The sequence below is a fragment of the Arthrobacter sp. SLBN-100 genome (assembly GCF_006715305.1).
In the GTDB taxonomy this organism is placed as follows: Bacteria; Actinomycetota; Actinomycetes; order Actinomycetales; family Micrococcaceae; genus Arthrobacter.
This window is the reverse complement of the sequence record NZ_VFMY01000001.1, coordinates 634,130-687,459: the sequence shown is the minus strand read 5'-3', so window position 1 is coordinate 687,459 and position 53,330 is coordinate 634,130. Positions and strand designations below refer to the sequence as shown.

Below are 53,330 nucleotides of genomic sequence, written 5' to 3'. Positions count from 1 at the left end.
CTGCACTTCGCTGGGAAGGTGGATGATGACTTCCTCCCAGACTGCGCCCCGGAAACGGTCTGCCAGGTAGTGCACCTCGTCCATCACCACATAGCCCAGGTCATCCAGTGTGGCCGAATCGGCGTAGAGCATGTTGCGCAGGACTTCGGTGGTCATCACCACCACGGGGGCGTCACCGTTGATGCTGGTGTCCCCGGTCAGCAGGCCTACCTTCGCGGCACCGTACTTTTCGGTGAGTTCCGTGAATTTCTGGTTGCTGAGTGCCTTGATGGGTGTGGTGTAAAACGCCTTGAGGCCACGCTGCAGCGCGAGGTAGATGGCGAACTCGCCCACAATGGTTTTGCCGGCCCCGGTGGGCGCCGCCACCAGGACTCCCCTGCCCTCCTGCAGGGATTTGCACGCCTGCCGCTGGAAATCATCCAGTTCAAAGTCCAGGGTCCGGATGAAGGAGCCCAGGTAGGTGGCTGCTTCTGCCCTTCTCTCGGCGCTGGCGCGGTATCTCTCGGCGGGAGAAAGCTCCTCGGGATCGCTGGGTCCGGCGGAGAATGGACCAGTGGAGAACGGCCCGGTATTGGAGGACATACACCAAGCCTAACGGGCGCCTAGAGGTTCTTCAGCTCAGTGCCCGGGGTGGCGATGTCCGCCGTTGCCTCGGTTTCGGCCACCCGCTTCGCCTGGCGGCGCTCACGGCGCTTGTCATTCATCAGGCAGATGCCGATGGCGGCAAAAAAGAGCACCAGCAGGGGGCCGGCCAGCATAAACATCGAAATGGCATCTGCCCCCGGAGCTGCGATCGCGGCAAGGACAAACACCAGGAACACCGTGATTCGCCAGGCCCTGAGGATGGTGCGGCCGGAGATGATGCCGGCCATGTTGATGCCCACCAGCACCACGGGCACCAGGAAGGCGAGACCCAGCACCAGCACCATCCGGGTCACGAATTCAATGTACGTCCGCGCGTCGATAACGCTGGACGAGCCCTCCGGCGTGAACTGCGTCAGGGCGTGGACCACCTGGGGCACTACGAGCCAGCCGGCCCAGATACCGGCCAGGAACAACGGGACCGCCGCCGCCATGTAACCCAAGGTGTAACGGCGCTCCTTGGACGTAAGGCCCGGAGTGATGAAAGCCCACAGCTGGTAAATCCAGATCGGACTGGAAATAACCACGCCGATGAGGAGTGACATCTGGAGCTTGAAATCGAACGGGGAAGCAATGCTCCCGAAGTTGATTGCAGCAAGCCCGCCGGTTTGCTCCGAGATGCGGTTGACCGGTTCGGCCAGGGCCTTCAGTAGCGGATCGTAAAGTATCCATCCTCCGACGCCGCCAATGACGACGCCGATAGCCGACTTGATCAGCCGGTTCTTAAGCTCTTTGAGGTGGTCCCAAAGAGCCATCCGCCCTTCGGGGTTGGCTTTACGGGACCGCGACAGTGCCACTGTGGTCAGGCGCGGTTCGACGGCGGAACGTCAGTGCCGTCTGTCGGCTCGCCGGGCTTCGCCTGGGGGTGGTTGACGATAGTGCCTTCCACCGGGCCTGAGGCGTCGGTGGTGTCAGTCTTGCCGTCGTTCTTCATTTCCTTGACCTCGGATTTGATGATCCGCATGGACTGGCCAAGGCTGCGCGCCATGGCAGGAAGTTTGGGTGCGGCAAAGAGAAGCAAAGCGACGATGATGATAATAACGATGGGCCAGGGGCCATCAAAGAGTCTTCCCACGGGAAATCCTTTCCTCTAAATACATCCTACTTCTATGTGAAGTCGAGATCGCCGAGCGCCTGCGGCTGGCCCCGGTCCGTCTTCCGCTGTACCCGCCGAAGGCGGCGTTGTTCCCGCCGGGACGACTTGGATGCCTCGTAATCATGTCGCATGAGGGCGGGCGAGGCAAAAACGGCTGAGCCCGGCCGCGGACCCGCCGGGTCCGCACCGGCATCCGGTTGTTCAACGGGGGCGAACTGCCCCAACTTTTCGCCTGCTGCGCTCAGATCCTTGACGGTCGCCATGAACTGGCGGAACAGCCGGATGCCCAGGAGGACATAAAAAAGCAGCGACAGCGCAACGAGCGCCACCCATATCAGGATCCAGGACCACCAAGGCATGCTGAGAAGTCTAGCCGCCGTACCTTGCCAGGGACGCCGCGAGCCAGTTGCGGGCCGCGTCCGCCAGGTCGGCCGGAGCCAGGATGCGGGCCGAACCGCCATGTTGGGCCACGAACATTGGCAGCCACTCTGTGTTGCCGAAGCGGATTTCGGCCACCAGCCCGCCGTCGTCGAGTTCGGCAGTACGCTCCGCGTAGTAGTCGTCCGCGAGCCCCCTCCCCTGCCGGGTGAGCTGGACGGTGACCACCACGTCGTCGTCCTTGGGGGTGAAGAGCTTCGCCGGGACGCCCTCTGAAGGCGTGGTTCCGGCAGGCACCGGCAGGCCGTTGGGGTGGACATCCTGGACCCGGTCCAGGCGGAAATTCCTCAAGCCTTCAACTGAGTGGCAGTAGGCCTCGAGATACCAGATGTTGTCCAGCGAATAGAGGCGCAACGGATCAACGTCCCGCTCCGACACAATGTCACGCTGCGGGGACAGGTACGTCAGGCGCAGCTGGGACCGGGACTCGATCGCCTGCCGCACCGTCGCGTGCGTGGCGGCGTCGGCGGGTGCCACTTCCGGTCCCGCCAGCGAGGCCGCCCGGAGCCCTTCCTCGCCGGCGGCTGCCAGCAGTTTGAGGGTCACCGATTCAAGGGCGCCGCCCTCGGCCACGCCGGGCAGCCCGTTCAGCGATTCCAGCCCGGTCAGGAGGGCGCAGGCTTCCTCGACCGTGAAACGGACCGGCTTCTTCAGGTCCAGGTCCTGGCTGATGTAGACGTGGTCGTTTTCCCACTGGATGTCCAGCAGATCGTCGGGGTATCCCTCGGGGAGCCCGGAGCAGATAAGGATTTGCAGGTCGTCCTCCAGTTCCTTCCTGCTGATGCCGAAATGCTGTGCGACGTCCTGGATATGCAAGCCCTGGTTGTGCACCAGGAAGGGCACCAGCTGAAGCATGCGTTTGAGCTGGTCCTCTGAGGTGCGCACACGGACGGGCCGGGCAGGCGCGGCAGCAAAACGGAAGGTGGGAACGGGCGCGTCGCTGAAGTCAGCTGCGGCGCGCAGCCTCCGCCGGACAGCGTTGGTGAGTTCGGCTGGAGCCACCGCCCGGGCGTCCGGGCCGTAGGAGGCGAGCTCTTCGGCAAGGACCTCCGGGTCCCTGTACTGCAGGCTGAGGCGCTCGTAGCCGGGGCCGGGCTGGGGAGCAGGTTCACCTTCCGGCGGGGCGTCCTGTGCCACAGCGCGGCGGCGCAGTGCCAGGAGACGGCCCGCACGGACGTCCACGACGGCGGTGCGCAGCGGCAGTTCGGGCAGCCGTCCCAGTTCCTGCCTGATATTGAAGTCACGCGGAGGGGCAAATTGCTCCCGCTCCAGGGTTGCCACAGCACTGGTGAAGCGGGAGAGCCGGAAATGGCGGGCCGCCTGCCTGGCGCGGTCATAGCCCACGAGGTACCAGTGTCCGAAGCGGCTGCCGAGGCCCCAGGGCTCCACAGTCCGCTGTTCTTCCGTGCCCGTACTTCCAGCCAGGTAGGTGAAAGTGACGGGGTGCCTGGCATGCATTGCCGCAACGAGGTCGTCGAAGGCCTGGCCCGCGGGCTTGATCCGCGGCTGGACCCCCGGTGGCAGTTGAACGTTCGCGACCGCACCGGACGCCTGCAGCTTCCGCAGCGCGCTCTGGGCGGCGGTGCCCAGCGCGGCCCGCTCCCAGAGTTGGGAGGCCAGGAGCAGGACTGTCCACTCCTCCGGACCCAGTTCCACGTCCGGCAGGCGGTTGGACTCCTTGCCGATCCTGTACCTGGTGGTCGCGGGATCGTCTTCGCTCCAGCCCAGGTCGGTCAAGGTCTCCAAGTCAAAGCCGAAATTGCGAAGATCCGCCTTGTCCCGCTCGAACATCCTTCCGAACGACGCCTCATTGCCGGGAATGCCGCGGTAAACCGTTTCGCGTAATTCGCTGCGGCGCAGGCCGTACCGTGTGTTGAGCAGTGCGATCAGCAGGTTGAGGAGGCGTTCAGTACGGGATGCGGACACTCAGGTTACGTTACTAAACTCCGGGCCGGAACGCAGGAAGCGCGGCAGCAACAGGGCACCGGGGTCCTGTTACTGCCGCGCTTCAACGCTCGCAGAGCCTGGCGTCAGCGAACGCCCACGAGGTCAACCACGAAAATCAGGGCTTCATTGGGCTTGATGGCTCCCCCGGCGCCACGGGAGCCGTACGCCAGTTCGGAGGGGATTTCCAGACGGCGGCGGCCGCCCACCTTCATGCCCAGGAGGCCCTGGTCCCAGCCCTGGATGACCTGGCCAACGCCAACGCGGAAGTCCAGCGGGGCGCCGCGGCCCCATGAGGCGTCGAATTCCTCGCCCGTGGACCAGGCGACGCCCACGTAGTGCGTGGATACGGTATCCCCGGCCTGGGCTTCGCGGCCGTCTCCCTCAATGAGGTCGGTGATGACGAGTTCCGTAGGGACGTCGCCCTCGGGAAAATCGATCTCGGGCTTCTGGCGGTCAAAATCCCGCTGTCCAAAAGACATGGTTGCTCCTAGGTGTCTGGCAGATGGTGTGCTGCTGTTGGATGCCGCGGCAAAGGCCGGGCCTGTTGCCATTGTTGCTACTTGGCTCCAAGGATGTCCACTACGAAGACAAGATCGCCCTTGGCCTCGCCCTGGCCGGCGTCGCCGTAGGCCAGGTCCTTGGGGATGACCAGCAGGACGCGCGAGCCCACCGTCTTGCCGGCCAGGCCCTGGGTCCAGCCCTTGATCACGCCGGTGAGCGGGAAGGTTGCGGGTTCCCCACGGTCGAAGCTCGAGTCGAACTTGGTTCCGCCCACCAGGGTGACGCCCACGTAGTTCACAGTCAGGGTGTCGGTTTCCTTCACCGTGGCGCCCGTGCCCTTGATCAGGTCCTGGGACACGAGGGCGGTGGGAGCCGCAACACCTTCGACGGAGATCTCGGGGATGCCGTCTTTTTCGGTGACGGTCGGAAGCCCGGCGGGCGGGGTCACCGTTTCACCTTCGGGCTTCTCCAGCGCTGGTGTCACGTCGGAGGCAGAAAGGATTTTGATGATCAGCAGCTGTGTGGGCTGGGCTGCGGCGGCCGGGCTGGGGCTGGTGCCGTCGGAGGGGCTGGGGGCGGCTGCGCCCTGCTGGCCCGGGACAGCCAGTGCAAGGCTGGAACCTACCTTGGCGCCAACGAACGCGTTGTAGATGACCTCGCTGCCGGTCTTCAGTTCCTCGTTCAGTTCGAGGGGCTCGGGCTCACTGGGGAACGTGTCCTCCAGCGTGGACCCGTCGCTGCCGTTCAGGGCGAGGATCGAGATGTTGGCGATCTGGTTCGCCTTCACTGATTCACCGCTGCCCTCAGTGACCACCTTGATAGTGGGGTCGGCCACTTCCAGCGGCTTGTCGAATTCCACACCAGGGGCCTTCTTGTCCCCGTTGTCAGTCAGTTTGAGGGAGTCGAACTTCGCAGTCTCACCAGCAGACTTGCTGGTGGGCTCCGGCTCTGCCGAAGAACCGCCGCAGGCGGTCAACAGCAGCAGAGCGGGAAGAAGGATTGCTAGTAGTCGGCGCACGTAAGAGAACTTTCGTCGGGGCAAGATGGAGGCGGCGATCCGCACCTGGGCGGGCAACACCGCGGGAGGGCCCGATTAAAGGCCTCATCCAGAATAGCCCCTGAACCTGAGTGTCAGCCCATAGACTCCAGAAGGGCATCCACCCGGTCATCAACGCTGCGGAAAGGATCCTTGCACAGAATGGTCTGGTGCGCCCGGTCATTGAGTTTCAGGTGCACCCAGTCCACGGTGTAATCCCGGCCCAACTCCTGTGCCCGCCGGACGAAATCACCACGAAGTTTCGCGCGCGTCGTTTGCGGCGGTGCATCGACCGCGTCCTTGATCACCGTATCGTCCACGATCCGCCGGACTGCCCCACGGGACTGCAGCAGGTAGTACAGTCCGCGGCTGCGGGAAATGTCGTGGTAGGTCAGGTCCAGCTGGGCTATCCGCGGGGCGTCCAGGCCCAGTCCGTGGCGTTCGCGGTAGTTGTCCATCAGCTTCTTCTTGATGGCCCAGTCGATCTCCGTGTCGATGCCGCGCGTGTCACCGCTTTCGATGGCTTTCAGCGTCCGCTCCCACAGGTCAAGGATCAAGGGAACATGTGGGTTGTGGGCGCCATGCTCTTTGACGAACGCCGTGACCTTGGTCAGGTACTCCTGCTGGATCTCCAGTGCTGTCAGCTGGCGCCCGTTAGCCAGACGGACCAGTGCACGGCCGCTGAGGTCATGGGAGATTTCCCGGATGCTGCGGATGGGGTTTTCCATCCGCATGTCCCGCATGATCACCCCGGCCTCAATCATGCGCAGGACCAGGTCCACCGTGCCCACCTTCATCAGGGCCGTGGCTTCTGACATGTTCGAGTCCCCGACAATGACGTGCAGCCGCCGGTAGAACTCGGCGTCCGCGTGCGGCTCATCCCTGGTGTTAATGATGGGCCGGGACCGGGTGGTGGCGGAGGAAACGCCTTCCCAGATGTGGTCCGCCCGCTGGGAAAAGGCGAAGGTTGCCCCGTGCGGTGTCTTGAGGATTTTCCCGGCACCGGCAATAAGCTGCCGGGTGACCAGGAAGGGAATCAGGATTTCGGCGAGCCTGGAGAATTCCCCGCGGCGCGGTATCAAGTAGTTCTCGTGGCTGCCGTAGGAGTTGCCGGCCGAGTCGGTGTTGTTCTTGAACAGGTAGACAGTGCCGTTGAAGCCCTCCGCCGCGAGCCGGGCCTGGGCCTCGTCCACAAGGTCATCGAGGATCAGTTCACCGGCACGGTCGTGGGCGATCAACTGGGCGAGGTCGTCACACTCGGCAGTGGCATATTCAGGATGGGACCCCACGTCCAGGTACAGCCGGGAGCCGTTGGTCAGGAAAACGTTGGATGACCGGCCCCAGCTGACCACCTTGCGGAAGAGGTACCGGGCCACCTCCTCGGGGGCAAGAGGCCTCGAGTCGGGGCTGGAATACGAAATGCCGAATTCCGTTTCGATACCGAAGATTCTCTTGTCCATTGTGTCCTCCTAGGCCAGCAGTGCAGTTATGTCCGCGTCGTCAAGCCGGCGGAACGCGCGCCGCGAGCCCCGTGAGCTCTCCGACTGCCTGTCCAGGACGGCAACTTCCACCGCCGTGGCGGGCAGTGCCTTCGGCTGGGCATCAGATTCCGTGGCCGGGACGAGGGCCGCCATGGCGAGTTGAAGGGCATCGGCGAAGCTCATTGAACTGCGCCAGCCTTCCTCAATGGCTGACGACACCTTGTCCGCCTGTCCGCCCATCACTACGAACTGGTGTTCGTCCGCGATGGAACCGTCGAAGGTCAGCCGGTAGAGATGGTCCTCAGCCTGGGTGGGACCTACCTCCGCTACTGCCAGTTCCACTTCGAAAGGCTTCTGCTCAGCGGTGAACACGGCGCCCAGGCTTTGGGCATAAACACTGGCGAGGCCGCGGGCCGTGACGTCCTCACGGTCGTAGGAGTAGCCACGGACGTCGGCGTAGCGCACACCGGCCTGGCGGAGGCTTTCGAATTCGTTGTATTTTCCGACGGCGGCGAACGCGATCTTGTCGTATATTTCGCCGATTTTGTGCAGGGACGGCGAGGGGTTCTCGGCCACCAGCGCGATGCCGTCCGCGCAGCTGATCACGGCCACGGACCTGCCGCGGGCGATGCCCTTCCGTGCGAAATCCGCACGGTCCTTCATCAGCTGCTCAGGTGAGACATAAAACTGCTGTGTCATCTCAGGCCTCCCGTCCGGCGTTGGTGCGGGCCTCGATGATATGTCCTGATGCGGCAGCGAGTTCGTTCTCAGCCACCCGCCGGGCACCTGTACTGTCGACGGTGTAGATCACGGGCCACAGCTTTCGGACGGTGTCCGGGCCGCCGGTGGCGGAATCGTCGTCGGCCGCATCGTAAAGGGCCTCGACGGCGACGGAGACGGCTTCGGCCTCGCTGAGGTTGGGCCGCCACAGCTTCTTCAGGGCGCCCCGGGCGAAGACTGAACCGGACCCCACCGTGTGGTGCTCGTGCTCCTCATACCTGCCGCCGGTGACGTCATAGGAGAAAAGCCTCCCGACGCCGGCGCTGGTGTCGAAGCCGGCGAAGAGGGGCACCACGGCGAGTCCCTGCAGGGCCAGGGGAAGGTTGCCGCGGATCATCGCCCCCAGCCGGTTGGCTTTGCCTTCAAGGCTGAGGAGGGTGCCCTCGATCTTCTCGTAGTGTTCGAGTTCCACTTGGAACAGGCGGGTGAGGTCGATGGCGATGCCGGCAGTGCCGGCGATGCCCAGGACGGAGTAACGGTCCGCGGGGAAGACTTTTTCAATGTGCCTGCTGGCAATCACGTTGCCCATGGTGGCCCGCCGGTCCCCGGCCATCAGCACGCCGCCGGCGTAGCTCAACGCTACGATGGTGGTGGCATGCGGCACCTGCAGCGGAGCGGCGCCGGGCGCGACGGCCTGAAGTCCCCTGTTATAGGGCAGGAGTTCTGGCCGGTCCCGTTGCAGATGTTCCGTGAAGGATGAGGTGGCGTTGGCGGCTACCTGGTTGGCGGTTGATTCCTGCACTCATGCACTCCTTGAACGTAGTTCTTCAACGTCGGTACAGATTCCGGCCGGCCGCGGCTACCGCCACCCTCCGGTCCGGGTTACTGGCCGCCTTTTTGTACGAAGGCGCGCACGAACTCCTCGGCGTTGGATTCCAGCACCCCGTCGATTTCGTCGAGGAGGTCATCAACGCCTTCGGTGGCTGCTGATGCCTGTGCTTCGGGCGCCGCCGGGGGTGCCTCGGGAATGTCCTCGTCGACCTGGCTGTCGCGCGATTGTGGCTGCTGCTGCTCCTGGCCTGCCATTGTTACCTCTCCCTATCGTGATCGTCAGATCCGGCGGATCCTCCGATATGCCCATCCTGCCACGAAGCGGTCCTTCCGGCGCGGTTTACGCCGCAGGCGGAGCGGTGCGGTGTCCCAGCAGCTCCCCAAGGAATGGGCCTGCCTCCCGGTAGCGTGCGAACAACGCTCCGGTCAAAGCTTTGGTTCCCCGCAACGGTTCCCTCGTCGGTACGCGCTGGAGCCTGCCGTACCCGGGTACGTCGAAGATGACGGAGTCCCAGCTGGCCCCGACCACGTCCTTGCCGAAGCTGCTGATGCACTTGCCCCGGAAGAACGCACGGGTGTCCGACGGCGGCTCTCCCACCGCCGCCATTATGGCGCCGTCGTCGACGATCCTGTCCATGCGGTTCCTGGCCAGGAGGCGGTAGTACAGGCCTTTCTCGGGCCTGATGTCCGCCCATTGGAGGTCGATCAGCCCGAGCCTGGCATCATTCCATTCAAGTCCGTCGCGGTGGCGGTAACCTTCCAGGAGGGAGAGCTTGGCCACCCATTCCACGGAGCTGGCGGCCGCCGCCCGGTCGTTGTCCAGCTGCGTGAGGACGGTGGCCCAGCGGTCCAGGACGTCATGGGTGTGCCCGTCGCCGTCCAGTGCGTCGCCAACGCCGGTGTCCTGCGCCAGCTTGGCGGCCGCCTCGTGGTACATCCATTGCAGGTCCAGGGCCGTAACCCGCCTGCCGTCCAGCAGTCTGACGGTGGCGGTAAGGGACGTATCGTGGCTGACCGCCTGCAGGGCGGGAACAGGTTCGTGCACCTCGATCTTCGGTGCAAGCCCCGCCTCGATCAGGCTGAGGACCATGGAAGTGGTCCCGAATTTCAGGTAATTGGAGACCTGGCTGAGGTTGGCGTCGCCAATGATGACGTGCAGGCGCCGGTACTTGTCCGCCGTCGCGTGCGGCTCGTCCCTGGTGTTGATAATGGGACGCCTGATGGTGGTTTCCAGGCCCACTTCGGCTTCGAAGAAGTCGGCCCGCTGGCTGATCTGGTAACCCGGGGTGGATGCATCCTGGCCGATCCCCACCCGTCCGGACCCGCAAAGGATCTGGCGGCTGACGAAGAAGGGCGTCAGGCCCCGCACGATATCCCCAAACGGTACCGACCGCGGCATGAGGTAATTCTCGTGGGACCCGTAGGACACCGATTTGTTGTCCGTATTGTTCTTGTAGAGGTTTACCGCCGGCAGATCGGGGTCCGCCGCCAGCCGCCGTACCGTGGCAAGGGCAACGAGGTCTCCCGCGGCGTCCCAGGTGACGGCGTCCCGGGGGTTGGTGACTTCGGGGCTTGAGTATTCGGGGTGGGCGTGGTCCACGTACAGCCTGGCCCCGTTGCCGAGGACCATGTTCATCAACAGGGTTCCGGACTCGTCCTGGCCGTCGAGCTCCAGTTCCTCCCGGCCATAGGCCAGCGCCACCGCTTCCGCGTCCAGGACGGGCGGTTGGTCAGTCAGCTGGCTGGGATGCGCCGAGCCCCTGTCCACAGTCCAGCCGCGTGCATCATGCAGGGGCTCCTCGTCCGTATAGTCCCATCGGGTTTCCGCCCCGCCGGCGGCACGCTGGCGTGTCACCTGGGCGTAAGCCTGCACCACACGCGCGCTCATCATGGTGGCGTTCGCGGACGGGGCGGTCGGGGCATGAATGCCGTATTCGGTTTCTGCCCCCATGACACGCATGGCCCCGCCGACGGGGAGGGCGCCCCCGGCGGCGGGTTCCTGCGCTGCCGTCATAGATACTGCCCTGTGGTCGGCATTGTTTCGATGGACTTTCCTGGCTCCTGGCCGGCCTTGCCCTGGACGATGGTGCGGATGTACGTGATCCGCTCGCCCTTCTTGCCGGAAATGCGTGCCCAGTCGTCCGGATTGGTGGTGTTGGGCATGTCCTCGTGTTCGCGGAATTCGTCTACCACGGCCCGGAGCAGGTGCTCGATCCGGAGCCCCTTCTGTTGCATGGTGAGGAGGTCCTTGATGGCGTACTTCTTGGCCCGGTCCACCACGTTCTGGACTACGGCACCGGAGTTGAAGTCCTTGAAATACAGCATTTCGGTGTCGCCGTTAGCATAGGTGACTTCGAGGAACTCATTCGACTTGTCCGTGGAATACATGGCTTCCACGGTCCGCTGCACCATCGCGTCCACCGTGGCCTGGACGTCCCCGTTGTGTTCCGCGAGGTCGGACTCGTGGAATGGCAGATCCGTAGTGATGTACTTGTTGAAGATGTCAGCGGCGGCCTCGGCATCCGGGCGGTGGATCTTGACCTTGACATCCAGCCGGCCGGGCCGAAGGATGGCGGGGTCGATCATGTCCTCGCGGTTGGAGGCGCCAATGACAATGACGTTGTCCAGCCGCTCCACGCCATCAATCTCGCTCAGCAGCTGGGGCACGATGGTTGTTTCGACGTCGGAGGAAATGCCCGTGCCGCGGGTGCGGAACAGCGAGTCCATCTCGTCGAAAAACACCACTACCGGGCTGCCGTCCGATGCCTTCTCCCGTGCACGGGAGAAGATGAGGCGGATGTGCCGCTCGGTTTCGCCCACGTACTTATCCAGGAGCTCCGGGCCCTTGATGTTCAGGAAGTAGCTTTTTAGGTCCACATTTCCGGAGCGCTCTGCGGCGCGGGCGGCGAGCGAATTGGCCACGGCCTTGGCGATGAGGGTCTTGCCGCAGCCGGGCGGGCCGTACAGCAGGATGCCCTTGGGCGCCTTCAGCCCGTGTTCCCGATAAAGGTCAGGGTGCAGGAACGGGAGTTCCACGGCGTCGCGGATCTGCTCGATCTGCGGCCCGAGTCCGCCGATATCCTCGTACGTAATGTCCGGAACTTCTTCCAGGACCAGGTTCTCCACCTCGGACCGGGGCACCTTCTCCAGGGCATACCCCGTCCTGGAATCGATCGAGAGGGCATCGCCCACGCGGAGCTTTTCGGCCAGGAGCGCCCCGGAAAGCCTGACCACCCGTTCTTCATCGGCCCGTCCCACCACGAGGACGCGGTCGGCTCCGAGCATCTCCTTCAGGGTGGCCAGTTCCCCGGCACGCTCGTAGCCAAGCCCGGCGACGACGAGGAGGGCCTCGTTAAGGAGGACTTCCTGGCCCACCGCCAGCTGGTTGATGTTCACCAGCGGGCTGATGCCTACCCGCATCTTCCGCCCGGCATTAAAGATGTCTACAGATTCTTCCGTGGCGGCCTGCCCGCTGTTGCCCGGAGAGGGCTGCCGCCGCGGGTTCAGCTGAAGAATGGTGCCAAAGCTGTAGGGAGGTTGTCCTTCCTGGTCCAACGCGTTCTTCAGCCGGAGAATCTCGGCCTTCGCGGCTTCAAGCATGGTGACCAGCTTGGTGTTGTTCTGCGTTGCCGCAGCCAACTGGCGGTCGATGTGCCTGAGCTTGTCCCGGAGGATGTTGACCTGGCGGTCGGCAACCGAGAGGTCGTTGGCGGCAGACTGCTCTGCCGGTGTACGTCCGGAGTCCTGGTTTGGCGTCTCCATGATGTATCAGCCCCTTCCTGCGCTTCTATTAAGACCTTAGCCCCAAGATGGCAGGTAGGGATGGAGACTCCCGAAATTTGGACTAGTTCGTGATCTCCGGCGTGTCCACGACGTTCGTGCCCGCGATCGCGTCGCGCGCTGCGCGCCGAAGCTTCTTGTCGGACACCAGCCGCTCCCCCACGGCCCCGGGCGTCCAGGCGTTGACGTCCTCATCATTGAACTCGGTCTTGGAGGGACGGCGCTTCACCGAGATGCCTGTGACGCCGTCGGCCAGCCGGCGGGTAACCAGCAGGAATCCGGTGTGGGCCACCATCCGGTGATCCGGGCGGACGGCGAGGCCCTCAAGGTGCCAGCCGCGCACCATCGATTCCCAGGCGTCAGGTTCAGTGAACCGGCCGTCGGCGCGGATGGCCTCGGCTGTCCGCGAGAGCTGGGTGACGGTGGCGACATAGTTGATCCACACGCCGCCCGGTGCCAGGACCGTGGCCACGGCGTCCAGGCACTCCCAAGGCGCGAGCATGTCCAGGACCACGCGGTCCACCGAGCCGGGCTCCTCGGTCCGGACAACTTCCTCCTGGAAGTCGCCCAGGGTGATCTGCCACGCAGGGTGGGGACCGCCGAAGATGGTTTCCACGTTTCCACGGGCGATGTCCGCGAATTCTTCACGCCGTTCGAACGAGTGCAGGTAGCCGTTGTCTCCGACCGCCCTGAGCAGCGAGATGGACAGGGCGCCCGAGCCTACTCCCGCTTCAACCACGCGCGCACCCGGAAAGATGTCCGCCATGGTGACGATCTGGCCGGCGTCCTTGGGATACACAACGGCAGCGCCGCGGGGCATGGAGAGGACGAAATCAGAGAGCAGCGGGCGCAGGGTCTGGTACTGCTGGCCAACGTTGTTGACCACCACCGAACCGTCCACCTTGCCGATGATCTCATCGTGGTTCAGGAAGCCACGGTGGGTGTGGAACGCGCCGCCGCTTTCAAGGGTGATCGTGTTCATGCGGCCCCGCTCGTCAGTCAGCTGGACACGTTCGCCTTCCCGGAAAGGACCCCGGCGACGGGCAGCTCCCACCGGCTGCGAGCCTCCGGCGGCAACACCGGATTGGGCTGCTGCGGCGGCTTCGTTGACGGCAGTTTCGCTGCTCATGATTTTCCTCGCTCCTGTAAAACTGTTGTGCCCCGCGAAAACGCCCCTGAGGACATTGTGGCTTCTGCGGCGGCAATGCACGACCGGCAGGTAACTCTACCGGTTCCTGCCCTGCGGGCGCCCATCCGTCCGCGGGCGCCTGCCAGTAATGGCGGACAGCACGGCTTCCTGAGAGAGCAGCCCGGTCACCTTGCCGTTGTGGTCCACGACGGCGTAGTCCCGGCCTTCCAGCTGGGACAGGAAGTGCAGGAGCTCCTGCCCTTTCGACCATTCGGGCACGTACGCCCCGGCGGCAAGGGCGCGGGACACGGCCGCAAGAGGAGTTGTTTGGGCAGCGACGGCCGGAACGGACTGCAGGGCGGCCGGATCCACTACGCCCTGTGGGCGTCCGTCTGCTGCGCAGACCACTACCGACGTGGACGACGGGGCCCCCATGCGGAGGGCGTCCTGGACTGACGCCGTGGCTGGCAGCCCGACGGCCGGCGTCGACAATGCCGCCGCACTGACCAGGTGCAGCCGTCCCCGGAGGGTTCCCTGCTGGATGGCAGCGGAGGCCCCCATCCACAGGAAACCGCCCACCAGGACGGTAATCATCAGCAGGCTGAACTCGGGCGAATCGCCGGCAAGCAGCGGCCGGAGGATGAACCAGTAGCCGAGTACGATCACGATCAGGCGGCCGCCCCACCCTGCCGCCACCGTGCCCTTGGCCTGGCTGCCGGTGGCCTTCCAAACGACCGATTCCACCAGTCGGCCGCCGTCCAGGGGCAGCCCGGGCAGGACGTTAAAGACGCCAATGAGGAAATTGGCCCACATAAAGATGTTGGTGAGGATCTCGGCGACACTGCCCAGGGCGGCACCATTGAGCATCAGCCAGGCGCCGGCGGCCAGGACAAAGTTCGCAGCGGGCCCGGCCAGGGCCACCAGCACGGACCGTCCGGGGGTGGCCGTAAAGCTGTCGAACTGCGTGTGTCCGCCCCACAGGTTGAGCACAATCTTCTGTGTGGGCCAGCCGTAGATTTTGGCCGTCAGGGCATGGGCCAGTTCGTGGACCAGGACCGAGATGAGCAGCAGCACAGCATAGGCGAACGCGACGATGTACGCGCTGGCGCCGAGCGCTCGGTTGCTTTGGTCAAGTACCGGTCCATAAACAATTACCGTGAACGCGGCGATGACGAACCAGGAGTATGCCAGGACAACTGGAACTCCGGCAATCCGTCCCAGCGGTATGCCCTCACGGCGGGCCGGGGCGGCCGTCTCAGTCATGGGCAGTCCCCGGGGCCCCGGCGCTTTCGAACGTAAGGGATTCGTACGAGCCGGACCCGTACTGCGTGGATTCGTACCCGATGGCCTCGTACCCGCCGGACTCGTCCGAGAGGGAGCGGGCGAGGACCACATCTTCAAGGTCAGCCAGCGAACGGCCTGCGAGGGTCTCCCACAGGATGTACCGTTCGTCCTCAGGCAGCGGGACGATGTGTGGAATGGCAACGGTGGCAACCCCGGACGCGACAGCGGCCGCCACTCCCGGCGTTGAATCTTCGAGTGCAACACAGTGCTCCAGGAAAAGGTCCGGATCGGTCTCCTGCAGCAGCTCGACGGCGGTCAGGTAGGCCTCCGGGTGCGGCTTTCCCTGCGTCACGGTATCCCCGGTCACCACCACCTCGAAGTACGGCCGGGGAAGGCTGGCCACCACTTCCCGGGCGAGGGGCCCCTCGGACATGGTGACAAGCGCACACCTCACGCCTGCCTGGTGCAGGTCTTCCAGCAGTTCCCGGGCGCCAGGGCGCCAGGGCACCTGCTGCCGGACGCTGGCCACCACTTCGGCTGTGAGGGTATCGATAATTTGCCGTATGCCAAGATCGACGCCGGCCTGCTGGAGGAGCCCGGCGGAGAACGTCAGCGACTGGCCCACGAGCTGCATGGCCTGTTCATGGGACCAGGTTCCGCCATGGGCTTCAACCAGCGCGTGTTCGGCCGCGATCCAGTAGGGCTCGGTGTCCACTATGGTGCCGTCCATGTCCCAAAGGACGGCTTTGAGCGGGGAAGGTGTGGCTGGCTGTCGCATTCACCCAGTCTACGGGGACAGCCTGGACGGGGACTGTGGCTACGCCCTCGGCGAATGCGGCGCTGTTTACTGCCTTTTTCGGCGCTTCATTCAATGCATCACCCCGCTTCTTGGACGTAGGGTGAAGAAATGAATAGCTTCGAGGGAGACACCACCGAACCGGGGGCAGGACCTGCCCGCGAACGGTTCCTGCAGCCTGTGCCTGACGGGCAGCGCGTGACAGTGATGCTTGCCGCCTTTGAAGGCTGGAATGACGCCGGCGAGGCCGCAAGCGACTCGCTGCGGTATCTCAACAAGCTTTGGGGCGGCAAGAAGGTGGCGTCCATTGACGCGGACGAGTACTACGATTTCCAGTTCACGCGCCCCACGATTCGCCGGAACGCTGCCGGCGAACGCAAGATCAAGTGGCCCTCCACGCGCATCTACAAGGCCAGCGCACCCAATTCGAACGTGGACGTCATCTTTGTCCAGGGCACTGAGCCGTCCTATAAATGGCGGGCGTACACCGCCGAACTCCTGGTCCATGCCGAAGCCCTGAACGTTGACTACGTCATCCTGGTGGGCGCACTGCTGGCGGATGTCCCCCACAGCCGGCCCATTCCCGTGAGTACTTCCTCGGACGACGGGCCGCTGCGGGAACGCATGAACCTGGAAGCGTCACAGTATGAGGGGCCGGTGGGAATCGTGGGGGTTCTCTCCGAGGTTTCGCTGCTGGCTGGCATCCCCACGGTCTCGCTGTGGGCCGCGGTTCCGCACTACGTTGCGCAGGCGCCTTCGCCGAAAGCACAGCTGGCACTCCTCCACCGCATCGAGGAGCTGCTCCAGGTGCCGCTGGACACGCACGAGCTGGCGGAAGAGGCCGACGCCTGGGAGCGCGGCGTGGACGAACTGGCCACCGAGGATCCCGAAATCGCGGCGTACGTCCGGCAGCTTGAGGAGGCAAAGGACACCGCCGATCTTCCGGAAGCAACCGGGGAGTCCATTGCCCGCGAGTTCGAGCGGTACCTCAAACGCCGGGGCCAGGACCGGCCCTGACCGGGCCTGACCGGACCGCCCGTTCCGTCAGAGGCGGATACCGAGGAGGGCGTCGACGGCGTCCCGCACCAACACCTGGTCCTCGCGGCTGGCGGGGGTTCCGGCCGAGTTCGCCTGTCCTGCCCAGCGGGTGACGGCCGCAACCGCCGCGGGGGCGTTGAGGTCGGCAGCCAGGGCCGCGCGCATTTCCGCGATGAGGGCGGAAGCCGAGCCGGCGGGAGCATGGTCCAGCGCCTGGCGCCAGGCCGCCAGGTCTGCCTTTGCGGCCTCGAATCCTTCGTCAGTCCATGACCAGTCCGAACGGTAGTGGTGGGCGAGGATGGCCAGGCGGACGGCCGCCGGGTCTTCCCCCGCCGCACGCAGCTTCGACACCAGCACCAGGTTGCCCTTGGACTTGCTCATCTTCTCGCCGTCCAGCCCCACCATGCCGGCGTGGGCATAATGTTTTGCCAGCGGGACGCCGGCCAGCGAATAGGCGTGGCCCGCTCCCATCTCATGGTGCGGGAAGATCAGGTCGGACCCTCCGCCCTGCACAGTGAAGGGCGAGGGCAGGTACTTCTGGGCAATCACCGTGCACTCGATGTGCCACCCGGGCCGGCCTGCTCCGAGGCTGCCGCCCGGCCAGCTCGGCTCGCCCTCACGCGCCACCCGCCACAGCAGCGGGTCCAATGCCTGCCGCTTGCCGGACCGGCCGGGATCGCCGCCGCGTTCGGCGAAGAGTTCCAGCATTTCGCTTTCGGCCAGTCCGGAGACGGAACCGAGGGTCCAGGCGTCCGGTGACACTGACTGCTTGCCGGCCGCTTCGACGTCGTAATAAATGTCGCCGTCAGGCTCACCGTTGCTGCCCTGCACCTTGTAAGCCAGCCCGAGGCTGACGAGGCGTTCCACCTCTGGAACGATCAAAGGGATGGATTCGACGGCGCCGACGTAGTGATCCGGTGCGAGGACGTTCAGTGCCTCCATATCCGTCTGGAAGAGCTCAATCTGGCTTGCCGCCAGGTCCTGCCAGTCCACCCCGGTTGCCGTGGCGCGTTCCAGCAAGGGATCATCCACGTCCGTGACGTTCTGGACGTACGACACCTCATGGCCGGCGTCCCGCCAGGCCCGGTTCAGGAGGTCGAACGCGACATAGCTGGCGGCGTGACCCATATGCGTGGCGTCGTACGGAGTGATGCCGCAGACGTACATGGACGGCCGGCCGTCCAATTCCAGGGCTACCTCGCGTCGTAAGGCGGTATCGAACAACCGGATGGCGGGCATGCTGCCGGGCACGTCAGGAACAGGGCGGGAGATCCAGGATTTCACACGCCAAGCCTAGTGCTAGGCGCTGATGACATTGAAACCGAGAAGCAGGTACAGCGCGAGGCCCAGGAAGATCCGGTACCAGACGAAGAGGCGGTAGCTGCGGGTGGAGACGAATTTCAGGAACCAGCCGATGATGATGTAGCCCACCACCAGGGCGATGACGGTGGCAAGGGCGGTCTCCGGCAGGCCGTAGGGGCCGGTGATGCCTTCCTTGGACACCGTCTTGTACAGCTGGAAAAGCCCACTGCCAAAAACGGCGGGAATTGCCAGCAGGAAGGAGTAGCGTGCGGCCGCTTCACGCGTGTAGCCCATCAGGAGGCCGGCGGTGATGGTGCCGCCGGACCGGGACACGCCGGGGATCAGTGCCATGGCCTGGGCAAAGCCGTAGAGGATGCCGTGCTTGTATGTGAGGCAGGTCAGGTCACGTTCCTGCTTGCCCACCGCGTCAGCTACGGCGAGGAGCAGGCCGAACACGATCAGCATGGTGGCGACGATCCACATGCTGCGGAGCACTGACTCGATCTGGTCCTGGAACAGCAGGCCCAGAACAATTATTGGGAGGCTGCCCAGGATAACAAGCCAGCCCATCCGGGCGTCGGGGTCCTGCCTGGATACCCTTCCGGCGAGTGAGCCGGCCCATGCCTTCACGATCCGGACGATGTCGCGCCGGAAATAGATGAGCACCGCAGTCTCGGTTCCCAGTTGGGTAATCGCGGTGAAAGCTGCGCCGGGGTCCGCCGCATTGGGCAGGAACTGCCCCACAATCCTCAGGTGCGCGCTTGATGAAATAGGTAGAAATTCGGTCAATCCCTGCACAAGGCCCAGCAGGGCCGCCTCAAACCAGTTCACGCTAAGACCCTACGGCATGGCAATAGTGGTTCTGCCCGTAAGCTTGCTGCTATGCAGCAGCGTTACGTCGGCAACAGTGGATTGCGAGTTTCCGCCCTTTCCCTTGGCACCATGACCTGGGCCGGCGAGACGGACGAACAGGACGCTTCGGAGTTGCTGCGCACCTTCCTTAACGCGGGCGGCCGGCATGTTGACACGGCGGCGTCGTACACGGACGGGCGCTCCGAGGCGATGATCGGTTCCCTACTGGGCGACGTGGTGGCCCGGACGGAGATTTCCATCTCCACGAAAGCGGGAATGACGACGCCGGATGGCCGCCGCAGCGTGGACACCTCCCGTAATGCAATGCTCAGCGGCCTTGAGGCGAGCCTTGCCAGGCTCGGCACCGACTATGTGGACATCTGGTTCGCGCAGGCCTGGGATGGCAACGTGCCTTTAGACGAAACGCTGTCCGCCTTGGATTTTGCGGTGCGGACGGGACGGGCCCGCTACGCCGGTATTTCGAACTTCACCGGGTGGCAGGCGGCGAAGGCTGCGGCCATCGCAGGGTTTCCGCTGGTTGCCGCCCAGGCTGAATATTCATTTCTGCAGCGAAAGCCGGAGGCGGAGCTTATCCCGGCGGTTGAGGATGCCGGGTTGGGACTAATGGCGTGGGCGCCGCTGGGGCGTGGCGTGCTGACAGGGAAGTACCGCGGCAGCATCCCTTCCGGTTCCCGCGGTGCTTCCGCGGCGGGAGCCGGTTACGTTGAGCCGTACCTTGACGGCCAAGCATCCAGGACGGTTGAGGCCGTGTGCATGGCAGCGAAAGGACTGGGTCGGACGCCGCAGGATGTGTCCCTGAGCTGGCTGTTATCGCAGCATGGTGTATCCAGCGCGATTGTGGGGCCCCGCACGCCTGCGCAGCTCAAAGAAATCCTGGACGCCCAGCTGACACCCCTGCCGCCTGAGATTGCGTGCGCCCTGGAGGACGCTTCAGCAGCCCGCTAGGGGCTTTGGCTGCTCACAGGTCCTCTGGCGCGCCTTGTTGTCAGAGGTTTCGGTCCTCGACTATTTCCAGGTCCTCGTCGTCCACGTCGGTGTCTTCATCCCCGTCGTCCTCGTCATCAAAGACCTGGAGCGGCGTGACCTCGTTGTAGGCCTCGTACAGGGCGTCCTCATAGACTTCAAAGGCATCGGCAACTGAGAAAAACGCCGCCTCCACGGAGGGGTCCCCATCTCCGCGGCGGTTCGATGCTGCTATAAGGTGTTCTTCCAAAGCGGTGGTCAAGGACTGAAGCGCGACACGCGGATCGATGCTCATGACTTCACGTTAGCCGGAAAAGGACGAAAATGGAGAGCAAATGAAGGAACAATTTCTCACCAGCTCGGTCCAGCGGGAACGGGACTATGCGAAGCAGTACGAGTACCTCGTACTGACGGTGAGCCCTGTTGATTCACTGCACGAGGCAAGGCGCCGCCTGGTGGAGCACTCCGAATACGGCAAGTGGGAGCTGGAGCGCAGCAAGCTGTACATGGGCGGAGGCAGGAGGTTCTGGCTGCGCCGCCGGGTCTTGCAGGTCCAGCGGACCGTATAGTCAAAGTGTCCAGCGGACGGTCTGCCTTTACTCTTCGAGCGGCCCCAGCCAGGCGTTGGCCACCGTGTTGTGGGCCGACTCGTCGTCGGACGGGTGGAACATGCCCGCCAGCACGTCCCGGTAGAGCCGTTCGAGTTCAGAGCCCCGGAAGTAGCTTGATCCGCCGCTGACCCGGATGGCCAGGTCCACAACGCGCCGTGCCGTTTCCGTGGCATTGACCTTCAGGCCCACGAGCTTCGGGAACCACTGCGGGCCATGGTCTGCGAGGCTGTCGACGTCGCCCGTTACGGATGCCAGCTGCGGGTACAGGTTGTCCATGGCCATGGCTGCTTCCGCGACCTTCCACCGGATGTCCGGGTCCTGCGCGTAGCTGCGCCCGCCGTTCTTGAACGAGGTGCGCCGTTTGACGGCCTCAACCCCTACGGCCAGCGCCCGCTCCCCCAACCCGGTGTAGACGGCGGCCAACAGTGTCTCGAAGCACGCGAAGATGGCGAAGATCAGCGGGTCCCGGCTGGGCCCTACCGGGAGCTTGCGGAAGATCCGGTTTCCCGGGACTGCAACACCCTCCAGGACAGTGGTACTGGATTGGCTGGCGCGCATTCCCAGCGTGTCCCAGTCGTCAAGGATCCGGTAGCCCGGCGTTTCCCGTGTGATGAAACCGTGGACGAGTTCGCCGTCGCCATCCCTGCCGGAAGCGTCTTTTCCGAAGATGCCCAGCCTGCTCCATGCCGGCGACAGGCTGGTGAAGATCTTGGTTCCGGTGAAGGTGTAGCCGCCGCCGGGCTGAGGCTGCGCCATGGTGCGGGAGTCGAAGAGGACCGAATCATTGCCGCCTTCGGAGTTGCCGAAGGCGAAGATTTCTCCTTCGGCAGCTTCCCTGAGGACAAAGTCCAGCGAAGCGTCCCCGCGCGCGCCGAGAACCTGGGCGACGCCGGTCCACACCAGGTGCATGTTCACCGCCAGTGCAGTGGCGGGGGCAGCCGTTGCCAGCCTGCGCTGGCACTGCGCCGCCGCCGCGAGGCCAAGTCCCTTTCCGCCGTCGTCCACGGGGACAAAAAGCTTGAGGTAACCGGCCTCAACAAGCTCCTCCAGGTCCTCGTGGAAGAACGCGTTGTCCCTGTCGTATCCGGCGGCCCGGCCCCGGATCCGTTCCAGCAACTCGTCCGGCAGGATGTCCTCCGGGCTCATGGCCGCCTGCTCAGTAATTGGTGAGCAGGGTGTTGAGCACCCGGGCGCCGAACTTGAGCGAGTCCGCGGGTACGCGCTCGTCCACGCCGTGGAACATGCCGGTGAAGTCCAGCTCGTCCGGCAGCATCAGCGGTGCGAAGCCGTAGCCGGTGATGCCGAGCCGGCTGAGGGACTTGTTGTCCGTGCCGCCGGAGAGCGTGTACGGCAGCACCTTGGCGCCGGGGTCCTCCCTGTGCAGGGCATCGATCATGGAGTCCACCAGGTTGCCGGCGAAGGGGACCTCCAGGGAAACGTCGTTATGGACATAGCTGACATCCACTCCGGTTCCTGCCAGCTCCCGAACTATTTCGAGGACGTGCTCCTGCTGGCCGGGCAAGGTGCGGCAATCAATGAGGGCTTCGGCTGACTCGGGGATGACGTTGTGCTTGTAGCCGCCCTTGAGCAGTGTGGGGTTGGTGGTGTTCTGCAGGGTGGCACCGACGAAACGCGCCACCGTTCCCAGCTGGTTCAGCAGGAGGTCCGGATTGTCGGCGTCGAACTCCACGCCCGTGAGTTCCGTCACGCCGTCCAGGAACTGCCTGGTGGTGGGTGTCAGTTCGATGGGCCACTTGTATTCGCCAATGCGGGTTACCGCTGCCGCGAGGCGGGTCACCGCGTTGTCGGTGCTGATCTGGGATCCGTGGCCTGCCCTGCCGTGTGCTACCAGGCGCAGCCAGGAAATTCCTTTTTCCGCTGTTTGGAGCAGGTAGGTCCGCTGCCCGCCAATGGTTGCCGAGAAGCCGCCCACCTCGGAGATGGCTTCCGTGGCGCCCTCGAAGAGTTCGGGGCGCTTGTCGACCGCGTAGCGGGCTCCCAGGACACCGCCGGCTTCCTCGTCAGCGAAGAAGGCGAAGATGATGTCACGCTTGGGCTTTTGGCCTGTCCGGGCGAAGCTGCGCAGGACGGCAAGGATCATGGCGTCCATGTCCTTCATGTCGACGGCGCCGCGGCCCCAGATGAGCCCGTCCTTCAGTTCGGCGCCGAATGGGTCCACCGACCACTGGTCCCGCAGCGCGGGAACAACGTCGAGGTGGCCGTGGACCACCAGCGCACTGGCCGAAGGATCCTCGCCGGCCATCCGGGTGACCACGTTTGCCCGGCCGGGGGCTGACTCGAAGATCTCGGCTTCCATGCCAACTTCCTCGATGAGCCCGGCTGCATACTCAGCCGCTGCCCTCTCCCCCGGCCCTGACCCGTCACCGTAGTTTGAGGTGTCGATCCGGATGAGCTCCTGGCAGATACGGACAACTTCATCCTCGGGCAGGACATCAGGCATGTGGAAGCTCCTTACTGGGGAATGACGGGTTGGCACAGCGCCGATTCGCTGCCCTCAGCCTACCCATTTGGCCCGATTCGATGTTTCGGGAAAAGTCGTGTTAGAGTTTTTCTCGCTGCTTCGGAGAAACGCGAAACGCTGGAAGGCGGAAACGTTCCCGAAACTCCACCTGCGCGGGTGGCGGAATGGCAGACGCGCTAGCTTGAGGTGCTAGTCCTCGAAAGGGGGTGGGGGTTCAAGTCCCCCTCCGCGCACAAAGAAGACCCCGGGAAACCGGGGTTTTTTTGTGTCTCCACCCACGCGAAGGCTGGTTTCACCCACGCGCGTCTGCTGAAATGCGACACCTGCAAGGGGGATCGCCGCATAGTGTTTTTGTGGCATACATAGAAGCAAGAAAAAGAAAAGACGGTTCCGTTACGCACTATGTGCGGTGGATTGACCCGGACACCAAGGCGACAGTTACCCAGAAGATGGATTCGGAGGTGAGCGCCAAGTTCCTGCTGACCGTCCTCAAGGCACACGGCAACAATGTTGATGCCGCGCTGGCGAACGCAATCGACCACTTCAGCGGCGTCTACACGGTAACGCGAATGATTGAGGATCACATCGGCCTCCTGACGAGTGCAAACGGGTACACGATCAGACGCTACAAGGGCAATCTGAAATGCCACATAGCGGCGACGCTCGGTCAGAGGGACGCCGCCGAAGTGGAGTACAGGGACATTGTGGCCTGGATCAAGTCAATGCAGGCGAAGGAACTGTCATCGAAGACGATCGCCAACGTTCATGGACTCCTCTCGTCAGCTTTCAACTCAATGGTCAGAGACAAGCGGCGGCCCGATAATCCCTGCAAGGGAGTGTCATTGCCGAAGAGTGCTGAGGAAAAGGCAACGTTCCTGACGCCAACAGAATGGGCTGCCATCGAAGTGGAACTTGTCGAGCCCTATAGATCCTTCTTCACATTCCTGATACATACTGTGTAGATTGCTCACCTCCGAGGGCTTTTCCTGCACAGAATGTACAACGACTGGACTAATCTTTTAATCTTTGATGTGTCGGGAGTGGTGATGGGTGAGCCAGAGCCGGGCCAGGTGCCAGATCATGTTGCACCGGGCCCGGCTTTTCACTGACCGGGGGCAGACAACCAAAAAGCCGGACGTGTAGAGGCCAATCTGCCACGTCCGGCTTTCGTTGTGTGAACCACACACGGGAACATGCGTAGTTATCCGGGGCTTATCCTTCAGAGGCCTTCAGGGCCTCATCCAGGATGGCCTGGTCGTACTCCATCCCGGCCTGCTTCTTCAAGCTCTCAGCCTGGTACGGGTACATGGTCTGCGAATGATCCCGCAGGTAGCGGCGGGCGACATCAGCCTCCGTCTCGTGTTCGACGGCTCCAGCAACGAGGGGCCTCACGAGGTTCTCAGCCTCCGAGCCAGGCAGTTCCAGGTTCAGAACAAACCCGCCCGGGCCCTCAATGCAAAGCTGGACCGCGCCGCGGTGGCCACTGATGCAACACCGGCGTCCCTGTCCTCGCCCAGTCCCCGCACGATGACGGTGAAACCGTCCTGGGCTTTGGCGATGCCGTTTTCGAGGAGGGTGCGCCTCATCGGACCAGTCCCTCAAGGGCGTCGGGGACCTCGAAGCCGGCGAGGATCTCCTCCTCGGTCTCCTCCGCAGTGATCACCTTGGCGTTCATCTGCGTCAGGATCGAGGGCAGGGCACTCCAGATCACGGGGAAGAAGACGTGCCGCAGTCGGATCAGTTCCTCGGGCGACTGTTTCTCAAAGGCGGCAGCGCCGGTCAGTTTCCGGTCATCCAGGTAGTTGGAGATGGCTTCGTCGACGATTGTCCGCATATCCAGTTTTTTACGGTTCTTCATACCCGCAATGTGTACGGCGATACCGAGCCCGCTGCCCGTTGAATTTCACCTCGGGCAGCTTACTGTGCCAGCCCAGATTAAGCCGACGAAATTCCTCTTGTAGGCAGCAAGATGCCAGGAGTACGGTGACCCTATCCGCGCTCATTCGCCAGCTACAAGTACTTCAAGACGGCGCCGCGCACCACCATTTGGGGGCTTTCCATGCGCTGTCAGGAAAGGGATTCGACATGCAGCGACTCAACCCAGGGCAATCGCTTAACCCAGGCCAAAAGCTCGATTCCGATATAGAGCCGTTCTCACTAGTAATGCAGGATGACGGAAACCCGGTGGTCTATCGAAGCGACGTATGGAGCCCCATGTGGGCGACGGGCACAGACGGTCATCCAGGCGCCGTCGTAAATATGCAAGACGACGGCAACTTAGTGATCTACGACGTGGGTGGCATTGCTCTGTGGCATTCACAAACCGACGGGAACTACGGGGCATACGCTGTCCTGCTGGATGATGGCGAGCTTGTGGTCTATTCAGATACCGCGGAGCCGCTATGGGGAACGGGCGTCACCTGGGTAAATCCCCTCCTCAGCTCCCCAAGCACGGTTTCCTGGGGCCAGGGACGTCAAGACGTGTTCCAGCAAAGCGCGGACCGTTCATTGGCCCACCAGTGGTACGACGGAACGACCTGGTCAGAATGGGAGTCGTTGGACGGCGTTCTCGTGGGAAGGCGCCCGGTCGTATCCATGCGACCGGGTCACCTTGATGTTTTCATAAGGGGGACTGACCATGCGCTTTGGCATCGGTGGTACGAAAATGGGTGGAGCGGCTGGGAGTCCTTGGGCGGTTCAATACAAAGCGACCCAAGCGCGGTTTCATGGGCCAATGATCGCATGGACGTCTTTGCCCTCTCGGGCGACCGACTGTCGCACCTCGCATTTGATGGTGGCTGGCAGGGTTGGGACGATTTGGGAGGGTCCTTGAGCTCTGCACCCTGCGCCATCACTCAAGGCGGCGGGCACCTACAGGTATTCGCAAAAGGAACCGACAGGGCTTGTTGAGTTTTGCGATTCGACTGGCGACATTGGGGGTGGGAGCCTTGGGAGAGCCTAGGGGGAACACTCTCTTCTGTTCTTTTTGCAGGATGGAATTTAGACCAAAGCAATGAAGCGATTTTACACGTCTATGGCCTAGGTTTTGACGGGGTCATAAGCAGATGTTCAGCAAATGAGGGCGGCGGCGCATGGACTCCATGGGTCCCCGAGCTGAACCTCAACGATTACCCTCAAGCCGCGACAGCACCTCAATACAACTTCCCTCCGGGAATTATGGGAAACGTACGGTGCGATCGAATATTCGCAAAGTGTGTCGAGAAAAAACGTAAGCCGTTCAAGGTATGCGAAGCTGAGCAACTTAAATGCTACCTGGAGGATTACGGAGAGGAGGCGCTGGAATGGATAAGACGGACTCTAGCCCCTGTCACCAGCTGGATCGCAGCGAATGCAGGACTGATTATTGCGGCGATTGTCGTGGCAGCAGTGATTGTCGCCTTTGTTTGTCCACCAGTCGGAGTCCCTCTATTGACAGTGATATTGATTTAATATCGACGCACCGTGCTCGCCGGCGGCGATAGAGCGACGGACTCGAGTAGCCACGAGGCACGACATCGCAGCACGATGGTTCTGACAAAAATCAGCCGTGCAAGCCCCGCTCCTCTGCCTTGAGGGTCCAGCCGGTCCCGTCGGCCCTCACGATGAGCTGGTAGCGGCCCGGGGCGACAGCAATCTCGGTCTGACCTTGGGATGGGCGTTCATTGAGGATCAGTGTCTCGGCCGGGGCTGTGGTGCTGCCTTCCTTTTGCAGGTAGGCGTAGACCCCACCCGGGAAGTTGTAGGTCAGCCGCAGGCGGTCGCCGGTGATGTCCAGAACGGCCGGCTCAGCGGTGCCTGAAACCTCGGCGAGGGTGGCCCAGGTCGGAACCGGTACGGGCTTCGGGTTGAGGGCCTCGTCGATAGCGGTCGTTGCCGCTGTGACAGCTGGAGTGGCGGCGATTCCTCCGGCCGGGATCAGTCCAGCGAACAGGGCCGCGGTCAGGGACCAGGCGATGACGCGTTCCTTCTTCCCGCCTCGGTAGGGTTGGCCGTTCCTGCCCCGCGCGCGACCGGTGAGGATCGAGATGATGTCCGCGAACCACCAGATACCGAACCCTCCGATGGTGGCCAACTTCAGAACCCCGGACACGTACTTCCGTTCGTAGAAGCGGTCCGCTCCCAGGTAGCCGAGGAGCACCGACAGTACCAGGACCGGCCGGAAGTCCCGGCCTGCCGGAAGGAGGGGAGGGAAGGCCCCGTAGGATTCCAGCATGGCAACGTATTGGGTTCCCGCAGTCGGCAGGGGCGGCAACTCGGGAAGATGGTCCACGGGCTCATCGTTGACCAACGCCTCTGCGTGCAAGAGCCGCAGGTGTCCGTCGGACAGGTTCTCCGGCCCGACCGCTGGGTCCTCAGCCAGTGCCTCGTTCAGTGCGGCTTCCAGCTCAGCGGCCAGTGCGAGGCTGTCAGCGTCCGGGTGGGCGCAGGCGGCCGACTCCTCGTTCAAGGCATAATTCAGGGCGGCCTCGAGGTCCGCGGCCAGCGCCAGGCTCTCCGCATCCAGCCCAGTAGCACTGGCAATTGGTGTGGCGCCCGGAATGGTGAAGCTGGGTTCAACGTCAGGTGCCTGCGTCAGGGCAGGAGTGCCTGCCAGGGGCATAATGACGGGCCGCGCGACGTGTTCCTCCGGGGTGCGAGCCTGGCGAAGTGAACGCCGGGTCGGCCGGGCCTCGATGAGGCCCGTTCCGGGGGCGGGATGAAGGAAGTCAGCGTCAGTCTGGGTCCGGAGGGTGTTCCGGTCTCGTTTGAGCTGGAGGGCCAGACTTGGCTGGTGGGCGCTGAGCCGGTCCGCTGGTTCGAGCGCAGATCGTGGTGGGAGACCGACCTGCGAATGGGGCGTGGTGAATCCCTGCGCATCGACGCCGAGGTGTGGCAGCTTCAGGCCCGCCTCGGCAGGAACTCCGACAGTGACCTCACCACCTTCGAGGTCGTCCATGATGAAACCGGGAAATGGCTGGTCCGCGCCCAGAGTTGATGTCATACCTCCACATGTGTGCGGAGGCTGAAGTCCCTCTCCCCGGCGCCGAAGATGGGCAGCAGGACCGCCGCAGCCAGTGAACTTTCATGCATGCATGCAGGAATGCTGGTCAGCATGGTCCCGCATCGGCCGGATACGACGAGGCCCGCACCGCGCGCTGCGGTGCGGGCCTGGTCAGCAGGTCCCTACTGGAAACTGATCTGGTGCTTGAGGACGGAGGCGACGTAGTCCTTGGTGTCTTCGTACATGCCCCGGTTCATCACCGAGTACTGGCCCTGGTAATAGGAGGCAATAGCAATCTCCTTGGTCGGGCTGGTCTTTACCAGGGCCGCGATAATGGCGACGCCGGCGGTGATGTTGTCCTGGGCGTTGCGCAGGTCAAGCTGCCGGCCGACAAGCTGGGATGCCCACTCCCCTGATGTGGGCATGACCTGCATGGGCCGATCGCGCCCGCTGAGGAGGTGACGTTCTGGCGGAAGCCTGACTCCTGCATGGCGAATGCCAGGGCCAGGGACGGATCGACGCCCATGTGCCGAGCGGTGTCGGCGAGCATGGTCTTCAGCTCCGCCGAGGATGGGCTTGCCGCGGGAGCCGCTGCGGGTGCAGGCGCCTGCGCTGGAGCGGAGGGCGTGCCGGTTCCGAGCTTGATACTCTGACCCCGGTAGATGACCGTGTTGAGCGTCACGCCGTTGGCGGACAGCACCGAGGACAGGCTGACGCCGTGTGCGCTGGCGATCCTGGACATGGTGTCGCCAGCCTTGACATCGTACGTTGCGGCGGTAGCCGGGGTGATGCTGGTGACCGCCGGGGCAATCGGTGCAGGCGCCGGGGGTGCCGGTTGGGCGGGGGGCGCCGGCGGAGCCGCAAGCTTGATTGCCTGGCGGGGGTAGATGACCGAGCGCATCTGCAGGTTATTGGCCGCGAGGATATTGTCGAGGCTGACGCCCTGCCGTGCTGCGATCGCGCTGAGCGTGTCACCGGACTTGACGGTGTAAGTGGCTGCGGCAGAAGGAGCCGACGGGGACTGTGCTGGGGCTGGGGCGGGCTGAGACACAACGGGTGCCGCAGAGGTGGCCAGCTTGATCGTCTGGCCCGGGTAGATGATCGAACGCAGCTGCAGGTTGTTGGCCGCAAGAACCGAGCTGAGGCTGACGCCGTACTTACTCGCAATGGCGCTGAGCGTGTCTCCGGACCTGACGGTGTGGCTACTGGCCGGCGCTGCCGGGGTCGGCACCGCAGCGGGCTTGGCAGCCGGTGTTGTGGTGTCCGGGCCGACCTGGATCTTCTGGCCGGGGTAGATGATCGTGCCCATGTTCATGTTGTTGGCCGAAAAGACCGCAGCGAGGCTCACGCCGTGCCTGGCGGCGATACCGCTCAACGTGTCGCCGGAGCGGACGGTGTAGGTTCCCGACGAGGAGACCTCCATAGGGGCATGATAGGTCGCAGGCGCCACGGCATAGGCCGCCGAACCGCCGATCAAACTGGACAAGACGGCGGCGGACATGGCTCCGGCGGTGACGGCGACGCTCAGTCGACGGGCGGGATTACTCATGGAACTTCCTCAAAAGATGTCAGGACCGAACGTTCCTCATGGGACGCGCGGACCAAGGCAGCGAAAGACCACCGGCAGTCAGAACCGACGGCGGTCTGGGCAGTCGTCCGCCGCGGCTGCGGGTCAACTGAGAATATGTGTGCGGGCTGGCCGATTACCCTCATCGGCACGCTTTTCACCCCCGCGATTCACCCCGGGTAGCAGTACCCCCTTGCCTAACCTTCAACCGGAGGTTCATACTGCCGGGATGGACGAGTCAGAGCGTCGTTCAAGCGAAGAGAAAGCTAAGCGTGAGGCCGCCGAGGGCGCACGTCATGACAAATCCCACGTGCCAGCAGCTGCCGTTTTCGCTTTCTGCATCGGAACCCTCGGGACCGGACTCGTCGCCCTACTAGTGGCACAGGCCAAATCGTCTTGCTTCAGCGGTTTCTTCTCCCCTCCGCGGACCGACGCCTGGTGCGCTACCGTCAATGCGTTGGAAGCGAACGACGCAACGTACTGGATCATCGGAGCATTCCTGGGGGCCATCGGATACGGAGCCGTCTACCTCTATTACCACTTCGTGGACAATTGAGGCCGTTGACGGCCAACCCTGTGGGTCAGACTCCTGGCCGGCGGGTGATTCTGTCAGCCATGTAGCTCGCGTACAGCTCTCGGCCCGTGGGCAGGATGATCAGCTGGACGGCGACGATGAGGGCCGCCGAGATCCAGTAGGACGCCTGCACATTACCCTCAACGGCGCCGATCTTTTCGAGCCACGGCAGGATGATGCCGTCCAGAAGATGGGTCAGCGGGAAGTGCAGGATCAGCAGGACGCCGGACGCCAGGAACCGCAGCTGGTTGATGAAGATGCCGCCGTCGCGGATGCATCGGAACAGGGAGATGCCTGAGAGGACCACCATGCTCGCGCCCACGACCACGGTGACGATGGGGTAGATCAAAGGTCCTCCAGAGCTGGTGCGGTCATAAGAGAACATGCGCAGACCGGCCGTCGGCGCTCCACGCGAAGAGATCGGCTGCTGTCTCCGCACACATGAGGGCCATGGACTTGCCCTCAATCGCCACCGAATACACCCTCACCCCGACCGGGACCGACCTCGACACCCGGAACATCTCCTCGTTCTGCGTCCGGGTCCAGCGCCGCGGCCTGGATCAGTGGGCACTGCTCAGCCACGGCCAGATCTGGAACGGCACCGACTGGCAGTACGACTACCCGGCCCACGAGCAGGACAAGGACTTCAGCCGACTCTGCCTGCGGGACCTGAAGACCGCGGGTGGGTGCAAAACTGCCGGACACTGTTGTCGTTGTCGGAAAGACCTGGGCGCAATGGCAGGAGGGGAGGAACCCTGTGCCGGGGCTGGGCCAGCCACGTGAAAGGCCCACCGCTACCATCTTCGATCTGGCGGCCGCCATCCTCTCCCGTACCGGGGAAATTCCAACGATGCAGCTGCACAAGCTCGCCTACTGCTGCCAGGCCTGGCACCTCGTCTGGGAGGACCGGCTGCTCGCTGACGCTGACTTCTACGCCTGGGGCACAGGGCCGGTGAACCCTAACCTTCATGCCTCGCATGCGGGCACGTTCACCATCAGCGGGGTGCCAGGGAATCCCGGCGTGTTCGACGCAGACGAGGCCGCGAGCATCGATGAGGTCGTCAAAGCCTACGGCGAGCTGCGCGCCTTCCATCTGACCGCGATCGTCAAAAACGAGGACCCCTGGAAGAGCGCGTGGTCAGGGACCGAGCCGGGCCAGCGTGGCCGACTCATCGAAGCTGACCGGATGCAGTCCTTCTACGTTGAGCTGGATGGCGAGCCCGTCGGAGCAGCGGTCCACGAGGGAGCCTAGTTGCTGAAGATGTTCACCGTCGTCGAATGCTTGCCGGTGCCGTCTGCGGCAACAAGGGTGTAGGTGCCGGTGGTCGTCCCTTCCGGGATGGTGATGACGGCATCGATATGGCCTTCTGCGTCGGCGACTGCTTCCACCGGGGCTCCCACGGCGGTGCCGTCGGCAGCCTCCAGGGTCACGGTCACAACCGCTCCTCTGGTCCAGCCTCCGCCGGTGACAATCCAGTCCTCCCCGGCCATCATCGACTCGTGCTCCGCCACGACTCTCGAGGTGTAGGCCTTGGCCTCGATCCGCTCCTTGGCCTTGGTCATCGCGTCCACTGTTCCCGCCGGCTGGCCGGAGCTGCCCTGTGCGGCCTGCTCAGCCAAGGCGCCGGTGACAGCCTCGGCGGCGCAGCCGGTCGAGAACATGGCGGTAGCCGCCAGTACAACAGCAATGACAGTCTTTTTCACGGGATACCTTTCGTGGGGTTCACCGGTCGGCGCCTCCATTAGGGAACATGCGTAGAGGAACGCGGCGTCCCCGTCGGTTCGCCTCCGGTCCGCCGTTGTAGGTTCAGGGGATGGAGGAATGCGAAACCCTGTGGATGGCCAGGCTGGAACGGTGCTTCGACGCCGCCCGGAGCTGGCAGCAGCGGCTGGCAACCCCCGACACAGTGACGTCTGGAAGTTCCCTGGCCGGAGACGACAAGGGGCTCGTCACTGCCCCGGTCCGGACGGCAGCATGGTCCGGACTGCTGTCTGCTGTTGACCATTTGGCCCTCATGACTGACCTGGCACGGGATGAGCTGAACATGCGCCCTACGTCGGTTTTCACTCCGACGCGCGCCGCCCTGCTTGGTGCTTCCCAGGCAGTATGGGTGCTCAGCGGAAACCGCGCGACTCGTCGTGCCCGGGCGCTGGCGATAGCGGAGGACGAAAGGTCCCAGCACCGAAAGTTTCTGTGGGACTACGCGAAGGACGAATACGCGAAAGCCAACTTCAGGCAGGAATTCATGATCGATCTGAACAGCCAGGCCGACAAGCTGAGTGCAGAGATCCTGCGCATCAGGGAGCTGCGGAAAGAGTTTCCCAAGATCGACTCGGATGCCACGACCATGATGCGGGAAGCCGCCGCCCATCTGACCAACGCCGGCTCCGTCGGTGACCAATGGATGCGCTTCGCTCTGGCCTACGAGTGGCGTGTCGCCAGCGCTGCCGCCCACGGCCGGTCATGGCCGGTGTTCGTGCGCAAGACCGAGAAGACCAAGACAGCGAACGGAGAGCTTCATAGCTTCACTACCTCCGCCGAGGAGCTCGGAAGGTCCGTGGGCGCAGCCACCTTGATGACCAGCGAGGCCTGGCGCCTGTGGGATCTACGCCGGGTCCCTCACTAGCCCCTTAGGGCGTGTCTCCTAAAGCTGTGAGCCAGATGCTGACCGCCTGAGAACGTCTCCCCCAACCGCCTCAGGGTTCGGGAGACGCCTCCTAGCGGCGTTCGAAGGTTCCCGTCAGCCTGGCCCGGCCCAAGGTGTGGGTGGAGAGCGCGGATTGCAGGGCGGCCGGGGTGTCATCGGTGCTCAGGTCCAGCCGCTCAACATCCATGGCGTGAACCACCAGCAAATACCGGTGCTGACCGTGCCCGGGAGGCGGTGCAGCTCCCACGAAACCGGCAAATCCGGCATCGTTTTTCAATTGCACTGCACCAGAGGGTAACCGGGAGTTGTCCCGGGAACCTGCACCGGCCGGGAGGGAGGTGACGTCTGCCGGGATGTTCACCGCAGCCCAATGCCAGTAGCCCGCGCCTGGGGCATCGGGGTCGAAGACGGTGACTGCATAGCTCCTGGTTCCCTCGGGCGCGCCCGACCAGGTGAGCTGGGGCGATTCGTCCCGCCCGCCGGCTCCCAGGACGGCGCTACGTTGGGCTTCCGGAAGAACCTGGCCATCCTCGAAGGATTCGCTGATGACTTCGAAGGATTCGATCCCGGAAGTTGGTGCAAATGGATCATGGGTTTTCATGGCTGCCTTTCAGTTACTGTCAAGCTCCGCACCCGTCAGTTCGACGGCAGGAGCGTCCTCTGCGGCGGTTTCAATGCAGTTGAGTCCGGACAACCGCCTTAGGGTTTGGGAGACACGCCCTAGTCCACCCGGCGCACCAGACGGATTCCGATGCTGTCGCTGGACTCCTCCAGGGAAATAGCCAGGAGGCTGACTAGTTCGCGGAATCTCACACTACTGCTGCTGACTGATGAGGAGGAGGGGCTATCGGGTGAGGTTCAGCAGCCAGTCCCGCAGCTTCCATGTGCTGATGCAGTCGTAGTGGTTATAGTCTTTGATGGCCGAAAATATCGACTTTGCGTTCTCCAGCTGGCCGGAGTCGACGGCGTCCCGGTAGACGCTGTACTGGACCATCGAGTCCACCGCGTTCGTGACCCCGACGCGGCCGGCCGGCATGTAGAGCGGTTCGAGCTTCTTGATGCTGAAGGACCGGTCCGAGATCCGGACGGAGCCCTTCACGGTTTCGTACAGGTCGAACATGACCCCGGTCTCGACGAGCTCCTCCACCTCATCGACCATGACCCCGTGCCGGCGGGCCATCTTCCGCAGGGCGCTGACCTCGTACTGTGCGTAGTGGAAGATGTGCAGGCCTCGGTGGATGGCACGGCGTTCGGTGACGTGGTCGATGAAGTCGATGAGGGCCTGTCGTTCCTCCTCCAGGCTGTGCGCGGTGAACGCGATGAAGTCGTGGCCGTCGGCGGCGTGCTCGACCAGGCCGAACAGATACTCGATGCCCCACTCCCCCGTCGCAGGGTCCTGCCAGAGCGGGTCCCCCTCGAAGTCGAAGAAGATGTCGCCATAGCTCGGCTTGGGGATGGCGATCAGGGCCGGGTTGTCCAGGACCTTGTAGGAGACACCGTTGATGGTGTCGTCAACGTCGCCCAGGCCGCACTGGAGCCGTGCCTGGTCCTGCAGATCGACCCACAGAGGGTCCATCTTGATGCCGACGTCGGGCAAGTCGGCCGCGGCGAACATGGCCATCGTCCTGATGCCAGCCTCGATGAGCTTGGCCCGGCGAGACCTGTTCATCCGCCGCACCAGCATGAGGTCATCCGCGGCTTCCATCTCGGCCTTGCAGTCGGGGCATTTCAGACACGCCAGCCAGCGCGGGTCGCCCCAGGCGGAGGGTAGGGAGGCCAGCCGGTGGGCTTCCAGGAGGGCGCGGAGCCGGTCCCGGGCTGCGTAGAACAGGGGGATGCTCTCCGGCAGCGGGTGGCTCGTGGTTTCGTTGGTTCCCAGGATCAGGTGGCCATCACGATGAACCGGGACGCCGGCGCTCCGGAGCTGGTCAGCGTAAGCGGCGAGCTGCAGCAGGGCCTCGGCTTTGGCGCTGCGCGCCAGCTTCGTGTCGAAGACTGCGTAGGTGCCGTCCTCCTGGAGGATCAGGAAGTCGGCGCGGCCGTGGAAGCCGTCAGCGAAGAAGCAGCCCTGAAAGATGACGTCGAACCCGTCGCGGAGCGCCTGGATCGTTTCCCGGTGCCGGGCTTCGAGTCCGGTGCGGTCGAAGCTGCGCGGCGGCCCGACCTCGTACACGCGGGAGGGGCCGAATTCGTCCCGGAGCAGTCCCATCACCTTGGCTTCGTGCTTGTCTCCGAGGGCTGCGGTGAGGTCGGCCATTGCGTCACGCTCAACCGCCACCGGGGCCATCCGGCCCAGCAGGACGTCCAGTTTGCGGACGGCCGCGAATTGCACGCCGAGCCCGCGACGATGTCACTGGCCGACAGGATCAGTTCGTCCTGGCCTGTCCGATCAGTGCTGGGTAGGAAAAACACGTGCGCCTCCGGTCGATCGATGCTGCTTACTTGTTCTCATGCGTAGGCACGGGTTTATCCCGGACCTGGTGTGGTCAGGGCGCCGTGGACGGCCAGTCGTCGAAGACTATCGTCAAGGCGATCAGGACGATGCCCAGGGCGGAGGCGATGATGCCGCCGAGCATGGGGGTGACGATCGGGAAGGCGATGAACAAGGCCACGTAGCCCAGGACGTTGATGGAGGCGAACGCCACCGACAGGGCGGGGACACGCAGGTCTTTCAGGCGGTGCCGGATGATTCCGGTGCAGCCGGTGACGACCGTGCAGAGCGCCGCGAAGCCGAGCAGGAAACCCAGCCAGGCGAACCGGGGCCCGAGCATGGAACTCATTGAAACCAGGGCCAGGGCGGCGCTTCCGCCCCAGAACCCGACGGCGATGGAGATGACGCCGGCGGAAATCCGCAGCGCCGACTTCGCCTTTGAAGCCTGCGCCGGGAGCCTTGAAGGTGCCGCCGGTACGGCGGCAGGGAAGGGGAAAGCCGGCGGCGGAATGGTTGCCTCAGGATGGCCGTACTCGCTCATTTCGTACCCTTTCCACCGCCGGCGACTGTTGGGGTCCCAGTCGAGGCAGATGCTACGGGCGGGGTCGGACATTCTCGCCGGAACGTAGAAAGGCATGCCCGCTATCAGCAGTAGCGGGGCATGCCTTTGAAAGAACTAAACGGGGATTACGGGTTCATCAGGCAGCGCTCAGAGGACCTGGAGCATTGAGCTGATCTTGTAGATTCCCTCTGACTTTTCGAGCCGAACATCCATTTGACGGAGCTTCTCCGGGTCGTCATAGCTGACTTCGCTGACCTCGGCCCATTCGCTTTCGCTGACAGCTTCGCCGTCGCGAACCGCGCCGCCCGTCCACCAGCAGGTCGCCTTGCCCGTTTCCAGGCTCTTCAACGTCTGGGCCCGCATTGGGCAATAGATTCCGGTGACTTGGTGGGAGAACCCGGCCTCGCGCCGGGCAATCGCATCCTGTGACCATCCACCGGTGATGTTCAGCGACAGATAATCTTCGGTGATGTTGCCCTTGTCGAACTGTGCCTGATAGGCGTCTCCATGGTTTTGATGGACCGGGGACTCGGCGTTCATGGTCTCAGCGAGAACATCGTAGATGCGCTGCTGAGTGACCTTCTCCTCTTCTGAGAGGTCGCCCTGGAAGTACTCGCTCATCGGCTCATCCTGGTATGCGAGCCTTTTCAACGGGTTCGCCAGTGCCGGAGGGTAAGCCGGGGATTCCGTCGTTGAGGCTGGTGTCGGCGCGGCCGCCTCACTGGCTGGACCAGTGCCCGGCGTGGCTACGTCTGTGGCAACCTCGCTCGTGGCCGAGCATCCGGTAAGCAAAGCCATGGTGAGCAGAGCAGGTGCGATAAGGCGCTTCATAAAAATTCCCCCAAATAGATTCAGTTGCAGATTCAGCTTAGGCCAGCGGCCTACGTGCAGATGGTCAGGTTTGGCGGGCCGTCTCCAGGGGAACCGCGGCACTCTCCAGCGCCAGCATCGGCACCCACGCGGCAAGGGATTGGCGGACCGGGGCGGTGAGGACGATCAGGCCATCGAGCAGCTTCGCGATGCGCCGGTACTGGGCGTTCCGCTGCTCAGGAGTGGTGGACGAATCCTGAATGATGTCCAGGGCAACCCGGGCGTCCTTCAGCCGCTTCTTCTCGGCGACGGAGAACCCGGACCAGCGGACCTTCTCGGCCATGCTGACAGCCGCGTCGTAGCTGACCTTCAGCCCGGTGACCGCGGTACTGAACCGCAATGGGGTTCTGCGGCAAGGCGTGCTACTTGCAGGTGCTCAGGATCCCGGCGATGGCATCGTGCTCGGCCTGGGTGACCCAGAGCTGGTACTTGGCCTTCACGGCCGTCTGGCGGGCGACGTACTCGCAGCGGAACGCTTTGTTCGGCGGGAGCCACGTGGCCGCGTCCTTCGCCCTTGGCGCCGTTGGTGGGGCCGTGGGCCGCCATCAGGTTCAGCGGGTCGTTGGCGAGCTGCTTGCGCTGGTCCGGGCTGAGCTGCTGAGCGCCCTTCTGCCAGGCGTCGCTCAGGGGAATGATGTGGTCGATCTGGACGGCGGAGCTGGTGTCCTGGCCGCGGACGAAGTTGATGGTAATGCCGGTGTACTTGTCAGCCAAAGTTCCGGTGGCGACGACACAGTTCTGCGTGCCGGGCTTGAAGCTCTCGCCTTCCAGATCGCGGGCAAGGATGTCATTGCGGGTGTCGCAGCCGTTGCGGTCAACGTCGGCCCAGGCGGCGCCGAACTCCTCGCGGGAGTAGCCGGTCTTCGGGGCGCGGCCCTTCACCGGGATGGTCTCCAGTTGGGTCAGCGCCGTGGCTGCCTCCACCTGGTTGGCGGCGGGGCCGGCCGGGCTCTCCACGGCGATGCTGGGGGCGGCGCTCTGAATGGCGTCCGCTATTTTGGTCCCGGTCTGGGCCGCTGCGTCACAGCTGGAGAGGGAGCCGGCAAGGAAAAGGCTGGCGATGACGGTCAGGGACTTGGTTGCGGCGGAGCGGTTGATCTTCATGTTCCTTCATGTGTGCGGCGGTTTCGCTCAGGCTACCCGCGCCCCAGCCACACCAAAGGGAGGCACCGCCATCGCGCCTGCCACAGGTAACGCTCCTGCGCTATGCGGCCACCGGCAGGTTCATCGAGGCGGTAAGCGCGGCGAGTCAGATGATGGCAGCGGTCCCCGCACCGGCCGCCGGTGAGTCCGGCGGCCGGGTCCCGCTACGGGATGAGGCGCCGGTCCGTTTCGCGGAACACTTCACGGAGGTCGTTGACGAAGGAGTCCCTGTCTCGCTGCCCGGTCTGTTCGGCCATGTGGTCCAGGTATCCGGCAACCATGGACGGGTGGAAGGTTGTCTTTCCGTCCTCGCTGGCGCCGCGGTTCATCTCTCCGAAGTGCGATTCGTAGTCGCGGAAGGATGAACTGGCAACGACGTCCATCATCACGGCGTATTCGCTGTGGTCCTTGAAGTTTTCACGAAGGCTCCCGGACCGGTCACGCTCAAACATGGATCCGGTAAACGATGAGATGTCGGCGCGGGCGAGCCAGCTGTTCCGGGTGTAGTCGTCATCGGTGCTGGAGGACGAGAGCGACACCATCGATGATGCGACCCGAACTTCATGCTGGATGCTTCCATCCGGGATGGAGAATTCCGTCTGGTCCCCTGCTTTGGTCATGGTCGCTGTTCCGGGGAGGTTGGCATCGGTGATGAGCTTCTGGGAGGCCAGCACGAAGCCCAGCTTGCCTCCACCGGCCAGGACGTCATCGGCTACGTCAACCTTGTGGTTGCCGAGTGTCTGCCCCGGTTCGAGCAGGTGCTTGGCGGCGGGGAGCTTGAGTTTGTCCAGGATCTCGTTCTGCTCCTGCGCGGGCAGCGTTTCGAAGCTGTCTGCCTGGCGGCGGAGTTCGAGGATCTCGGGAGGATACGGCGGGGTGGGAAGGTCCCGCAGGTAGCCCTTGTCGTGGTGCCGCTGCCAGTCACCCTCCTCGACGGCTGCGCTGGTACGGACCAGATCTGCTACGACGGCCACGGCGGCCTCATCCAGTGGGGAAGGAGCCTGCGTGAGGAGGACGCCCTCGGGTTCCTGATGGGTTTCGGCGACGAACTGGCCGCCGGTCTTGATTCCGGCCTGGACTCTGGTGCGGTTGTTTACGTTGGTCATGCCAAGCATGTGTGCGGCGAAGCGGGTGCTCGACGACTGCGGCCCCGGGGTGCCGCTACCGGCCTCCCTGGGCGAGGTAGACGGACCTGGACACCGCGGAGGACGCAGCCTCCAGCCCCGCTTCGCGTGCCCGTTTCGTGAAGCCGGCAGCGAGGATGGCGCCGGCCTCGGGGTCCCGGAATTTCACCCCGGCGAGGGAGGGTGCGTTTTTGCGGTCCGCGGTGCCGAAGACGGTCCCGTAGGCGATGTTGTCGAGTGTCTCAACCATCCGGCACACATCCGATTCGAACAGGGGCACCAGCGATTCGTTGAACGCGCTGAGGGCCTCGATGTGGGAGTTCTTCACGCCGGCTTCTCGTGCGTCTAGGCGGGTACGGACGCGGACCTGGAATCTTCTCATGGCAGCCATGTGTACGAACTCCCCACGGCGGGTCCCCGCCGCACACATGCCTGATGTACCCGCTGAAAGGAACACGATGGGCCACTGGGATAGCCAACATGGGGAGATCGTCCTCCCCTCCGCAGAATTCGCTGCCGTCCGCCAGGCAGTGCAGAAAGCAACCCACGAACACCGGAGCAAGGTCTTCGGCGAAACCCAGGCCTTCTGGAAGGGCCTGACCCGCAAGGAGCAGACCGACCCGTCCGCCCACACGGCAGCGCTCCGGCAGTACACGGACGCCAAGCACAAGGAGCTTTACGCCTTCCAGGACCGATCCTCATGGAACCGCCCGGCGAAACCGCCGTTCACGGAAGAGTTCCTGGACGACGTCGAATGGCGGCTCGGCCTCCCCCGCGACGGCAAGCCGGCCCGGGTACTCAAGTCAGACCTGCCGTTCCCGACCAACCGCACCACCAGCTTCCCGGCTGGGCAGGAAGGATCCGTGTCCTTCGACAAGGACTCCAGCACCGTCCGATGGAGCACGAGTGAGAACCGCGGCGCCACGGACCGGGCCCACGACTCGGTAGCCGGCACGGCCTTCTTCGACCGGCTCAAGACTGTCAAATGGACCCGGAACACAGGCGGGGTCATCATGGGCAACAATGAATACGCCGCCGACGAGGGACAGGGCGACTCCTGCCACGTCTCCTACGGACCGATCGGTGCCGCCACAGAGCCGTCCAGCTGCCAGGAATACACCGATTCGAAAGGCAACCGGGTCGGGCGGGCCGAACTGAACAAGCTCCAGCAGGAGCTGTGGGATGCCCAGCGCAAGCTCCAGAACCGGATGGCGAAAGCCACTGCGGCGGCCGGCCGCGGCAAAACGACCGCAGCTTCAAACCGCGGCAGCTTCGCCTCGTACCAGCATGCCGAACCGACTATCCGGCTGGGTGGCCGTTACTGATGGACGTCCATCAAACGCTGCGATGTGAACATCGAAGCGTGGCCTAAGTTCGTGGCAATGCGCCCGCGGGTCAATGTGCCGCTTCTTCGCGGCAAGTTCGATCCCCAGCAAGATGAGAACGGCCACGGCAAGCAGTGCCGTTATGGCGGTCGGAATGACTGCGTAAAGCTGGCGCACGGTTGAGGACACCCCCACAAGGATGGCCAGTGCGGCGAGTCCTATAAGGACGACCGGAACTACATCCTTTTTCCGGCGACCAAGGACAAGCAGGGCGATGCCGGCTCCCGCGGTTGCCACTCCTAGTACCAGGAACATTAGTGCGTACGACAGTGCGTTGAGGTTGCCGTCGTAGTCGATATACATTGCGTAGCCCTGTTGGGAAGCGGCCAACTCCCAGGCGCCTAGTGCGATAGCAACAATGCCTGCTGCTTTTCGGGCCCCTGGCGATGGCTGACGGGTCGCGTGATAGGCCTCGCTCTGCGTGCCCTGCAAATAAGGAACTGGCGCTTGTGCGTGCGGCGCCGGAACTTGAGCGTATGGCCTTGGCGGATACCTGGGCTGCTGTGGGGTTGCATTACGGCGTTGCTCGGCGAGCTCCGGGAGTATGAGGATGCCGATAGGAATGGCCAAGGCCAAGCTGACCATGAGCAACGCTAGGTTGAACAAAAGAAACAACGGGCCGATGATACCCAACATGACAGCGGCTACCGCCGCAATCAGCAGGGTCACCGGCGCCCACCGGGTCTGTGTACCGAGCTTGAGCAGCATCATGACGCCGCCAACGATGTTGCCTAGCGCGGCAAGGAAGATAAGGAAGGACATGAAGCCCAAGTGTTTGTCCTCGAGCATCACCAAGGCCGGTACGAGGAGAAAAACACCGAGGACGATGCCGACAATACCCCCTGCGGTTCGGCGGCCCGACGCCTTCGTCTTGGGCTGGCCCGAGTGGGCGTCCGCAAGGTGATTCACTGCAGGCTGCTGGCCGCGCAGGGCCTGTGCCGGTGGATACGGCCCTCGGCCTGGTTCCTGTTTCTCGTTGGCTCCGGTGGAGTAAGGCTGTTGGCTCTGTGGCTGCTGCACCGGCAGGCTGTCTTCGGTCAAGGTTCCCCCATGAATGATCGCTTGAACTGTCAGATTACAGGTGCGGCGTTGGCTCTTGCCCTCAAGTGCACCCATTTGAACAGGGGCGTGGCGTAATAGGAGCAGCAGATGCCCGCCTGAACCCTCACGTCCGGCCAGGCCTTCCCGATACGGCTGGTGGCGGTCTGACTACCGGTCCAGGGAGACGGTAATGTCCAGGTGGATGTCCTTGGTGCTGAGCCTGTCCGCGAGGTGCCGTGCCAGGCTGGCGGCGCTGGCGGTGTGCTCACTTTCCGCAATCGCACCCTGAAGGCAAGCCGCGGTATTCGTGGATGTCACCATGGACAAAGGCGACCGGCCGTCACGACCCGAGGTGAGCCGTTCGATGTCGGTCCGGAAATCCTCCTGGTGGCCCTTACGGGCTGTGGCACGCATGGTGAAGGGAATGAAAGCAGCGGGCACGAGGGAATCCTGTTCTGGCGGAGACCGCTCGGCCCCGTTACCTAGAACAAGCACCGACAGTTCACTGCTATTCCTTCTGGAGGGCCATTGAGTCAGAGCTCACGCCGTTGCTGCGTGACCTAGCTCCTAAAGGGTTTCCTGCTCCAGGCGGTAAGCGTCGATGTCCCGCGGCTCGGGCCTGTGGCCGAGAGCTTCGAAGTAGACGGCCACAGTGGACTCCCGGAGGAACTCCTTGCCTTCGATGATGCGGCGGGCAATCCGGGGCGGATGGCCGACCTTCTCGGCCAGGGTGTCGTAGTCCAGGCCGGACCTGGCGAAGTCTTCAGCGAGGGACTGTCGGGCCGTGCCTTCGATGATGGCACGGTGGGCGGCGTGGAAGTGTACGGTGCGGTCCGCCCAGATGCCCGGCTTCGGCGGCGCAATATCCGGCTCAATTTCCGCAGATGCATCGCCGGCTTCGCTTCCCTCCCCCAGTCCGCTGAGGGGAGGGCCGTCGTAGCCGTATTCGGCCAGGTCGTTTCCGTCGGAAAAGACCGAGCGGACCGGACAGCAGCGTGGATGATGGGCCAGTCGTTCGCTTCGTCATCATCCTGAATGGCGTGCTGGCGGGCGTATTCCTCTGAGAGTGTCACCCAGTCGGCCTTGTTGATTTGGTCCAGGCCGGGAGGCAGCGCCCGGTAGATGCGGACGGTGGCGTCCGGGTTGCCCTTCGCCTTGAGCAGCTGCGCCATGGTTTCCTCGTCGACTTCCCCGGAGCCCACGTATTCGGGGTGCTCGTAGACGTCGTCCGGGAAGACCTGGGTCAGCCTGTCGATGGATGCGCTGTAGCCGTCATCGGTCGGTGCCCGGTGGCTTCCGCGGTAGTCACTGTCCATGGAATCAACTGTAGAGCCGGCAAGAGCGATCGTAGGCTCCGAATGCTCGGCGGGTGCGAACTGTCCGCCAGTCCTGACACCCTTCAGCACGCGGGCCTGCGAAGTTGCTTGGTTCGTCATAACTAGACTGTGTGCGGCAAGGCCTCCGGGGAAGCAGGATCCCGGTCTACTGCGTCGTCGAGCAGTAGACCGCTTTGGCGGTGAACAGAAGCAGCAAGGCGTCGTTTTGCGTCAGTCCGTGCGTCTTAACCTTGTCCAGCGCCGTCTGGGACGCGACTCCCGCTGCAAGGTCTGTGCAGATCCGGCGCCCGATCGATACCAGGGTCGCGTCATCCAGGCTGGCCGGCACGGATTTACGTGCCCCGGCCAGGAAGGCTTGGTCCAGGGTGGCGTCATCGATGGATCCCTTCCCAAGCGGCTGAGTTGTTGCTGCCGCTGTAGAAGGAACCGATGTCTCTGTTGCGGCCGGGGAAGCCGGGGAAGTGTCTGCCGTCGATGGCGAAGCGGGTCCTGTGTCTCCCCCGGTCTGGGAGGAGCAGCCTGCCAGAAGCAGGGCGGCGGCAACAGCAAGGGCGGCAATTTTTCGCATGGTGACCTTCACTCTTTGGTAAAACCTGATGGGACAGGGCACCCGCGGTCGAGTCCGGACGTGGCGGGGTTGCAGCTTCCGGCGGACCGGCGGCAAGACAGTTATACGGCGATTCCGGTCAGCGCTGCTCAGATCTTAAAGCCCTCGGGGGTGAGGACTATCCGCTGGTAGTCGCCGTGCCGCCCTGATTCGAGCCTGACGCTTTCGATCTTCCAGCCGAGTGCAATGGCCTCAGCATGCAGTTCCACCAAAACAGTGTGGTCCTCTCCCTGGATGGCCGCCTCGTTGTACTCATGGACGCATTCGAGGTTAGTCGTGAGGACCTCACCTGGGCCGAAGGGGCTGAACTTGTCCTTCATGTAGATCGTTCCGGCCTGGGGCCCGATGAACAGGGAATCACCCCACGGAAAAGTTGAGACGGGTTCGAACTCGGATGCGTCCATGCCCTCAGGCAGTGGCTCCAGAGCCTTCCTCCAGCCATCCTTCGGTACGTCAACCAGGTCGAGCGGCCGGACGTATCGGGGGAACTCCGATTTCATGACCCGGCCCAGGTAGCGCCCGTTGCCCACCACCGCCAGGTCCAGCACCTCGCCGCCGTCCAGTGACCACCTGACGTTGTGGACGCCAAACTTGTATTCGTCTTCACGGATGGCTCCGAGCCTGGATTTCTTCCGGGGTGCGGCGGGCTTCCCTTTCACGGTCCGTAACCGTCCGGGCCGGCCGGCGACCGCGTCCCCGATGGCTTCAACCAACGATGCTACCGCCGCCACGGTGGCCCCGGACGTGTCGGAGACGACGTCCCAGTCACCAATGGCTTTCAGTCCGCCAAGCCGAAGCCTCACGACCCGCCAGCCGGCGGCTTCAAGAAGCTCGTTGCGGACCTGGTCCTGGTCAATCCGGTCTTCGTGGACGTTAGCGGGGTCGATCTCGACACAGACCTTGGCGCCGCGGATCAGAAAGTCAGGGGTGAGGACCGGGTACCTGTTCCTGGCTTCGTCGAACCCGCACTGGATCCCGAGCCGTTTCTCGCAGAGTCCAACTCCGGCGGCCGTCAGCCTTTCCCGCACCTGCTCCTCAAGCTTGGAGGTCAGGGAGCTTCCCGGGAGAAGTGTGCCGATCGGATCGGACGGTTCCGGCGGTGTCCACCGCGGCTTGGTGACGATCTTAGGCACTGCTCCCCCTTGGGTTTGCTCAACGGCTGTTGGCCTGCAATCTACCTTGTCCGGGTCGTCAGCAGACGGACGTCAGCTGTCGGAGCTGAGAGGGCTGACATGCACGATGATGACCTGGACGTTCTTTGAGCCGTCGTAGCGGAGGTCGTAGGTGACCCGCAGCCCCGTCGAAGTGCCGGCCTGCAAGGCGAAATCGCTCTTCTCTTCCGGTCGGCTGGAGATGGATTCGATCCAGCCCTCGGCCGATTCACCGGGAATGCCGTAGCGGTCAACGCCGTCACGGATCAAGTCTTTGAAGTCCCCCAAGGAAGAGGCCGTGAGGAAGTACGTGACCTCGCTGAAGTCGGACCGGGTGTTCATGCCGTTCAAGCGCAGTCGGTCCGTCGTGGCGCTGATCGTCCCGCTGGGTCCCTCGATCTCCAGGGCCATGACGTCGTCCTGAATGAGAACGTCCGGGGGGCCTGGCTGATTCCGTCTTCCACGGAGCCGTCGCCTCGCAGCGGCAAACCGGCCCGCCTGGCAGAAGTCCAGGGTGTGGTTTCCATCGCGGATCATGCCGAGGCGTGCATAACGAGGCTGGACGACCCGGAAGCAAGGCGCGACAATGAAGGGGACCACAATGACGCCGCAGGCAGGTGAGAGGTCGACGAGGGACATGGCACACCCGGCCACAAGAGGCAGGCCAACCCAGTCCAACGTGGACTCCATACCGCCATCCCGCCGCCCGGCATCGGTCAGCCCCCAAGACCGAAAAGTTCAGATTGCTGCCGCCAAGGCACGAATCACCTTGGACAAGCTCACCGGCGACGTGACGCCGGACTGGATCATCGCGCTGTCAAAGGAAAAGCCCGAGTAGGCCGGCAATCACTGCTACGGATTGCCCCGTGACAGTGATGAGGCGCATAAAAGATTCACCGCCACGGATCACCGGGCCCAGGTCTCGGCCGCTAAGCTTCGGGCCGCCTTGGATGAACGGCTGGGCCGTCCAACGCCACCGAAGACCAAGGCCCTCGCCAAAGAAGACTTCTAGACTTTCAGCAGAATCAGGAGGTGGCCGCCAAGGAGCGCTTGGCGGCCACATCTGTGTTTACGCCAGTCCCAGCGACTCTAGTGAGTCGAAGCAGGGCGCAGCGGCTGCAGCCCAGGCATTGCGCTGAACGTCCAGGGTCTTGAACACCTGCTCTTTCTTGTGCCAGTACGTCACCGGCTCATCGGTTCGCTGCCGCCGGATGAACGTCCCCTGCCGCACCGTCTGATCCAGGTCATCCCAGCGGACACCGATGTCGGCGAGCATCACCTTTCGCTCCCGCACTGAAATGCCCGTCAGGGTCCGGTGGCTGAAGTGGTGCGAGGCGAGCATGCCGACGCTGTTCTTCATGGCATCGGTCTGGCGCCACTACAGGTACTCCAAGACCCCGGCAGTTCCTTCGAGGTGATGGGTGCGCCCGTCAAAGAAGGCAAGGGCGTCGACCTCGGGCCGGAGCCGGTTGAACTTGGCGGTGCCCAGGGCGGCTGACGTGGAGACGATCTTCTGGACCTGCCCGCCGAACCATGCCTGGGTGCTGGTTCCTGGCAGGTCGGAAATGACGACGGAGATTTCATCGCTCTGGGTGTATGCGAAGTGCGCCCCGTCGATGTTTTCGCACAGGAACAGCGCAGTCGCCTGCATGTCCGCAGTGAACTTCGGATCAAAGGGGCGCTGCAGACCCTTCGTGTACTTGGAGAAGCCTTTGCCGTCGACCCGGATGACGGCGTAAGAGCGGGCCGGCAGCACCGTGCGGTACTGCTTCTCGAGGTCTTTGAATCGGTCGGTGGTGGGGCTTTTGGGCGCAAGGGTGCTGGACATGGGCGTCATGTGTACGGAGACCACAAACCCGCTGCGCGGTGCCCGGCTTAGAAGACCTGGCTGTCCAGGAAGCTGTAGACCGCCCAGGCAAGCACCCCGAGTGAGATGACGGTCGTGACCGTGCCGGGAATGCGCCCCTTCTTTCGGATCACCGAGGTGACTGAGCAGGTCAGGGTCACCAGGAAAAGCGGAAAGGTGACACCCGAGAGGTAGTAGAAGAAGCCGATCCCTGAGTCCACCCCGCCCCCCACCATCCAGAGGGCCCAGAAAACCCCGGCCGTATTCACAGCCAGTAGCAGGAAGGAGATCATTCCCAGGCTCAGCCAGCGGCGCCGTGCCGGCGGCCCCGTCAGGGTGTGCTGGTCAGGCATCAAGGGGCGGCCAGAATTCCGGGAAGTAGCCGAACTGCCCCGGAGCCCGTCGGGGCTGCTCAGCAAAATCATCTTTGGTGTCGTTGCCCCCAGGGGCATCTGCAGGCGGCGGAGCTTTAAATGAGTCGTCCTTCGTTGGTTTCGGTGCTTCGGGGACTGTTCGCTCTTTGCGGGGTGCCACGTGCTGGTCCTCCGGACCCTTTCGGTGGCCCGCTTCAAGAGCCAGTAGTCACACATTAACTGCAGGAACGGCGTTTTGGACATGTCCAATCGCTTCGGTGCCCGGGCGGATATTTCTGTGATGCCGCACACATAGAAGGCAAGCAGCAGTACAAGGAGCACCAGGAGTAGCAATGACCGCCACGATGAACGAGCTGATCGGCGATTCACTTACAGGCCTTCCAGCCGCAGAGCACTTCCTCTCAGAAGCTGCCTGCGCTCCTGTCCTGACCGTCACCGTCAACCATCAGGCTGTCATCACCATCGCCCGCCGTCTTCACGACGGAACGTGCCTGGACGGCCAGGGTTGCGAGCTGCGCGATCTCCACGCCCTCGACACCTACGAGGCCGACGTGCAAAGCATGCTCACCGCCCTGGTTCAGGCCGGAACCAGTGGCGACAGCCCCGAAATCAGCACCTGCCGCCTTGGCACGGAGCGCCGATGGCTCCATGGCCAGTGGCGGTGCAACAAGCGCGGCAGTGCTGTCAGGTTCCGAGCCGGGTCCGGCTGGGTACACAAGCCGTAATTGCCTCCGCGGCAGAAAGTGTTCCGGCACCCGGTTCCGCTCCTGCCGCAATCCCTTGCCCACCGTTGTATCGGACACATAGGCTCGATCTGTGAGTGGCGGGGACGGTAAACCGAAGAGCGGAGCCGCCCAGCGACCCGTGAAGGAAATCAGCATGGCAACAGGTACGGTCAAGTGGTTCAACTCCGAAAAGGGCTTTGGCTTCATTGCCCCCGACGACGGAAGCGCTGACGTGTTCGCACACTATTCGGCAATCGCCTCCACCGGTTACCGGTCTCTGGACGAGAACCAGAAGGTTCAGTTCGACGTCACCCAGGGCCCCAAGGGACCCCAGGCGGAGAACATCCAGCCGCTCTAGCAGCTGGTCACAAGAGACCGGTCAGATCCATTGGTTCTGACCGGTCTCTTGCTGTGTCCGGGCTTGTGAGGCCGCGGCCGTCTGTTCAGCTTCCCGTTTTGCCGCCCGCAGCGCCTTGGCTGCGGCTTTCTGCTCGGCCACCCTGGCTGCCGTGATGATGTCCCGAGCGGCTTTCTTCTTCGCGTAGGCTGCCTCGGACTTCTGCAGCCGGCGCTTGGCCTCTGTCATGATGGCCTCCTCATTGGCGGCCAGCCATGCGCGTGCGCCGTCCTCGTCGCTGAAGACCCCGTCATCTTGGGCTTCCTCGGACTGGGCGACGATGATGGCCCACAGCTTCCCCTCGGGAATGCCGGCGTCGGCCAGGTGGCCGCCTTTGAGCAGTGCCTTGCCGATGGCCTTTTCGTTGCCGATCCGCTCCGCCACGGCCAGCCAGTCCGGGACGTAGTTCCTGGTGTGCAGTACGCCCTCGCCGCGTCCAGCCTTGTCCGCTTCGACAAGCTGCGCCCACTGCTTCAGGGTCGGGCCGCCGCCGGCGTTGTCCAGCCTCCGCAGCAGTCGGCGCACCGCGGAGCCGCTGATCTCAACCCCACCGCCCGGGCTGTGGCACATGTGCTCACGGATCAGGGGCAGGATCTTCTCGTGGTACCGGCCGGGCGCCCCGATCCGGTCCAGGAAGTCCCTTGCCGGCTCAACCCCGGTTTCGTGGTGGCCGCGGAGGTGATGCTGCCGTCGTCCATGATCTTGGTGGAGTGGGCTTTGCCGAAGTCGTGGGTGATCGCGGCGAGGACCAGTGGAGGTTTCTTCCTCGTCCAGGCCGTCGCGGCGGGCGATTTGAGCAGCTTGGTCACCGGCCATCCCGAGGTGGACGTTCACGGCTCCTTCCGGGTGCCAGCGCAGGTCCTGGGGCACGCCGCAGGTCGCGGCCAGGCCCGGGAAGTGTTTCTCCCAGCCGGAGGCGTGCAGAGCCTCCAGCGCCTTGGAGATGTGGCTTCCCTCGCTGCTGAGTTTGCGGAACTGCTTCCAGATTCCGTCCTTGTGCAGCTGGTGGAATGCCGGCGCCATCTCCCGGCACAGCTCGGCTGTTTCCGGGGCCAGCTCCATGTTGAACCGGCCGGCGAACTGAACGGCGCGAAGAACCCGCAGCGGGTCCTCTTGAAAGTGGTCGCTCGGGTGGCGCAGGATACCGGCTTCCAGGTCGGCGCGGCCGCCAAGCGGGTCCACAAGCTCCCCGGATTCTGCATCCCAGCCCATCGCGTTCATATCCACTCGAAATCCCAAGGACACCATGAAGAAGCTCGCCTCGCTCTCCCTCGCTGCCGCGGTTCTCTCGATGACCGCCGGCTGCAGCATGCTGCCCCAGGCAACCCCCGCGCACACCGTGACAGTCACTGCTACCGCCAGCCTGGACGCTTCCCCGACGGCGGCCGGAGTCGACACCACGGAGAGCAGCACGCTGTCCTCAGAGCCGGCCAAATCCCGGGATGAAAGCGGTCTGAGCAAGACGATCTGGGACTACCAGGACGGCCAGGTCTCCGACGAGTCCTTCGTGGCCACGGTTCGGGCCAACACCACCACGCTTGATCCATACGGGAACGAGATGATGATCGTTCTGACCCAGAACCTCTGCGCCTCAGTAGCAAACGGCACAACCAGGGACGAGATCATCGACCACCAGGAGGAACTGGCTAAATCCGTCCAGACCGGCGAACCTACAAAGGAAATGGGAAGGGATGTCGCCTACCTGGTAGTGACGGGCGCAGAGAACTACTGCCCCGAACTCTCGGACGACCTCATGGACATCCTCCAGGGCTAATCCCCGCTGTGCAAAGGGCCCCGGATTACCGGGGCCCTTTGCGTTCCTGCCCCGGTGCTAGCTCAGGGAGTCGAGATAAGTCCGGGCCATCCTGGGCAGCTCATTCAATTCGTACTGGCGAAGATGGTCGGGCAAAGGCTCATCCACGACGACGACAAGTTCACTTAAAGCACCACCCGGAAATGCCTTCGAGACGGTGAGCTGTCCTGGCTGGAGGGACGGGTATTCAACAGGTCCCCCCATAGGCGTACGTTTGAAGGCGCGGGCCTTCCAGAGCGCAAGGTTCGGGGTGACCAGGGTGGCAAACCACTCATGATCGTCGTACTCGCCCCGGAAGCTGAACTTGATGACCCATCCCCTTACCGCTGACTCATCGAACGAGATGATCGACGTCGGCCTCGACGTCCGAGAATGGATACCCCTGGACTCGACAGACCTTTGATAGGCCCGTTCCGGTTTGATGCCCTTGGTGCGCATGATCTGGACGAATTCGACCAGGTCTTCCTCCGCTTCGCGGCGACGGCGCTCTGACTCTAACTCTGCCTTCGTCTGTTGCTGCTTCAACGCCTCCGCGGCGTCCTCTATGCGTCCCATGAGCATCCCTTCGTTGTTAGGACCTTACAGTGACGCCGTGGCCAAGGACCACAGCACAGCGAAGGGCGGCCCGGGATCAGGACCGCCCTTCTTAGGCGATGAGCTCGTAGTCGAAGTCAGGCAGCAGCGGCGGCCGGGCCTTGGGGGCGTACGGGGTCAGGAGCAGTTTCATTCCGGCCTCTTCCGGGGTCCGGTCGGCCTTGCGCTGGTTGCACTTGAAGCAGCAGCCGACCAGGTTCAGCCACGTGTTCAGCCCGCCGCGGGACTGCGGCATGATGTGGTCGACCGTCTCGGCCTTGCCCTTCGTGCAGTACGCACACCGGCCGTCGCGTCGCTTCACGGCCTCTTTGGTACAGGTGGTGCGGGTGCGCCAGGACATCTTGACGTACTTGATCACTCGCAGGACCACAGGACGAAGGAAGGGCCCGTCTGGCGAGGGGTCCGACTCGATGGCCTGGATGGACATCATGCCGTAAGCGCAGTACTCCACGTCGCCGCAGACGGCGAGCCCGCCGGTGTATCCGTGGGTGTCGTACTCGGCCTGAAGCACCCTGCCCGCCTCGTCGTAGGTCTCGAAGCGGTGCGCTGTCAGGCCATTCTCGTGGCCGCAGGCGAAGGCGAAACCGGTGATCTCGCTAAGGGTAGTGCCGAAGGTAATGGACATTCTGGATCCTCTCGAACAGGGGAACGCGGGCAGGGAGCCTGCACCTCTCATGTGTGCGGAGCGACAAGCTTCCCTACACATCTCGCGTAGGCCGGGGGAGACCTGAAAATGTAAGATTCCAGACTCGAGAGTGTTGTGGTCCATTACTTTCAAAAGGGCCTTGACGGCACATATCCCGGCGAGGACCATGGCGTTCGTAAACGGCAACTTCGAGGTCAAGAGGTGGAGTGATATGACCAACAGTCAGCCCCAACAGCCAGGTCAATTTTCAAAGGCGGATGACCCTGGTTTCAGCCGTGCGACCGCAACAGCTGCGCCTGCGGCGGACCCGGCAACGGCAGCGGGCACGGTTACAGGAGCGCCGGGTCATGTCGCGGTGCCCGGTGTTAGGGCTGTGGATTTTGGAACACTTTCACCTGCAGCAGCGGACGAACTGGGAATCGTGCTGCAGGCAGTGTCTGATGAGGGTTGCCAGATGGTGTTAGTGGGAAGAGAACCGGACGGTACTCCCATCCTTCAGCCTGTTTGTGTACATCCAGTCAACGAGCCCAACCCTATGCTGCAGTTGTGGATGACAGAGATCCTACTGGCCGAGGGAACTCCCGTCAGATGGCGAGTGAGCACGACTTCCAGGAATGAAGCCGCACTGGAAAGGGCGAGTCGAAAGAGTGAAAAAATCAGGGTCTTGGCACAAAAAGCAGTCGACCTTCTGGACGCCGCCAGCGGCAGCCCGTATTACGCCACTGATAAGAAGCCTGTCCTCAGTAAAAGCGCGAAGGCGCAGTGCAAACTAATCGGAGACAGGCTCTACGCCGTGATCCACGGACAGCACCAACCACTGGGTGATCTCTTCTACTCAATCGCCTCCAGACAACCTGATAACCAGAATGCCATAGACCTCGGCCTCGCCGCGGAGCAGCTGTATGCGTTGCCGCCTGGCACCCGATCGTGGCTCCACAAGAAGAGCCAAGACGAGATGAGGGCCGCAACTAAAGCGGGGATCAAAGGGGACGCCTTCTTCTGGCGGACAGTGGCCCGCGGCACGGCTCCGGGACATAGGGACTTCTAGTATCCCGAAGCACGCCTAAACCTTGTGCCTGACTGAGGCAATAAAGAGGCCCGGCACAGGGTGTGCCGGGCCTAGTGGTGGAGGTGGAGGGATTCGAACCCTCGTGTACCCCCTGATTCCGAACTCTTCTACGGGTGTAGTCCACCTTGGTGCTTATCGACCCGGATGGAGCATGGCGGACAACGTCCCGTCCCGGTCTAGCTGCTGGTACAGATGTCGGCCCGCAACGCTGCCGTCATCCAGGTCTCCTTTGCTGATGCCTAAACCGCGGCCGAGAACCAGTTGCCTGATGCGGTTTGAGACAGACCTCGATTAGGTCCCCGGCCGACTAAGCGGCGAGGGCGAGATCAGAGCGTGTTGCGTTGGCATCTCTTGTTGCCCGGATTTTTGAAAGGATTCCCGTGCGCTTCCCTACCCGCTTCTTCCCGGAATGATCAGGCGGTATCGAAACCAAGTCACCCCCGGATAAGGACGCCGAAGCGTACCTCGTGGAGACCAGCGGATTCGAACCACTGACCAAGGATGGATGAAGGGCGCCCTCCCATCCCACGCTCTGCCACTGAGCTAGGTCTCCAGACGCGGCGCCGGACGCCGAACAGGCCCGTCACCGCTTTGACCTTTTTGCGGACCCAGTATGGACAACTGGACTTCGTTCACGAAACACCATTCTCAGAGCGTCCGATCGGGCGGAAGCACCCGGTCACGGGCCGTGTTCGGCGGGCCTGACTTCTCTCATGTGTGCGGCACCCCGCGCGCCTGTCTCCGCGGCCATAGCCACGGGCGATAACGTCATGGGATGAGCCCGTTCAGGATCCCTTCCGACAAGCAGATCGTCCCGTCCAAGCTGGACGCCTGGATACAGATGAACACCATCCAACGAGCCGTCCACTCCCCTGGCCCAGCCTTCGTCTACATCAAGGACATCGAGGCTGAGACCTCCGCGCGGGAGATCGACCCGGCGCGGCTCCAGACTCTGATCGAGGAGAAGGCCGTCAGGAAGGGCGACCCAACCGCCGGCGTGCCGTTCATTTACCTGGACGACCTCCTGGACGGCTTCAAGGGCACCAGGCTGGAGCCGGACGAGGTTATCAGGGCCGCGGCGATGGAGCGCCACCGGCAGGAGCAGTTGCGCCAGCAGAACTAGCGGCGCGGCTGCAGTGCCCCCGGTTGGAGTTGAACCAACGACTTCCGGATTAGAAGGCCGGCACTCTATCCATCTGAGTTACGGAGGCGGAAAGGTGCACTGGGCACCTCGAGCGGGAGACGAGATTCGAACTCGCGGCATCCGACTTGGAAGGACGGCGCTCTACCACTGAGCTACTCCGGCATTGCATTGCGAAGACTTCGGGACCCGAACATTCATCAGATCAACTGCAATTTCATTGAACGAAGAGTCCGAGCATCACCTTGCAATCGGCCCCAAAGGGTCGGTGTCGCTGAGCACGATCCATGAAGAGTCCAACCCCCTTCTCCCGGTCTCGTCAAAGGTGTAGCGTTTGCCTACATCACGGACCCT

At 63.5% G+C, this 53,330-nt stretch carries 64 protein-coding genes, 3 tRNA genes, 1 other RNA gene and 1 pseudogene (1 of these 69 cut by a window edge); 16 read left to right on the top strand and 53 right to left on the bottom strand.

Annotated elements, in window-relative coordinates; all coding sequences use genetic code 11:
- The 16 genes from FBY31_RS03205 to FBY31_RS03130 form a co-directional block, all read right to left on the bottom strand.
- Positions 1–582 carry the beginning of a DEAD/DEAH box helicase gene (locus tag FBY31_RS03205; RefSeq protein ID WP_142036790.1) on the bottom strand. 2,367 nt of this gene lie to the left of the window's left edge, so 582 of the gene's 2,949 nt are visible here — the first part of the coding sequence; its start codon is at positions 580–582; the stop codon falls past the left edge of the window.
- Between the two features lie 20 nt (positions 583–602).
- Positions 603–1,397, bottom strand: coding sequence for a twin-arginine translocase subunit TatC (gene tatC / locus FBY31_RS03200; protein WP_142036788.1), 795 nt, complete (start codon positions 1,395–1,397; stop codon positions 603–605).
- A gap of 47 nt (positions 1,398–1,444) precedes the next feature.
- A complete protein-coding gene (gene tatA / locus FBY31_RS03195; RefSeq protein ID WP_142036785.1) occupies positions 1,445–1,717 on the bottom strand; it encodes a Sec-independent protein translocase subunit TatA in 273 nt (90 codons plus the stop codon).
- A 32-nt stretch (positions 1,718–1,749) separates the two neighbouring features.
- Positions 1,750–2,097, bottom strand: a complete 348-nt coding sequence (locus FBY31_RS03190; RefSeq protein WP_142036782.1) for a hypothetical protein — start codon at positions 2,095–2,097, stop codon at positions 1,750–1,752.
- A gap of 10 nt (positions 2,098–2,107) precedes the next feature.
- Positions 2,108–4,102, bottom strand: coding sequence for a helix-turn-helix transcriptional regulator (locus FBY31_RS03185; RefSeq protein WP_142036779.1), 1,995 nt, complete (start codon positions 4,100–4,102; stop codon positions 2,108–2,110).
- A 104-nt stretch (positions 4,103–4,206) separates the two neighbouring features.
- Entirely contained in the window at positions 4,207–4,602 is a 396-nt protein-coding gene (locus FBY31_RS03180; RefSeq protein ID WP_142036777.1) for an FKBP-type peptidyl-prolyl cis-trans isomerase, read from the bottom strand.
- Positions 4,603–4,679: 77 nt separating this feature from the next.
- A complete protein-coding gene (locus tag FBY31_RS03175; RefSeq protein WP_142036774.1) occupies positions 4,680–5,642 on the bottom strand; it encodes an FKBP-type peptidyl-prolyl cis-trans isomerase in 963 nt (320 codons plus the stop codon).
- Between the two features lie 113 nt (positions 5,643–5,755).
- Positions 5,756–7,120 (bottom strand): Pup--protein ligase, encoded by a 1,365-nt coding sequence (gene pafA, locus FBY31_RS03170; protein ID WP_142036771.1) that lies wholly within the window; start codon positions 7,118–7,120, stop codon positions 5,756–5,758.
- 9 nt (positions 7,121–7,129) lie between these two features.
- Entirely contained in the window at positions 7,130–7,840 is a 711-nt protein-coding gene (prcA, locus tag FBY31_RS03165; RefSeq protein ID WP_142036768.1) for a proteasome subunit alpha, read from the bottom strand.
- A gap of 1 nt (position 7,841) precedes the next feature.
- A complete protein-coding gene (gene prcB, locus FBY31_RS03160; protein WP_142036765.1) occupies positions 7,842–8,663 on the bottom strand; it encodes a proteasome subunit beta in 822 nt (273 codons plus the stop codon).
- Positions 8,664–8,743: 80 nt separating this feature from the next.
- Positions 8,744–8,947 carry a ubiquitin-like protein Pup gene (locus tag FBY31_RS03155; protein ID WP_142036762.1) on the bottom strand — a complete coding sequence of 68 codons (204 nt, stop codon included), beginning with the start codon at positions 8,945–8,947 and terminating at the stop codon, positions 8,744–8,746.
- A gap of 85 nt (positions 8,948–9,032) precedes the next feature.
- Positions 9,033–10,706 (bottom strand): depupylase/deamidase Dop, encoded by a 1,674-nt coding sequence (dop, locus tag FBY31_RS03150; RefSeq protein ID WP_142036760.1) that lies wholly within the window; start codon positions 10,704–10,706, stop codon positions 9,033–9,035.
- Positions 10,703–12,454: a proteasome ATPase gene (arc, locus tag FBY31_RS03145; protein WP_142036757.1), complete on the bottom strand. Its 1,752-nt coding sequence runs from the start codon at positions 12,452–12,454 to the stop codon at positions 10,703–10,705. Before arc ends, dop begins: the two co-directional genes overlap by 4 nt.
- A gap of 82 nt (positions 12,455–12,536) precedes the next feature.
- On the bottom strand, positions 12,537–13,601 hold the full coding sequence (locus tag FBY31_RS03140; RefSeq protein WP_142036755.1) for a tRNA (adenine-N1)-methyltransferase: 1,065 nt from the start codon (positions 13,599–13,601) through the stop codon (positions 12,537–12,539).
- 96 nt (positions 13,602–13,697) lie between these two features.
- A complete protein-coding gene (locus FBY31_RS03135; protein ID WP_142036753.1) occupies positions 13,698–14,864 on the bottom strand; it encodes a site-2 protease family protein in 1,167 nt (388 codons plus the stop codon).
- Positions 14,857–15,615, bottom strand: a complete 759-nt coding sequence (locus FBY31_RS03130) for an HAD family hydrolase (RefSeq protein WP_442858205.1) — start codon at positions 15,613–15,615, stop codon at positions 14,857–14,859. The genes FBY31_RS03135 and FBY31_RS03130 overlap by 8 nt, the downstream gene beginning before the upstream one ends.
- 177 nt (positions 15,616–15,792) lie before the next feature.
- Here FBY31_RS03130 and FBY31_RS03125 point away from each other — a divergent pair, with 177 nt between their 5' ends.
- Entirely contained in the window at positions 15,793–16,698 is a 906-nt protein-coding gene (locus FBY31_RS03125; RefSeq protein WP_142036748.1) for a PAC2 family protein, read from the top strand.
- Positions 16,699–16,725: 27 nt separating this feature from the next.
- Here FBY31_RS03125 and mshC read toward each other — a convergent pair whose 3' ends face one another.
- Complete coding sequence (mshC, locus tag FBY31_RS03120) at positions 16,726–18,003, bottom strand: cysteine--1-D-myo-inosityl 2-amino-2-deoxy-alpha-D-glucopyranoside ligase (protein WP_142036745.1); 1,278 nt, start codon at positions 18,001–18,003, stop codon at positions 16,726–16,728.
- 15 nt (positions 18,004–18,018) lie between these two features.
- The gene (locus FBY31_RS03115; protein WP_142036741.1) at positions 18,019–18,852 is read right to left on the bottom strand and encodes an undecaprenyl-diphosphate phosphatase; all 834 of its coding nucleotides are present in this window, start codon (positions 18,850–18,852) and stop codon (positions 18,019–18,021) included.
- A 51-nt stretch (positions 18,853–18,903) separates the two neighbouring features.
- Between FBY31_RS03115 and FBY31_RS03110 the strand changes: the two genes are divergently transcribed.
- Entirely contained in the window at positions 18,904–19,839 is a 936-nt protein-coding gene (locus tag FBY31_RS03110) for an aldo/keto reductase (protein WP_142036738.1), read from the top strand.
- A 40-nt stretch (positions 19,840–19,879) separates the two neighbouring features.
- Here FBY31_RS03110 and FBY31_RS03105 read toward each other — a convergent pair whose 3' ends face one another.
- Positions 19,880–20,152, bottom strand: coding sequence for a hypothetical protein (locus FBY31_RS03105; RefSeq protein WP_142036735.1), 273 nt, complete (start codon positions 20,150–20,152; stop codon positions 19,880–19,882).
- Between the two features lie 40 nt (positions 20,153–20,192).
- Here FBY31_RS03105 and FBY31_RS03100 point away from each other — a divergent pair, with 40 nt between their 5' ends.
- The gene (locus tag FBY31_RS03100; protein ID WP_142036732.1) at positions 20,193–20,426 is read left to right on the top strand and encodes a DUF5703 family protein; all 234 of its coding nucleotides are present in this window, start codon (positions 20,193–20,195) and stop codon (positions 20,424–20,426) included.
- A gap of 27 nt (positions 20,427–20,453) precedes the next feature.
- On the opposite strand, the gene FBY31_RS03095 is transcribed toward FBY31_RS03100, so the two are convergent.
- The gene (locus tag FBY31_RS03095; protein WP_142036730.1) at positions 20,454–21,614 is read right to left on the bottom strand and encodes an acyl-CoA dehydrogenase family protein; all 1,161 of its coding nucleotides are present in this window, start codon (positions 21,612–21,614) and stop codon (positions 20,454–20,456) included.
- A gap of 10 nt (positions 21,615–21,624) precedes the next feature.
- A complete protein-coding gene (locus FBY31_RS03090) occupies positions 21,625–22,929 on the bottom strand; it encodes a M20/M25/M40 family metallo-hydrolase (RefSeq protein ID WP_142036728.1) in 1,305 nt (434 codons plus the stop codon).
- Positions 22,930–23,100: 171 nt separating this feature from the next.
- Between FBY31_RS03090 and FBY31_RS03085 the strand changes: the two genes are divergently transcribed.
- A tRNA-Leu gene (locus tag FBY31_RS03085) sits at positions 23,101–23,183 on the top strand.
- Positions 23,184–23,303: 120 nt separating this feature from the next.
- Positions 23,304–23,912, top strand: a complete 609-nt coding sequence (locus FBY31_RS03080) for a hypothetical protein (RefSeq protein ID WP_142036725.1) — start codon at positions 23,304–23,306, stop codon at positions 23,910–23,912.
- Positions 23,913–24,162: 250 nt separating this feature from the next.
- Here the strand turns inward: FBY31_RS03080 and FBY31_RS03075 are convergent, their stop codons facing one another.
- The 6 genes from FBY31_RS03075 to FBY31_RS03055 all read right to left on the bottom strand — a co-directional run bounded on the left by FBY31_RS03075 (position 24,163) and on the right by FBY31_RS03055 (position 29,480).
- Entirely contained in the window at positions 24,163–24,342 is a 180-nt protein-coding gene (locus FBY31_RS03075) for a hypothetical protein (protein WP_142036722.1), read from the bottom strand.
- A gap of 35 nt (positions 24,343–24,377) precedes the next feature.
- Entirely contained in the window at positions 24,378–24,536 is a 159-nt protein-coding gene (locus tag FBY31_RS22770) for a hypothetical protein (RefSeq protein ID WP_160142430.1), read from the bottom strand.
- The gene (locus tag FBY31_RS03070; protein ID WP_142036719.1) at positions 24,533–24,808 is read right to left on the bottom strand and encodes a hypothetical protein; all 276 of its coding nucleotides are present in this window, start codon (positions 24,806–24,808) and stop codon (positions 24,533–24,535) included. The genes FBY31_RS22770 and FBY31_RS03070 overlap by 4 nt, the downstream gene beginning before the upstream one ends.
- 1,683 nt (positions 24,809–26,491) lie before the next feature.
- Positions 26,492–27,931, bottom strand: a complete 1,440-nt coding sequence (locus FBY31_RS23655) for a TM2 domain-containing protein (RefSeq protein ID WP_142036713.1) — start codon at positions 27,929–27,931, stop codon at positions 26,492–26,494.
- A 182-nt stretch (positions 27,932–28,113) separates the two neighbouring features.
- Positions 28,114–28,356, bottom strand: coding sequence for a hypothetical protein (locus FBY31_RS23210; protein WP_235012916.1), 243 nt, complete (start codon positions 28,354–28,356; stop codon positions 28,114–28,116).
- The gene (locus FBY31_RS03055; protein WP_235012914.1) at positions 28,248–29,480 is read right to left on the bottom strand and encodes a LysM peptidoglycan-binding domain-containing protein; all 1,233 of its coding nucleotides are present in this window, start codon (positions 29,478–29,480) and stop codon (positions 28,248–28,250) included. The genes FBY31_RS23210 and FBY31_RS03055 overlap by 109 nt, the downstream gene beginning before the upstream one ends.
- A 328-nt stretch (positions 29,481–29,808) precedes the next feature.
- Here FBY31_RS03055 and FBY31_RS03050 point away from each other — a divergent pair, with 328 nt between their 5' ends.
- Positions 29,809–30,054, top strand: a complete 246-nt coding sequence (locus FBY31_RS03050; protein WP_142036710.1) for a hypothetical protein — start codon at positions 29,809–29,811, stop codon at positions 30,052–30,054.
- A 25-nt stretch (positions 30,055–30,079) separates the two neighbouring features.
- Here the strand turns inward: FBY31_RS03050 and FBY31_RS03045 are convergent, their stop codons facing one another.
- The gene (locus tag FBY31_RS03045; protein ID WP_142036707.1) at positions 30,080–30,421 is read right to left on the bottom strand and encodes a hypothetical protein; all 342 of its coding nucleotides are present in this window, start codon (positions 30,419–30,421) and stop codon (positions 30,080–30,082) included.
- A 101-nt stretch (positions 30,422–30,522) separates the two neighbouring features.
- Between FBY31_RS03045 and FBY31_RS03040 the strand changes: the two genes are divergently transcribed.
- Both FBY31_RS03040 and FBY31_RS03035 read left to right on the top strand, forming a co-directional pair.
- Positions 30,523–30,855 (top strand): hypothetical protein, encoded by a 333-nt coding sequence (locus FBY31_RS03040; protein ID WP_142036704.1) that lies wholly within the window; start codon positions 30,523–30,525, stop codon positions 30,853–30,855.
- A gap of 67 nt (positions 30,856–30,922) precedes the next feature.
- Entirely contained in the window at positions 30,923–31,324 is a 402-nt protein-coding gene (locus FBY31_RS03035; protein ID WP_142036701.1) for a Panacea domain-containing protein, read from the top strand.
- On the opposite strand, the gene FBY31_RS03030 is transcribed toward FBY31_RS03035, so the two are convergent.
- On the bottom strand, positions 31,321–31,776 hold the full coding sequence (locus FBY31_RS03030; RefSeq protein ID WP_235012913.1) for a hypothetical protein: 456 nt from the start codon (positions 31,774–31,776) through the stop codon (positions 31,321–31,323). The two genes, FBY31_RS03035 and FBY31_RS03030, sit on opposite strands and share 4 nt — an antisense overlap.
- Positions 31,777–31,886: 110 nt before the next feature.
- Between FBY31_RS03030 and FBY31_RS03025 the strand changes: the two genes are divergently transcribed.
- Positions 31,887–32,699, top strand: a complete 813-nt coding sequence (locus FBY31_RS03025) for a hypothetical protein (RefSeq protein ID WP_142036696.1) — start codon at positions 31,887–31,889, stop codon at positions 32,697–32,699.
- Positions 32,700–32,790: 91 nt separating this feature from the next.
- Here FBY31_RS03025 and FBY31_RS03020 read toward each other — a convergent pair whose 3' ends face one another.
- The 8 genes from FBY31_RS03020 to FBY31_RS02985 form a co-directional block, all read right to left on the bottom strand.
- Positions 32,791–33,321 carry a YbhB/YbcL family Raf kinase inhibitor-like protein gene (locus tag FBY31_RS03020; RefSeq protein ID WP_142036693.1) on the bottom strand — a complete coding sequence of 177 codons (531 nt, stop codon included), beginning with the start codon at positions 33,319–33,321 and terminating at the stop codon, positions 32,791–32,793.
- Between the two features lie 243 nt (positions 33,322–33,564).
- Positions 33,565–35,052, bottom strand: a complete 1,488-nt coding sequence (locus tag FBY31_RS03015; protein ID WP_142036690.1) for a TM0106 family RecB-like putative nuclease — start codon at positions 35,050–35,052, stop codon at positions 33,565–33,567.
- Positions 35,053–35,206: 154 nt separating this feature from the next.
- Positions 35,207–35,692: a hypothetical protein gene (locus tag FBY31_RS03010; RefSeq protein WP_142036687.1), complete on the bottom strand. Its 486-nt coding sequence runs from the start codon at positions 35,690–35,692 to the stop codon at positions 35,207–35,209.
- Between the two features lie 168 nt (positions 35,693–35,860).
- Positions 35,861–36,334: a hypothetical protein gene (locus FBY31_RS03005; protein WP_142036684.1), complete on the bottom strand. Its 474-nt coding sequence runs from the start codon at positions 36,332–36,334 to the stop codon at positions 35,861–35,863.
- A gap of 274 nt (positions 36,335–36,608) precedes the next feature.
- The gene (locus FBY31_RS03000) at positions 36,609–36,923 is read right to left on the bottom strand and encodes a hypothetical protein (RefSeq protein ID WP_200833294.1); all 315 of its coding nucleotides are present in this window, start codon (positions 36,921–36,923) and stop codon (positions 36,609–36,611) included.
- Complete coding sequence (locus FBY31_RS02995; RefSeq protein ID WP_442858159.1) at positions 36,893–37,687, bottom strand: HNH endonuclease family protein; 795 nt, start codon at positions 37,685–37,687, stop codon at positions 36,893–36,895. The genes FBY31_RS03000 and FBY31_RS02995 overlap by 31 nt, the downstream gene beginning before the upstream one ends.
- Positions 37,688–37,890: 203 nt before the next feature.
- Positions 37,891–38,832: a hypothetical protein gene (locus FBY31_RS02990; RefSeq protein WP_235012911.1), complete on the bottom strand. Its 942-nt coding sequence runs from the start codon at positions 38,830–38,832 to the stop codon at positions 37,891–37,893.
- 55 nt (positions 38,833–38,887) lie between these two features.
- The gene (locus FBY31_RS02985) at positions 38,888–39,178 is read right to left on the bottom strand and encodes a hypothetical protein (protein WP_142036678.1); all 291 of its coding nucleotides are present in this window, start codon (positions 39,176–39,178) and stop codon (positions 38,888–38,890) included.
- A gap of 130 nt (positions 39,179–39,308) precedes the next feature.
- On the opposite strand from FBY31_RS02985, the gene FBY31_RS02980 reads away from it, so the two are divergent.
- A complete protein-coding gene (locus tag FBY31_RS02980) occupies positions 39,309–40,175 on the top strand; it encodes a hypothetical protein (RefSeq protein ID WP_142036675.1) in 867 nt (288 codons plus the stop codon).
- Here FBY31_RS02980 and FBY31_RS02975 read toward each other — a convergent pair.
- The 6 genes from FBY31_RS02975 to FBY31_RS23205 form a co-directional block, all read right to left on the bottom strand.
- Positions 40,107–41,351, bottom strand: a complete 1,245-nt coding sequence (locus tag FBY31_RS02975; RefSeq protein ID WP_142036672.1) for a hypothetical protein — start codon at positions 41,349–41,351, stop codon at positions 40,107–40,109. The two genes, FBY31_RS02980 and FBY31_RS02975, sit on opposite strands and share 69 nt — an antisense overlap.
- Before the next feature lie 93 nt (positions 41,352–41,444).
- Complete coding sequence (locus FBY31_RS02970) at positions 41,445–41,717, bottom strand: hypothetical protein (protein ID WP_142036669.1); 273 nt, start codon at positions 41,715–41,717, stop codon at positions 41,445–41,447.
- 119 nt (positions 41,718–41,836) lie between these two features.
- Positions 41,837–42,712 (bottom strand): hypothetical protein, encoded by an 876-nt coding sequence (locus FBY31_RS22950; protein ID WP_200833293.1) that lies wholly within the window; start codon positions 42,710–42,712, stop codon positions 41,837–41,839.
- 46 nt (positions 42,713–42,758) lie between these two features.
- Positions 42,759–43,181, bottom strand: coding sequence for a DUF732 domain-containing protein (locus tag FBY31_RS02960; protein WP_142036666.1), 423 nt, complete (start codon positions 43,179–43,181; stop codon positions 42,759–42,761).
- A 128-nt stretch (positions 43,182–43,309) separates the two neighbouring features.
- Complete coding sequence (locus tag FBY31_RS02955; RefSeq protein ID WP_142036664.1) at positions 43,310–44,353, bottom strand: DUF559 domain-containing protein; 1,044 nt, start codon at positions 44,351–44,353, stop codon at positions 43,310–43,312.
- 72 nt (positions 44,354–44,425) lie between these two features.
- Positions 44,426–45,061 (bottom strand): hypothetical protein, encoded by a 636-nt coding sequence (locus FBY31_RS23205; RefSeq protein WP_235012910.1) that lies wholly within the window; start codon positions 45,059–45,061, stop codon positions 44,426–44,428.
- On the opposite strand from FBY31_RS23205, the gene FBY31_RS22765 reads away from it, so the two are divergent.
- Positions 45,051–45,209 carry a hypothetical protein gene (locus tag FBY31_RS22765; RefSeq protein WP_160142429.1) on the top strand — a complete coding sequence of 53 codons (159 nt, stop codon included), beginning with the start codon at positions 45,051–45,053 and terminating at the stop codon, positions 45,207–45,209. The genes FBY31_RS23205 and FBY31_RS22765 overlap by 11 nt on opposite strands.
- A gap of 231 nt (positions 45,210–45,440) precedes the next feature.
- On the opposite strand, the gene FBY31_RS02945 is transcribed toward FBY31_RS22765, so the two are convergent.
- The 3 genes from FBY31_RS02945 to FBY31_RS02935 are packed head-to-tail and all read right to left on the bottom strand — an operon-like array spanning position 45,441 to position 46,570.
- Positions 45,441–45,731 carry a hypothetical protein gene (locus FBY31_RS02945; RefSeq protein ID WP_142036661.1) on the bottom strand — a complete coding sequence of 97 codons (291 nt, stop codon included), beginning with the start codon at positions 45,729–45,731 and terminating at the stop codon, positions 45,441–45,443.
- Between the two features lie 18 nt (positions 45,732–45,749).
- Positions 45,750–46,199: a tRNA(His) guanylyltransferase Thg1 family protein gene (locus FBY31_RS02940; RefSeq protein ID WP_160142428.1), complete on the bottom strand. Its 450-nt coding sequence runs from the start codon at positions 46,197–46,199 to the stop codon at positions 45,750–45,752.
- Positions 46,200–46,246: 47 nt separating this feature from the next.
- The gene (locus FBY31_RS02935; protein ID WP_142036655.1) at positions 46,247–46,570 is read right to left on the bottom strand and encodes a hypothetical protein; all 324 of its coding nucleotides are present in this window, start codon (positions 46,568–46,570) and stop codon (positions 46,247–46,249) included.
- A gap of 353 nt (positions 46,571–46,923) precedes the next feature.
- Between FBY31_RS02935 and FBY31_RS02930 the strand changes: the two genes are divergently transcribed.
- Together FBY31_RS02930 and FBY31_RS02925 are read left to right on the top strand one after the other, a co-directional pair.
- On the top strand, positions 46,924–47,316 hold the full coding sequence (locus FBY31_RS02930) for a hypothetical protein (RefSeq protein WP_142036653.1): 393 nt from the start codon (positions 46,924–46,926) through the stop codon (positions 47,314–47,316).
- Between the two features lie 154 nt (positions 47,317–47,470).
- Positions 47,471–47,674, top strand: coding sequence for a cold-shock protein (locus FBY31_RS02925; RefSeq protein ID WP_142036650.1), 204 nt, complete (start codon positions 47,471–47,473; stop codon positions 47,672–47,674).
- Between the two features lie 21 nt (positions 47,675–47,695).
- Here FBY31_RS02925 and FBY31_RS02920 read toward each other — a convergent pair whose 3' ends face one another.
- A complete protein-coding gene (locus FBY31_RS02920; protein WP_142036647.1) occupies positions 47,696–48,940 on the bottom strand; it encodes a hypothetical protein in 1,245 nt (414 codons plus the stop codon).
- A 19-nt stretch (positions 48,941–48,959) separates the two neighbouring features.
- Here FBY31_RS02920 and FBY31_RS02915 point away from each other — a divergent pair, with 19 nt between their 5' ends.
- Complete coding sequence (locus tag FBY31_RS02915; RefSeq protein WP_142036644.1) at positions 48,960–49,487, top strand: DUF732 domain-containing protein; 528 nt, start codon at positions 48,960–48,962, stop codon at positions 49,485–49,487.
- Between the two features lie 57 nt (positions 49,488–49,544).
- On the opposite strand, the gene FBY31_RS02910 is transcribed toward FBY31_RS02915, so the two are convergent.
- Both FBY31_RS02910 and FBY31_RS23200 read right to left on the bottom strand, forming a co-directional pair.
- Entirely contained in the window at positions 49,545–50,081 is a 537-nt protein-coding gene (locus FBY31_RS02910) for a hypothetical protein (protein WP_142036640.1), read from the bottom strand.
- Between the two features lie 91 nt (positions 50,082–50,172).
- Positions 50,173–50,745, bottom strand: coding sequence for an HNH endonuclease (locus FBY31_RS23200; RefSeq protein ID WP_235012909.1), 573 nt, complete (start codon positions 50,743–50,745; stop codon positions 50,173–50,175).
- Between the two features lie 187 nt (positions 50,746–50,932).
- On the opposite strand from FBY31_RS23200, the gene FBY31_RS02900 reads away from it, so the two are divergent.
- Entirely contained in the window at positions 50,933–51,814 is an 882-nt protein-coding gene (locus FBY31_RS02900; RefSeq protein WP_142036638.1) for a hypothetical protein, read from the top strand.
- Between the two features lie 75 nt (positions 51,815–51,889).
- On the opposite strand, the gene ssrA is transcribed toward FBY31_RS02900, so the two are convergent.
- Both ssrA and FBY31_RS02890 read right to left on the bottom strand, forming a co-directional pair.
- Positions 51,890–52,277: a transfer-messenger RNA gene (gene ssrA / locus FBY31_RS02895) on the bottom strand.
- A gap of 26 nt (positions 52,278–52,303) precedes the next feature.
- A pseudogene (locus tag FBY31_RS02890) lies at positions 52,304–52,388 on the bottom strand.
- A gap of 222 nt (positions 52,389–52,610) precedes the next feature.
- On the opposite strand from FBY31_RS02890, the gene FBY31_RS02885 reads away from it, so the two are divergent.
- Positions 52,611–52,958, top strand: a complete 348-nt coding sequence (locus tag FBY31_RS02885) for a hypothetical protein (RefSeq protein WP_142036635.1) — start codon at positions 52,611–52,613, stop codon at positions 52,956–52,958.
- A gap of 14 nt (positions 52,959–52,972) precedes the next feature.
- On the opposite strand, the gene FBY31_RS02880 is transcribed toward FBY31_RS02885, so the two are convergent.
- A tRNA-Arg gene (locus tag FBY31_RS02880) sits at positions 52,973–53,046 on the bottom strand.
- Between the two features lie 23 nt (positions 53,047–53,069).
- Positions 53,070–53,141, bottom strand: a tRNA-Gly gene (locus tag FBY31_RS02875).
- Positions 53,142–53,330: the final 189 nt, after the last annotated feature.

Excerpts from the sequence above, each read along its gene's own strand:
- FBY31_RS22770 (WP_160142430.1), bottom strand. The coding sequence starts at position 24,536 with ATGAGGCGCACCCTCCTCGAAAACGGCATCGCCAAAGCCCAGGACGGT.
- FBY31_RS03100 (WP_142036732.1), top strand. The coding sequence starts at position 20,193 with ATGAAGGAACAATTTCTCACCAGCTCGGTCCAGCGGGAACGGGACTAT.
- FBY31_RS02940 (WP_160142428.1), bottom strand. The coding sequence starts at position 46,199 with ATGTCCAGCACCCTTGCGCCCAAAAGCCCCACCACCGACCGATTCAAA.
- FBY31_RS02915 (WP_142036644.1), top strand. The coding sequence starts at position 48,960 with ATGAAGAAGCTCGCCTCGCTCTCCCTCGCTGCCGCGGTTCTCTCGATG.
- dop (WP_142036760.1), bottom strand. The coding sequence starts at position 10,706 with ATGACGGCAGCGCAGGAACCCGCCGCCGGGGGCGCCCTCCCCGTCGGC.
- FBY31_RS02980 (WP_142036675.1), top strand. The coding sequence starts at position 39,309 with ATGGGCCACTGGGATAGCCAACATGGGGAGATCGTCCTCCCCTCCGCA.
- FBY31_RS03055 (WP_235012914.1), bottom strand. The coding sequence starts at position 29,480 with ATGAGTAATCCCGCCCGTCGACTGAGCGTCGCCGTCACCGCCGGAGCC.
- FBY31_RS03155 (WP_142036762.1), bottom strand. The coding sequence starts at position 8,947 with ATGGCAGGCCAGGAGCAGCAGCAGCCACAATCGCGCGACAGCCAGGTC.
- FBY31_RS03095 (WP_142036730.1), bottom strand. The coding sequence starts at position 21,614 with ATGAGCCCGGAGGACATCCTGCCGGACGAGTTGCTGGAACGGATCCGG.
- FBY31_RS03190 (WP_142036782.1), bottom strand. The coding sequence starts at position 2,097 with ATGCCTTGGTGGTCCTGGATCCTGATATGGGTGGCGCTCGTTGCGCTG.
- FBY31_RS03005 (WP_142036684.1), bottom strand. The coding sequence starts at position 36,334 with ATGAGCGAGTACTTCCAGGGCGACCTCTCAGAAGAGGAGAAGGTCACT.
- prcA (WP_142036768.1), bottom strand. The coding sequence starts at position 7,840 with ATGACACAGCAGTTTTATGTCTCACCTGAGCAGCTGATGAAGGACCGT.
- FBY31_RS02945 (WP_142036661.1), bottom strand. The coding sequence starts at position 45,731 with ATGAAGAACAGCGTCGGCATGCTCGCCTCGCACCACTTCAGCCACCGG.
- FBY31_RS03010 (WP_142036687.1), bottom strand. The coding sequence starts at position 35,692 with ATGAGCGAGTACGGCCATCCTGAGGCAACCATTCCGCCGCCGGCTTTC.
- FBY31_RS02910 (WP_142036640.1), bottom strand. The coding sequence starts at position 50,081 with ATGGGACGCATAGAGGACGCCGCGGAGGCGTTGAAGCAGCAACAGACG.
- FBY31_RS02960 (WP_142036666.1), bottom strand. The coding sequence starts at position 43,181 with ATGCGAAAAATTGCCGCCCTTGCTGTTGCCGCCGCCCTGCTTCTGGCA.
- FBY31_RS23205 (WP_235012910.1), bottom strand. The coding sequence starts at position 45,061 with ATGGAGTCCACGTTGGACTGGGTTGGCCTGCCTCTTGTGGCCGGGTGT.
- FBY31_RS02935 (WP_142036655.1), bottom strand. The coding sequence starts at position 46,570 with ATGCCTGACCAGCACACCCTGACGGGGCCGCCGGCACGGCGCCGCTGG.
- FBY31_RS23200 (WP_235012909.1), bottom strand. The coding sequence starts at position 50,745 with ATGTCCATTACCTTCGGCACTACCCTTAGCGAGATCACCGGTTTCGCC.
- FBY31_RS03035 (WP_142036701.1), top strand. The coding sequence starts at position 30,923 with ATGCAGCTGCACAAGCTCGCCTACTGCTGCCAGGCCTGGCACCTCGTC.
- FBY31_RS03125 (WP_142036748.1), top strand. The coding sequence starts at position 15,793 with ATGAATAGCTTCGAGGGAGACACCACCGAACCGGGGGCAGGACCTGCC.
- FBY31_RS23655 (WP_142036713.1), bottom strand. The coding sequence starts at position 27,931 with ATGACATCAACTCTGGGCGCGGACCAGCCATTTCCCGGTTTCATCATG.
- FBY31_RS03135 (WP_142036753.1), bottom strand. The coding sequence starts at position 14,864 with ATGACTGAGACGGCCGCCCCGGCCCGCCGTGAGGGCATACCGCTGGGA.
- tatC (WP_142036788.1), bottom strand. The coding sequence starts at position 1,397 with ATGGCTCTTTGGGACCACCTCAAAGAGCTTAAGAACCGGCTGATCAAG.
- FBY31_RS23210 (WP_235012916.1), bottom strand. The coding sequence starts at position 28,356 with ATGCCCACATCAGGGGAGTGGGCATCCCAGCTTGTCGGCCGGCAGCTT.
- FBY31_RS02885 (WP_142036635.1), top strand. The coding sequence starts at position 52,611 with ATGAGCCCGTTCAGGATCCCTTCCGACAAGCAGATCGTCCCGTCCAAG.
- FBY31_RS02975 (WP_142036672.1), bottom strand. The coding sequence starts at position 41,351 with ATGGGTGCACTTGAGGGCAAGAGCCAACGCCGCACCTGTAATCTGACA.
- FBY31_RS03110 (WP_142036738.1), top strand. The coding sequence starts at position 18,904 with ATGCAGCAGCGTTACGTCGGCAACAGTGGATTGCGAGTTTCCGCCCTT.
- FBY31_RS03130 (WP_442858205.1), bottom strand. The coding sequence starts at position 15,615 with ATGGACGGCACCATAGTGGACACCGAGCCCTACTGGATCGCGGCCGAA.
- FBY31_RS03025 (WP_142036696.1), top strand. The coding sequence starts at position 31,887 with ATGGAGGAATGCGAAACCCTGTGGATGGCCAGGCTGGAACGGTGCTTC.
- FBY31_RS02990 (WP_235012911.1), bottom strand. The coding sequence starts at position 38,832 with ATGACCAACGTAAACAACCGCACCAGAGTCCAGGCCGGAATCAAGACC.
- FBY31_RS03020 (WP_142036693.1), bottom strand. The coding sequence starts at position 33,321 with ATGAAAACCCATGATCCATTTGCACCAACTTCCGGGATCGAATCCTTC.
- FBY31_RS03090 (WP_142036728.1), bottom strand. The coding sequence starts at position 22,929 with ATGCCTGATGTCCTGCCCGAGGATGAAGTTGTCCGTATCTGCCAGGAG.
- FBY31_RS02900 (WP_142036638.1), top strand. The coding sequence starts at position 50,933 with ATGGCGTTCGTAAACGGCAACTTCGAGGTCAAGAGGTGGAGTGATATG.
- FBY31_RS03140 (WP_142036755.1), bottom strand. The coding sequence starts at position 13,601 with ATGAGCAGCGAAACTGCCGTCAACGAAGCCGCCGCAGCAGCCCAATCC.
- FBY31_RS03180 (WP_142036777.1), bottom strand. The coding sequence starts at position 4,602 with ATGTCTTTTGGACAGCGGGATTTTGACCGCCAGAAGCCCGAGATCGAT.
- FBY31_RS03105 (WP_142036735.1), bottom strand. The coding sequence starts at position 20,152 with ATGAGCATCGATCCGCGTGTCGCGCTTCAGTCCTTGACCACCGCTTTG.
- pafA (WP_142036771.1), bottom strand. The coding sequence starts at position 7,120 with ATGGACAAGAGAATCTTCGGTATCGAAACGGAATTCGGCATTTCGTAT.
- arc (WP_142036757.1), bottom strand. The coding sequence starts at position 12,454 with ATGGAGACGCCAAACCAGGACTCCGGACGTACACCGGCAGAGCAGTCT.
- FBY31_RS02995 (WP_442858159.1), bottom strand. The coding sequence starts at position 37,687 with ATGAAGATCAACCGCTCCGCCGCAACCAAGTCCCTGACCGTCATCGCC.
- FBY31_RS03040 (WP_142036704.1), top strand. The coding sequence starts at position 30,523 with ATGGACTTGCCCTCAATCGCCACCGAATACACCCTCACCCCGACCGGG.
- FBY31_RS03070 (WP_142036719.1), bottom strand. The coding sequence starts at position 24,808 with ATGAAGAACCGTAAAAAACTGGATATGCGGACAATCGTCGACGAAGCC.
- FBY31_RS02925 (WP_142036650.1), top strand. The coding sequence starts at position 47,471 with ATGGCAACAGGTACGGTCAAGTGGTTCAACTCCGAAAAGGGCTTTGGC.
- FBY31_RS22950 (WP_200833293.1), bottom strand. The coding sequence starts at position 42,712 with ATGACGAACCAAGCAACTTCGCAGGCCCGCGTGCTGAAGGGTGTCAGG.
- FBY31_RS02930 (WP_142036653.1), top strand. The coding sequence starts at position 46,924 with ATGACCGCCACGATGAACGAGCTGATCGGCGATTCACTTACAGGCCTT.